This window comes from Arthrobacter sp. 210 2, from assembly GCF_059093025.1.
On sequence record NZ_JBNHIE010000013.1, the window covers coordinates 1 to 56,361 of the forward strand.

Genomic DNA, 56,361 nt, shown 5'->3' on the forward strand with positions numbered 1-56,361 from the left:
TCCTCTCCCCCCCCCCCCCCCCCCCCCCCCCCCCCCCCCCCCCCCCCCCCCCCCCCCCCCCCCCCCCCCCCCCCCCCCCCCCCCCCCCCCCCCCCCCCCCCCCCCCCCCCCCCCCCCCCCCCGCCAGTGTCCGGCAGCCGCACGCCCGGAGGGGATGGGAAGATAAAAGCGTGGCCCAACAGTCTTTCGCCTCCCGCGCGTACCGGGACGACGCCGTCGTGCTCCGCACCCATAAGCTGGGCGAGGCCGACCGCATCATCACGCTGCTGACCAAGCACCACGGCCAGGTCCGGGCGGTCGCCAAAGGCGTCCGCCGCACGAGCAGCCGGTTCGGTGCGCGGCTGGAACCCTTTATGGTCGCTGACCTTCAGCTGGTGTCCGGCCGCACCCTGGACATTGTCACCCAGGCCGTCGCCAAGGGGGCCTACGGGGGAAGCATCGCCGCTGACTACGGACGGTACACCGTGGCCGCGGCCATGACCGAGACCGCCGAGAAGCTCACAGACTCGGACGGCGAATCCGGCACTGCGCAGTACAACCTGCTGGTAGGTGCCCTGGCCGCCCTGAGCAGGAATGAGCACGCCGCAGGCCTCATCCTCGATTCCTACCTGCTGCGGGCGCTGGCCACCGGCGGCTGGGCGCCCAGTTTCACCGACTGTGCCCGCTGCGGGCAGCCGGGCCCGCATACCGCGTTCGCCGCTCCGCTCGGCGGCATGGTCTGCAGCGGATGCCGGCCTCCGGGATCGCCCGCGCCCGCACCTGAAACAGTGGTACTGCTGGCAGCCCTGCTCACGGGCGACTGGCCCACCGCGGACGGATCGCTGCCGGTCCACCGCAAGGAGGCGGCAGGCCTGGTGGCGGCCTACCTGCAATGGCACCTTGAACGAGTTCTCAAATCCCTCAAGCATGTGGAGCGTAGCTGACAGTGGCCCTGGGCAAAAAGACCAACACATCCCGCCGGCGCACCCACCCTGTGGTGGCCCCCTACCCGCATCCGTCCGGCGCCCTGGCGCCAACCATTCCGGCAGAGTTCATCCCGCGGCACGTGGCCATCGTTATGGACGGCAACGGCCGGTGGGCCAACCAGCGCGGACTGCCGCGGATCGAGGGACACAAAGCCGGCGAACCCGCGCTGCTGGACGTCATGGCAGGGGCCATCGAGCTCGGGATTGAGTACGTCAGCGTCTACGCCTTCTCCACCGAGAACTGGCGGCGGTCGCCCGAGGAAGTCCGCTTCCTCATGGGATTTAACAAGGATGTGCTGCGCCGCCAGCGGAACCAGCTCGACGAATGGGGAGTGCGCGTCCGCTGGTCCGGCCGCCGGCCCAGGCTCTGGGGATCAGTTATCCGCGAGCTGGAAGAGGCGGAGGAATTCACCGCCGGCAACAGCACCTGCACGCTGACCATGTGTGTAAACTACGGCGGCCGCGCGGAGATCACCGATGCCGTGTCCGCAATCGCTGCCGAGGTCGCAGCAGGGAGGATCAAGCCCGGGGCCATCACCGAGCGGACCATCCAGAAATATCTTGACGAGCCGGACCTTCCCGACGTGGACCTCTTCCTGCGCAGCTCGGGGGAACAGCGGCTGTCCAACTTCCTGCTGTGGCAGTCCGCGTATGCAGAGTTCGTGTTCATGGATACCCTGTGGCCTGACGTCGACCGGCGGACCCTGTGGGCTGCCGTTGAAGAGTACGCCCGGCGGGACCGCAGGTACGGCGGCGCCGTGGACGCGGCTGCGCCTGGCAACACTTCGGTCCAAAGCCAGGACTGAAATTTCCCTCTGGGAGGGGCGATCCTCACGCCGGGTAGCCTCTAAGCCATGCGGCCACATCCCGGCAGGCCTCCTCGCGCACGTTGCGACGGGAGAGGAACACGTCATGAATGGCGCCGGGGTAGCGGAAGACAGCTACCCGCCGGCCCAGACGCAGGGCCCGGTTGGCTGTTTCCTCCACGTTGATCACGGCGTCCGCTTCCATTAGTTCTGCCGACCAGTCAATCTGGACATGCGTCCGCTCTGAAAGCAGAACAAGCGAAGGAGCCCGGATGTGCAGGTGCCGCTCCACCGCAGCCTGCCCGGCCAGCACGGCCTTGGCCCAGCCTGCCCGTATGGGAAACGAAGCCCGGGGCCGCCACGTCGGGTCCAGGTGCCATTCGCCGTGAGCCTCATCGCTGACGCTTTGCCAGTAGCCGGGCATTTCGGGGAGCCAAAGCGGACGCCGGGGATCACTCCTGGACAGCGGATCCACAAGGTGCATGGCGATCGTACGGATAATGCTGCTGCCTTGCAGCTCCAGCCAAGGTGCGTTAAGGATCAACGTCCCCAGTGCTGTGGGGTTGCGGTCAGCCCACAGCGCGGCAATAAGCCCGCCGAGTGAATGCGCGAGCAGGTGCACCGTAGGCACTGCGTGCGGTCCTTGGACTTCCGCGAAGTCGGCCCTGATCGCCTGGATCGCTGCGGCCAGGTCCTCGTCATAGACGGCAAGGTCGTCCGTATAACCCGGGGTCTGCCACGGACGGAGGCTTCGCCCGAACTTCCGTAGATCCAATGCGTAAAACGGGAATCCGGCCGTGGTGAGGTATTCGGCTACTTCCGCCTGGAGGAAGTAGTCGGCCCAGCCATGAACATAGAGGACCACATTGACTGGTTCACGCCTTCCGGTTGTGGCGGAATCCCGGAGCCGTGGCACGACACAACGAACAAGGGTTGCAAGGACATCTCCCTCATCGTCGGGTGGGAGGGACAGCACGCGCTGCTGGAAGCGGGGACCAAGGAAATCTGCTGTCCAGACTCCTGGCCGGTCATCCTCATCGGGCTGCCTTTTACTCACGAACTGTCCCCGCTTCCAGAAGGAGAATCCTGTTCACCGTACGCCCGCAGCCAGCGTGCCAGGCGGGCATAGGCGTCGGCACGGACAGCGGCGGGGGAGAGGAACACGTCGTGCAGCGCGCCGTCGATCCGCTCCACGGTGACCGTGCGGCCAAGGGTGAGCGCCCGTGCGCCAATGACGTGCACATCAAGCACGGCGTCGGTCCGCCGCATCTCCTCCGACCAGAAAAGTCCGTTCGCACTTCCGCGGGACAGCAGGACCAGTATGGGCACCTCGATATCAAGGCCGCGGGCCACGCGGGCGTGGCCGGCCAGCACCGCGCTCAGCCACCCGGCCCGCACGGGAAAGGCCATGGGCGGGCGGTACCGTTCATCCAGGGCCCATTCCCCGTCAGCGGCGCTGCTGATGGTGCGCCAGTAGAAGCCCCGCTCCGGCAGCCGGAGCACAGCCTCGGGACGGAACCGGGCTACGGGTCCCACCATGCCGGAAGCCGCCAGCCGCACCAGGGTGCTCCCGTGCATCTCCAGCCATGGGCTGTTGAGGATCAGCTGTGACACCGCGTCCGGGTGTTTGCTGGCCCACAGGACCGCCACCAGTCCGCCGGTGGAATGACCCATCAGTGTCAATGGCCCTGGTCCGCCCTCTCCGCTGATAAGCCGGCACGCCACGTCAATTTCCGCGTCGTAGTCCGCGAGGTTTGCAACGTACCCGCCGGGGTCTTCAGGGCGCAGGCTCCGGCCGTGGTTGTGCATGTCCAGTGCATAGAAGTCATAGCCTGCGCCGGACCAGAAGCGCGCCAGGTCCACATTGAAGAAGTAGTCGCTCCAACCGTGCAGGAAAAGGACTGCCCTGCGGGCCTGCCGGGCCGAACCTGAGTGGTTCGCCGGGCGGAACCGGATCAGCGTCGCAGTCCGCTCCACGCCGTCGTCCCCGGCGGCCACAAAGGCGCGGGACTCGAACTCCTCACCCAGGATGTCCGGCTGCCACTCCATGGCTTCATGCTAATCCGGCAAAGCATTTGGTCTGTACCATTTTGGTCTGGGACGCCGGAGACGGAAGACTGGTGGCATGCGCGTTTATCCCACTTTCTTCAGGCTGGCCTTTTCATGGATGGACGCCGAGCGCGCCCACACAATCGGGTTCAAAGGCATCCGGTTTGCGCATGCCTCCGGCGCCGGGAAGGTCCTCCAGAAGCTCACAGCACCTGCGCCGTCCCTGCAGACCACCGCCTTCGGTGTCACCTTCCCGTCGCCGTTTGGCCTGGCTGCCGGCTTTGACAAGGAAGGGCACGGCATCGAGGCCCTCACGGAGCTGGGTTTCGGCCATGTGGAGGTAGGAACGATCACCGGTCAGGCCCAGCCCGGAAACGAAAAGCCGCGGCTCTTCCGCCTGGTTCAGGACCGTGCCGTCATCAACCGGATGGGATTCAACAACGACGGCGCCTACACGGTGGCACCCCGTCTAAAGGCTGCCCGGGCGGCGCTGCAGCGCAGGCACCGCGGGGTTCGCCCCGTGATCGGGGTCAATATCGGCAAGACCAAAGTGGTGGAGCTCGCCGACGCGGTGGACGACTACCTCGTCAGTGCCCGCAGCCTCGCCCCCGCCGCCGACTACCTGGTGGTCAACGTCAGTTCCCCGAACACTCCCGGCCTGCGGTTGCTGCAGGATGTGGAGACCCTGCGGCCCCTGCTCACCGCAGTAGGCGAAGAGGCTGACCGCGCAGCGGGGCGCCATGTGCCGCTGCTGGTGAAGATCGCGCCGGACCTGAGCGACGAGGATATCGACGACGTCGCGCGCCTCGCCCTGGACCTGAAGCTGGACGGCATCATCGCCACCAATACAACAATCGCCAGGGACGGCCTCACATCCCCGGCCGAGCAGGTGGAAAAGTGCGGCGCCGGCGGGCTCTCCGGAGCGCCCCTCAAGCAGCGGTCCCTGGACGTCCTGCGGCGCCTCAAGGAAGCAACCCGCGGCGAACTGACCCTCGTGGCCGTGGGCGGTGTGGAAACAGCACAGGATGTCCAGGAACGGCTCGACGCCGGGGCAACACTCGTCCAGGGCTACACGGCATTCCTCTATGAGGGACCATTCTGGGCAGCCCGGATCAACCGCCAGCTTGCGAAAAACCGCCGGTCCTGACCTGGCAGGAGCAGCGGGGTCCCGCGGCTCCTTAAACGACTAACCCCGGCGGCTCATACCGCCGGGGTTTGCTCATTGTTGTTGGTGTAGATGGACCCGACGGATCAGGCCGGGTACTGTCCGCGCTTGACCTGGGGCTTGGGCAGACGGAGCTTGCGGAACTGCAGCGAGCGCATGGAGCCGTACCACACAGTGCCGCGCTCCACCTCGCCGAACTTTTCGGTCAGCCGCTTGCGGAGTTTGCGGGACAGGATGAAGACGTCGATGAAGACGGCCAGGAACATCACCCAGAATCCGCCCAGGACATAAATCATCAGGTCGCTGGACGCCGGCACCACCAGCGACACCAGGACAAAAACGAGCGCGCCGAACATGAGGTACTCACCCAGGCTGAACCGGGCATCCACGAAGTCACGGGCGAAACGCTTCTGGGGGCCCTTGTCACGCAGGGGGAGGAATTTCTCGTCACCCGTGTCCAGTGCCTGGCGCATCTTTTGCCGCTGGTCCTGGATAGCCTGGCGCTCAGCCGCCTTGGACGCCTTGCGGTCCTCCGGCACCAGCGGACGCCTGCGGGCCGCCTCCTGCGCCCGGCGGGTGGGAGTCGGGGCGCCCTTGCCCGTCACGCCGCCTTGCCGCGCCGCCGCTTCCGCGGCCTGCTGGTCTACTGATTCCTGCGCCGAAGGCGCTTCCTTTTTACGTCCGAACACCACAACAGAATACCTTGCGGGCGGGCAGGGAATGCCTGTTGGGCGGCGCTTCCGCTGGAGGCGGATGTGACGGGAGTAATGTTTCCGCCATGACTTCATCGCCGACGGCCACCCCGCACAACTCCAGCGGCCCCACAATCCCGGGCCTTGACGAAAGCTCCTGGACGGAAGACCTCAGGAACTCCATTGACCGCTCCTTCGACAGCACGCTGAGCCGGCTCAAGGAGCTTGTTGCCATCCCGGGCATCGCCTGGCCCAGCTTCGACAGGGCGCCGCTGGAAAGGAGCGCGGAAGCCGTTGCGGAACTGCTCCGCAGTGCAGGCCTGGACGGGGTGCAGATCCTGGCGTCCAACAAAGCGGACGGCACCCCGGGCGGTCCCGCCGTCGTCGCCCGCCGCGCCGCCGCGGCAGGCAAACCCACCATCCTTTTGTACGCCCACCATGACGTCCAGCCCGCAGGGGACGAAACGCTGTGGGAATCGAAGCCCTTCACTGCAGTGGAAAAGGGCGGCAGGCTGTACGGCCGCGGCGCAGCGGACGACAAAGCCGGCATCATGGCACACGTGGCGGCCTACGCGGCTGTTTCCGAAGTCCTGGGGGATGAGCTTGGCCTGGGCGTCACTTTCTTCTTTGAAGGGGAGGAGGAAGCCGGTTCTCCCACTTTCCGCCCGTTCCTCGAAGCCAACCGCGAGCTGCTCCGCGCCGATGTTATTGTCGTTGCCGATTCCAGCAACTGGAAAGTGGGCATACCCGCGCTCACCACCAGCCTGCGCGGGCTTGTTGACGGGGTCATTGAGGTCCAGGTGCTGAAGCATGCCGTCCACTCCGGTATGTACGGCGGCCCCGTGCTGGACGCCCCCACCCTGCTTTCCCGCCTGATTGCCACCCTGCACGACCACGAGGGCAACGTCGCCATCGAAGGACTCGTGGCAACGGACAATGCCACAGTAGACCTGCCGGAGGCGGACTACCGCGCCGATGCGTCAGTGCTCGACGGCGTACGCCTGGCAGGGTCAGGCAGCATCGCCTCGCGCCTTTGGACCAAGCCGGCGCTGTCCATCATCGGGTTCGACGCCCCGGGCGTCGACGTCGCATCCAATACCCTCCTGCCCCGTGCGCGCGCCAAGTTCAGCCTCCGGCTGGCTCCGGGACAGGTCCCGTCGGAGGCCATGGAGGCAGTGCGCCGGCACGTGGAGGCCAACGCGCCCTTTGGCGCGAAGGTCATATTCACCCCGGGGGAGAGCGGCAACCCGTTCCAGACTGACACGTCCTCGGCGGCTGCCACCGTGGCCATGTGGGCGCTGGGTGAAGCGTGGGGCGTGCCGGCCGTGGAGACGGGGATCGGCGGTTCCATTCCGTTCATCGCCGACCTGCTGGAGCTCTATCCGCACGCACAGATCCTGGTCACGGGCGTGGAGGATCCGGATTCGCGCGCACACAGTGCCAATGAGTCCCTGCACCTTGGCGACTTCCGGAAGGCAATCCTGGCCGAAGCCCTGATGCTGGCCCGCCTCAACAGGGACGGGCTTCAGGGTTCCGGGGCCTGAAAATTACCGTCGGCGGGAACAACCGGTGGCCTTCGTTGGTTACGTGAGGAGTTAGAGCTACACGGCTGTCCGACGTAGCATGTAGCTATAGCCCATACCCAATCCGTAGGGGCTGGCACCGCCAAGGCGGAGCCGCCAGGACCCGTCCTAAGAAGGTAGGCCAATGAGCACCGCAACCAATGAGAACAGCACCGAAACCACCAGCGCTGCCGGCGAACTGCCGGTCCACGAGGTCAAGCTGACCGACGTCGCCGCAGGCAAGGTCCGCAGTCTTCTCGAGCAGGAGGGCCGGACGGATCTGCGCCTTCGGGTTGCCGTGCAGCCCGGCGGCTGCTCCGGACTGATCTACCAGCTCTACTTTGACGAGCGGCTCCTCGACGGGGACGCCGTCCGCGACTACGACGGCGTCGAAGTCGTGGTGGACAAGATGAGCGTCCCGTACCTCAGCGGCGCCAGCATCGACTTCGAAGACACCATCTCGAAGCAGGGTTTCACCATCGACAACCCGAACGCCGGCGGCTCCTGCGCCTGTGGAGATTCCTTCCACTAGGCCGGTTATTTCGCCCGATGCCGGCGCCGTGTCTCCTGCCATCAACATTGGCTTGGGGGCACGGCGCCGACATGTGGGCGAAACGCCCGGCGGAGCGGTAAGCTCTACACCGAGTAGTAAAACTTTTAGTGTGCCCGGGGCGCCGATGGCTGCCCGGACAACAGCAACAAGTAGGAAGGGCCGTCTGTGAGTTCGCAGAACCGAACCGGCAGCCGACGCAAAACGATCACAACGATCACAGGCTTGGCTATTGCCGGCGCGTTGGTTTTGACCGGATGTTCGCCAGAGGTAGAGAAAGGGTGGCTGCCCACTGAGCGTGGCACCACCAGCAACACCGACCGCATCATGGACCTCTGGGTCAACTCATGGATTGCCGCCCTGGTCGTGGGCATCATTACCTGGGGCCTGATCGTCTGGTGCCTGGTGGCCTACCGTCGCCGCAAGGGCACCGTCGGGTTCCCGCGGCAGACCAGCTTCAACCTGCCCCTGGAAGTCTTTTACCTGACCATCCCGCTGTTCATGGTCCTGGTGTTCTTCTACTTCACCGACCGCGACCAGCAGGCCATTGATGACCGCTCCCAGCCCGCCGACGTCGTTGTTGACGTCCGCGGCAAGCAGTGGGCCTGGGACTTCAACTACAAGGCCGGCGACGTCATCGAAGAAGACGTCCACGAGGCCGGCGTCCAGGCGCACCTCACCGGAAACACCATTGACAAGGAACAGCTCCCCACCCTGTACCTGCCGGTGAACAAGTCCGTTGACCTGGAACTGAACGCACGCGACGTCATCCACTCCTTCTGGGTTCCCGCCTTCCTTCAGAAGCGCGACATGATCCCGGGCAAGACCAACTACATCCGGTTTACCCCCACTAAAGAGGGCACCTACGACGGCAAGTGCGCCGAACTCTGCGGCGAGTACCACTCCGAAATGCTGTTCCGCGTCAAGGTGGTGTCGGAATCTGAATTCCAGGCCCACATGGACGGGCTGAAGGCAGCCGGCAACACGGGCCTCCTCGGTGTGGAGTACGACCGCAACCCGAACCTGAACGAAATTAAGTAAGGGGAGCGACGTGGCTACGTACACTCAATCCGCACCCACCGGAGTCCTGACGGCTCCCGTGGTTCCCAAATCCAAGGGACGCATCGTCGTCAACTGGATCACCTCCACCGACCACAAGACCATCGGGTACATGTACCTGATCGCATCCTTCGTGTTCTTCTGCCTCGGCGGCGTCATGGCGCTGCTGATCCGTGCCGAACTCTTTGAGCCCGGCATGCAGATCCTGCAGACCAAGGAGCAGTACAACCAGCTGTTCACCATGCACGGCACCGTTATGCTGCTCATGTTCGCAACCCCGCTGTTCGCCGGGTTCGCGAACGTGATCATGCCGCTGCAGATCGGCGCCCCGGACGTTGCCTTCCCGCGCCTGAACGCCCTGGCGTTCTGGTTCTTCCTGTTCGGCTCCAGCATCGCCGTCTCCGGCTTCATCACCCCGCAGGGTGCTGCCTCGTTCGGCTGGTTTGCCTACGCGCCGCTGTCCAACACCACCTTCAGCCCCGGCATCGGTGGCGACCTGTGGGTCTTCGGCCTGGCACTGTCCGGCTTCGGCACCATCCTTGGCGCGGTCAACTTCATCACCACGATCATCTGCATGCGCGCCCCCGGCATGACCATGTGGCGGATGCCGATCTTCACCTGGAACACCCTGGTCACGGCCATCCTGGTCCTCATGGCGTTCCCGCCGCTGGCCGCAGCCCTGTTCGCCCTTGGCGCGGACCGGCGCTTCGGTGCGCACATCTTCGACCCCGAAAACGGCGGCGCTGTCCTGTGGCAGCACCTGTTCTGGTTCTTCGGCCACCCCGAGGTGTACATCATCGCGTTGCCGTTCTTCGGCATCGTTTCCGAGATCTTCCCGGTCTTCAGCCGCAAGCCGATCTTCGGCTACAAGGGCCTGGTCTACGCGACCATCGCCATCGCAGCCCTGTCCGTGACGGTGTGGGCCCACCACATGTACGTCACCGGCTCCGTGCTGCTCCCGTTCTTCGCGTTCATGACCATGCTCATCGCGGTACCCACCGGCGTGAAGTTCTTCAACTGGATCGGCACCATGTGGCGCGGATCGCTGACCTTCGAGACTCCCATGCTGTGGAGCATCGGCTTCCTCATCACGTTCCTCTTCGGCGGCCTGACCGGCATCATCCTGGCCTCCCCGCCGCTGGACTTCCACGTGTCCGACTCCTACTTCGTGGTGGCCCACTTCCACTACGTGGTGTTCGGCACCGTGGTGTTCGCGATGTTCGCCGGGTTCTACTTCTGGTGGCCCAAGTGGACCGGCAAGATGCTCAACGAGCGTCTCGGCAAGATCCACTTCTGGCTCCTCTTCCTCGGCTTCCACGGCACGTTCCTCATCCAGCACTGGCTGGGTGTCGAAGGCATGCCCCGCCGGTACGCCGACTACCTCGTGGAGGACAACTTCACCTGGATGAACCAGTTCTCCACCGTGGCGTCCTTCGTCCTGGGTGCTTCACTGATCCCGTTCTTCTGGAACGTGTACATCACCTGGCGCAGCGCCGAAAAGGTGCAGGTGGACGATCCCTGGGGCTTCGGTGCCTCACTCGAGTGGGCCACGTCCTGCCCGCCGCCGCGCCACAACTTCACCTCCCTGCCCCGGATCCGTTCCGAGCGTCCCGCCCTGGACCTGCACCATCCTGAACTCCGCCAGGTCCACACCGTTGAATCCCCGGCTCCTGCAGCCCAGGCGCTGGGTAACGCCGACCAGAAGGACACCTCACAGTGAAAATCGAATCTTGGATCTTTGGAGCCGGAGTCTTCTTCTTTGTCCCGGTAGCACTGGTTTACGGTTTCCTGACCAACTGGGGCGAATGGGTAGGCATCCTGGGCATCCTGCTGGTGGGCGGCCTCGCCGGCATGATCGGCGGATACCTCGGCTTCACCGGCAAGCGCGTCGGTTTGCGTCCCGAGGACCGCAGCGACGCTGAAATCCACGAAGGCGCCGGCGAACAGGGTCACTTCAGCCCCTGGAGCTGGTGGCCGCTGGTACTTGGCCTCGCCTGCGCAGGCGGGTTCCTTGGCCTGGCTGTCGGCTTCTGGATCGTCTACATCGCGGCCGGTCTGGCTGTTGTAGCCCTCGTAGGCTGGGTCTACGAGTACAGCCGCGGAGACCACGCCCACTAGGCAGCACGTAGCAAACAACGACGTCGGGCCCCACCTTTGGTGGGGCCCGACGTCGTTGTTGTTTATGCCCGCTCTGTTTTTCTTTGAAGCCCAGTTCCGTCTACAGCGCGCCCTGCGACTCCAGGAGAACGGCAAGGCCCCGGAGGGCATCTTCCGCCTTTTCGCGGCTTACAGCCCCGTTCAGGGCGTTCTCGCTGATGCCCAGTTCCACCTCGCACCCGTGGTGGAAGTCAGCAGTCATCACGTGAAGCAACGACCGGGCATCCACGCCGTTGATACCGGCTTTGGCGATCGTCACAGGAAGCCCGGTGTCGGTGACGGCCCGGACAAAGATGGCTGCCGGCCGTGCGTGCAGGCCGACGGAGGCCGTGACCACGGCCTTGTGTGTTGGCAAAGGGGACTCCTTCGTCGTGACGGCCCCCATCCGTCGATAACAGAATTTCCTGACCAAATATAGCGGGCCTGCATTGTCCACTGCCAAAGACGGTATTAGCTGCACGGAGCTGGTCTAGACCTGCCCTACGATTGAAGGGGAAATTCGACGGCAGGGAGACAGACCATGGCGGTTGGCGCTAAGGGGATCAGGGGCGAGATTGACCGTGCCAGCGGCACGGCGATCTATGTCCAGCTGCGGGAGATCCTGCGGAGCTACATCGCTGAGTCCTGCCCGCCGGGTTCTGCGCTGCCCTCTGAACGGGATCTTGCGGAGCGGTTCGGACTTGCCAGGATGACCGTCCGCCAGGCGATTGACGCGCTGGTGGGTGAAGAGGTCATTGAACGGGTGGTGGGACTGGGCACCTTTGTCCGCCGGCCAAAACTGGACCTTCAGGTAAAGCTGACCTCCTACAGCGAGGAGATGCAGCGCCGTGGCATGGTCCCGGCAGCCAAAGTCCTCAGCTTCGAACAAATCGGCGCCAGCGCCTTCCTCGCGCGTGAATTGCAGCTGGACGAGGGGACGCCGCTGGTGCGCTTCCGCCGGCTGCTGCTTGCTGATGGTGAGCCCATGAGCGTTGATGAAAACTTCATTCCTGCCCACCGGGTGCCCGGACTCCTGGATGGTGAACCGCCGACGTCACTGTATAACGTCCTCAGCGAGCAATTCGGGCTGGTGATGGAGTGGGGCGAGGACATGATCGAGGCCACCGCTGCTTCGCCGTCCACGGCCCGGCTGCTAAATGTGGAGGTCGGGTCTCCGTTGCTGAAAATCCAGCGGCACGCCTTCGTTGCCCGGGCAATGGTGGACTATTCAGTGTCGTACTACCGGGCGGACAGGTACAAGCTGTGGGTTCCCCTGCAGCGTCCCGGAGCACGCCGGGCGAGGAACCACTAGACCTGGCGGGAATGCTGGCTGCCTGCCTGCGTCCGGCTGCCTGAAGCCCGCCGAACAGGCAAACAGAAGAGGCCCGGTCCATCTGGACCGGGCCTCTTGCTGTCTGAACGCGGAGCTTAGTGGGACAGGCTCTTTGCTTCTTCGGGGGCTTCAACCGCTGCGTGGCCGTGGCCGTGGGCGGCTTCCAGCTCTGCAGGAGTGGCAGGAGCAACGCGGTCCTCGAAGAACCACTTGGAGAGGAACGCGCGGCGCTTCTCCTTGCTGGTCACCACACCGTGCTCGTTCGGCACGGCCGGAAGCACCTCAGGCGACTCGAATCCCACCAGCTTGTAGCGCTTGTACTCATCAAGAGGTGCGTGGACCTCGATGAATTCGCCGTGGGGGAGACGGACGATGCGGCCGGTTTCGCGGCCGTGGAGTGCAATCTCGCGGTCCTTGCGCTGGAGGGCCAGGGCAACGCGCTTGGTGACGATGAACGCAATGATCGGGCCGATGAAGAACAGGGCGCGCAGCCAGTACGTGACATCGTTCAGGGAGACACCGAAGTGTGTGGCGATGAGGTCGGAACCTGCAGCTGCCCACATCACGCAGTACCAGACGAACCCTGCCATGCCAATCGCCGTACGGGTCGGGGCGTTGCGGGGACGGTCCAGGACGTGGTGCTCGCGGTCGTCCTTGGTGATCCACCGCTCGATCCAGGGGTACATGAACATCACGGTGAAGAGGATGCCGGCAGGCACGAGGGCCGGAAGCAGGACGTTGAAGCTGAAGACGAAGCCGAACCAGTCCTGTTCCACCTGCCAGTTGCCCAAGGTGCCGGGCATCAGGCGCAGGGCGCCGTCAACGAAACCGATGTACCAGTCGGGCTGGGTACCGGCTGACACGGGAGAGGGATCGTACGGGCCGTAGTTCCAGATCGGGTTGATGGTGAAGAAACCGGCCATCAGGGCCAGGACACCGAACACGATGAAGAAGAAGCCACCGGCCTTGGCGGCGTAGACAGGTCCCAGAGGGTAGCCGACAACGTTGTTGTCGTTGCGGCCCGGGCCGGGGTACTGGGTGTGCTTGTGGACGACCACCATGAAGAGGTGCAGCACGATCATCAGCAGGATCAGTGCCGGTACAAGCAGGATGTGCAGCATGTACAGGCGGCCGATGATGGCCGTTCCCGGGAACTCCCCGCCGAACAGGAAGAATGAGATGTACGTTCCGATCACCGGGATGGACTTGATCACGCCGTCGATGATGCGCAGGCCGTTGCCGGAAAGCAGGTCATCGGGGAGGGAGTAGCCGGTGAAGCCGGCAGCCATCGCGAGGATGAGGAGCACGCCACCCACAACCCAGTTCATTTCACGGGGCTTGCGGAACGCTCCGGTGAAGAAGACCCTCAGCATGTGCACGGCGATGGAAGCCACGAACAGCAGCGCCGCCCAGTGGTGGACCTGGCGCATGAAGAGGCCGCCACGGACGTCAAAGGAGATGTCCAGCGACGAGTTGTACGCCACCGACATTTCGACGCCCTTGAGGGGAACGTAGGAGCCGTCGTAATGCGTCTCCGCCATGGACGGATCGAAGAAGAACGTCAGGAACGTGCCCGAAAGGAGCAGGATGACGAAGGAGTACAGTGCCACTTCGCCGAACATGAAGGACCAGTGGTCCGGGAATACCTTGCGGCCGAATTCCCGGAGGATTCCGGAACCGCCAACACGTGCATCGACGAAGTCGGTGAACCGGCCTGTCTTGGTTTTGGCGACGAAAGCGGGCTCAGCTGTTGATGCTGCGCTCATGCATATCACGCTCCCAGTAACTTGGTCCTACGGGTTCTTTGAAGTCGCTGGTGGCGACCAGGTATCCCTCGTCATCAACTGCGATGGGCAGCTGGGGGAGAGGACGGCTGGCGGGGCCGAAGATCACCTTGCACTCCTGCGTGAGGTCAAAGGTGGACTGGTGGCACGGGCACAGCAGGTGGTGCGTCTGCTGCTCGTAAAGAGCGACAGGGCACCCGACGTGGGTGCAGATCTTGGAGTAAGCAACGATTCCGTTGTATCCCCAGTCCTCGCGTCCCGCGGAAGGGTTCAGCGATGCGGGATCAAGGCGCATAAGCAGCACAACTGCCTTGGCCTTCTCGTTGAGCTTGCCCTCGTGGAGTTCGTTCAGGCCTTCGGGAATGACATGGAATGCCGAGCCGATGGTGACGTCCGATGCCTTGATGGGCGTACCGTCGGGGTCACGGGCGAGACGCTTGAGCTGCCCGTCCTGGGGAGCCCACATGGTGTGGGCAAGCTTGTTGTCCGGACGCGGGCCGAGGTCGCCGAAGATGGCGACCGCCGGAAGCGGTGCGAGTGCAACGGCACCCAGCAGGGTGTTCCGGATCAGCGGACGGCGCTTGATGCCCGTCTCTTCCACGATGTCGTCAACGATGCGGACGGCAGCCTGCCGGTCCTCCTCGTAGCGGATGGCGTGGCGTTCCTCGGAGACTTCGTGGTCCGGCATCAGGGCCTTGGCCCAGTGCACGATGCCGGTGCCGATGCCGAGCATCGCGAAAGCCGTTCCAAGACCCAGGAGCATGTTCTGGATCCGGATGGTGTCAATGGTTGAGTCTCCAGGCCCCAGATCGATGGCGAAGTACGCCACCAGGAAGATCAGGGTTCCAACAACAGAGATGCCAAATAGTAAGGCGACCTGCCGTTCTGCCCGCTTTGCGGCCTTCGGGTCCGTGTCAGCCAGGCGCAAACGGTGCGGGGGAATTCCAGGGTCCTGGAACTTCTCCACCTCATTCTGACCAGCCGTAGCTACGGTGCCCGAGTGGTTCGGACTGCCGTCACTATGGTTGCCCATAATTCGCCTCATCCTTCTCTCGTCCCGGCGGTTGCCGGGTTAGTTTCTAATATCAACCTGCTGACAGGGCAGCAGAAGTTTGTGGTGCGTTGCCGGACGTCAGGACGTACGGGAGGTCAGCCAGATGGTGAAGGCGATGATGACACCCAGGCCGGCAACCCAGACAAACAGGCCTTCTGCGACGGGACCAAGGGAGCCAAGGTCAGCGCCGCCGGGGGAGCCGCTGGTCTCGATCTGCTTCAAGAAGGTGATGATGTCGCGCTTGCCTTCGGGAGTGATGTTGGAATCACTGAAGACGGGCATGTTCTGCGGGCCGGTGACCATGGCCTCGTAGATGTGCTTTCCGGAAGTGTCAGACAGTGCCGGGGCGAACTTGCCGCGGGTCAGTGCACCGCCGGCGGCAGCAGCGTTGTGGCACATGGCGCAGTTGGTGCGGAACAGTTCGCCACCCTCAGCAGCGTTGCCGCCCTCATCCAGCAGGTGTTCCTCAGGGATTGCCGGGCCGGCTCCCAGGGAAGCGACGTAGGCTGCAAGCTGGTGGGTCTGTTCATCGTTGAACTGGACCGGCTTCTCCAAAGCCTGCGGGCCGTTCATCTGCATCGGCATGCGCCCGGTGCCCACCTGGAAGTCAACCGCAGCGGCACCCACGCCCACCAGTGAAGGACCGTCCTGGCTTCCGCTGGCGCCCATACCGTGGCACGTGGCGCAGTTGGCGGCGAAGAGCTTGCCGCCTTCCTCAACGTCGTTTGCGCTGTAGGTGGTGGTGGAAGCCTTGGCCTCGTTGACGGTGGTGGCGACGGCATAGAGCCCACCCGTGAGGAGGAGACCCATCAGGAGCAGCGCTATGGCTGCAAGTGGGTGACGCCGCTTTTGTGAGAGTGCCTTCACGTGGTGGTTCCTTTATTCGTTCCTGCGCCGGCTCCGGGAGCCGCTACCTGAAATTCTGCCTCTTGTAGAAAAAGAATCAAAGCTGGCTACTTGAGTACGTAGATGACCAGGAAGAGGCCGATCCACACAACGTCCACGAAGTGCCAGTAGTACGAGGTGACGATCGCGGACGTTGCCTCGAAGTGACCGAACTTCTTCGCGGCAAATGACCGGCCCATGATGAGCAGGAAGGCGATCAGGCCGCCGATGACGTGGAGGCCGTGGAAGCCCGTTGTCATGTAGAAGGCCGAGCCGTAGGCGTTGGAGGACAGCGATACGTGCTCGGAGACGAGCATTGCGTATTCGGTGGCCTGGCCGGCGACGAAGAACGCGCCCATGAGGAACGTCAGGGTGAACCATTCGTTCATTCCCCAGCGGGAGAACTGCAAGGCACCCCCGGTCCGGCGCGGCTGGAGCCGCTCAGCGGCGAAGACGCCCATCTGGCAAGTGAAGGAACTGGCCACGAGGACGATCGTGTTAACGAGCGCAAAGGGGAAGTTGAGCTTGGCCGTCTCGTCCGCCCACATCTGCGCGCTTGTGGAGCGCAGGGTGAAGTACATGGCGAAGAGACCGGCGAAGAACATCAACTCGCTGGACAGCCACACAACGGTTCCAACGGAAACCATATTGGGGCGGTTCAGCGTGGGGTGCGCCGGGGTACTGGGGGCATGGGTCGCAGATGTCACATAGACATTATGTCTGTAAAAGTCCGTGCTGCCCAACGCAAACCGCCTTTTCGGGGGACTTTTTCTACAAAGACGCGAAATCGTCGGGAAAAGTTCCCGCGGCCGTTCATATTGGTCAGTCCCCGCCATCCCTCGATAGCATCAGGAGGTGACTTCACAGGCATCTGCAGCGTCCGGCAACACCTGGCCCCGGTTGATCTCGGCATTGATCAGCGGCAGGGACCTCACGGCGGACAACACCTCCTGGGCGATGGACACCATCATGTCGGGGGAGGCCACGGCTGCACAGATCGCCGGCTTCCTGGTTGCACTCAGCGCCAAGGGTGAAACGGTGGAGGAACTGTCCGGCCTGGTGGACGCCATGCTTGCCCACGCCAACCCGGTGGCCATTTCCGGTGAGAAGCTCGACATTGTCGGTACGGGCGGCGACCAGCTCAACACGGTGAACATATCCACCATGGCGGCCCTTGTAGCGGCCGGCGCCGGCGCCAAGGTGGTGAAGCACGGCAACCGGGCCGCATCGTCGTCGTCCGGGTCTGCGGACGTGCTGGAGGCGCTGGGCGTCCGCCTCGACCTGTCCATTCCACAGGTTGCACGCAATGCGGAAGAGGCGGGCATCACCTTTTGCTTCGCGCAGGTTTTCCACCCGTCGTTCCGTCACACGGCCGTTCCGAGGCGCGAACTCGCCATTCCCACGGCCTTCAATTTTCTTGGGCCCCTCACCAACCCCGCCAACGTGCAGGCTTCGGCAGTGGGAGTCGCAAATGCGAGGATGGCGCCGCTGGTGGCGGGCGTCCTGGCCCGGCGCGGAAGCCGCGGCCTGGTGTTCCGGGGGAATGACGGCCTCGATGAGCTGACCACCACCGGCCCTTCCACCGTGTGGGAAGTCCGCAACGGTTCAGTGGGCGAACTGACATTCGATCCAAGGGACCTGGGGATCAGCCTGGCCACGGTGGAACAGCTCCGGGGCGGCGACGCCCAGGCCAACGCTGCCGTGGTCCGCGAAGTGCTTGCGGGCAAGGAGGGACCCGCGAGGGATGCGGTGCTGCTCAATGCCGCGGCCGGCCTGGTGGCTTTTGACCCTGAGGCCGAAGGGCCGTTCCTTGACCGGATGAAGGACGCCTACGGCCGCGCCTCGGCGTCGGTCGACTCCGGAGCTGCCGCAGCCGTGCTGGAGAAGTGGGTCTCGCTCACCAGCTCCTAGGGGTGCCTACTGCTCGAACCCCAGTGAGAATGCTGCGTCCAGGTCGTGCTGCGAGTAGGCCCGGAAGGCGATGTGGGTAGTGGTGTGAACCACGGCGGGGACCTTGGACAGCCTGTCGGCGATGACGTCGGCCAGGTCTTCGTGCCGGGGTACGCGGGCAACGGCGATCAGGTCCCATTCGCCAGTCACTGAATACACCTCGCTGATGCCCTCGATCGCGGAGATCTCCTCTGCTGTCTCGGGAATACGGGCAGCGTCAGTTTTGATCAGAACGAATGCGGTGATCACGTTGAACCCTTCCGGATCTGTTGCGCCGCGGCATTGCCCGGCGAGCGTTTCGGTACTGTCAGCCTATTACACCAGCCATGGCCGCCAGGGCCGCGCCATCCCGGTGCCCGGCCGGGTAGTCACACGGTCCGTCGGCGCCCGATGGCGGCCAGCAACAAACGGTAGCCAAGCAGCAGCACACCCAGGCTGAGCAGCGCCACGATGATGAAGGGGAGCACAACCGTTTGGCCGGTGGCGGCCCGCAGGAGCATCCCGCCCACCAGGCTGCCAAGCCAGACTCCCAGACCTGACCTGCGCACCGAGAACGGGTCCCGCCACGCCCTGGTGGCAAGCCACCCGGCCGCCGCCCCGGCAAGGAATGGCCAGGCAGTGAGCAGGACGCCCGCCACAACATCCCCGCGCTGGTGGGCATCGCGTCCGATGGCGGCAAACAGCAGGATCAGCACGATGTCTGAAACGGCCGCAGCGGTCACCAGGCGGGCGGAGGGCGGCTTCACGGGCAACAGGTTCCGGGAACTCATGCATTCGAGCCTAGCCGCCCGTTCCCGGCCGACGCGATCCGCACTAGGCTCAAGCCGAAAGGAGCAACCAATGCCACGGAAAATCGGGACCTGCCTCTGGTTTGAGAACCAGGCGGAAGAGGCCGCAACGTTCTACACCAGCGTCTTTGACGATTCAAGAATCCTCGACATCTCCCGCTTCGGGGAGGAAGCGCCGGGGCCGGCAGGTGAGGCCATCGCGGTCGACTTCGAACTGGAAGGACGCAGTTTCACCGCGCTGAACGGAGCACGGACGTCCGGATTCACCGAAGCGGTATCCTTCGTGGTGGACTGCGAGGACCAGGCCGCCGTGGACCGGTACTGGGCTGCTTTGACCGACGGCGGCACGGAAAGCCAGTGCGGATGGCTTCGGGACCGGTACGGGGTGTCGTGGCAGATTGTTCCCGCCATCCTCCCCTCGCTGATTGCCGGACCGGATCCCCAGGGTTCGCAGCGGGCGATGCAGGCAATGCTGGGCATGCGGAAACTGGACATCGCCGAACTGCAGAAGGCCTACGACGGTTGAGGCTAACGGGATACCAGCCCGTTCCCGTAGCCGGAATCGCACTTGCCGTCGTGGATCACCCCGTTGCCGGGTGCCACGGCGTAGTTGCTGCCCGGGTTGAACACCGCTGTCCGCACACCGGTAACCTGCACGGCGCACGTCTGGGCGAAGGACATACTCTCTCCTTCGCCGCCGATCCACATGTCGATCCACAGTGAAGCGTCACCGTGTTCTTCAGCTCCGGTATGGCAGGGCCCAAGTTCCGGAGCCGGACCGTCGCCGCACGCGTCCTCCACGATGAAGTACCGGCGTACGTCCGGCAGGTAGATGCGGGTGCCCGCGGGGACATCCAGCACGCTGGTGCCTGTCTCCTTGGAATGCCCGACGGCGATGGTCACCGGATCTTCGTACGTTCCGGTTCCGCCGGCCACCTTGTGCAGGACAGGGTGGCTGATGATGGCGGAGCCCGCTGGAGTGTTGTCGTACCAGGAATAGGCCGTGATGAAGACGTCGGAGACCACCGTTTCACCCGAGGCCCGCGGTGCGCCTCCGCAGCCGGCAGCGGCCAGGAGCACAAGGCAGAACCCTGACAACGAATAGACACCTCGTCCCATCCGCCCCCTCCAGAACTGCCGGCCGCTCCGCATCCCTCATTAAAGCGCAACTGCCCGTCATCAAGGGGCTTCCGTGAACCCATTTCCCAGCAGCCTGCCGAACTGGCGGGCTTCCTGCTCCACCCCGCTGCAGCTGTGGGACACGCCCTGGTGCTCCGGGTCGCAGGCGGTATCCCTGCTAAGGGACCACATCGACATCCTGCCGATGCCGCGGTCCCTCGCAAAGGCATTGAGGCGCTCAGCATCATCGAGCGTGAACACGTTTTCCTCCAGATCGTTCACGCCAATCATGGGCGTCAGCCCGATCCTGCTCCAGGCCTGTTCGTCCCCGTTCAGCTTGCCTGCCTTCCCAAGGAGGTCCACGAGTGTGCGATGAGTTGCTTCTGCGGCCGCTGCCGACGCATCGGACATGCTGAGGCCGGCAGGGAGCGGACCGAAGTTCATGGTCATGATGTTGATTCCCGCCACCTCGACGCCCGCATCGAGCATGCTCTCAACTGAAATTGCGGCGGCGGACGTCAGCCCGTCCCGCGAAACGGGCAGCGTGAGCCAGACCCGCAGTGGCTTGCCCGATGGCTGTTCGGCCTGCAGGCGTGCCATGGCGGTGGCCCGTCTGGCGGCGGCGGCGGGGTCCGAGGCTCCTTGTCCTTCAACGTCCAGGTCAACGACGTCGAGGTTATACCTGGCAATGACCGTGGCGTATGCCCTGGCAAGGGATTCCTCGTCGGAACAGGCAACGGCCAGTTCCGTGCCTTTCTGGCCGCCGAAAGATACCGCAACGTTGTTCCCCGCGCTTCGGTAGGCGTCCAGCTGCGCGTCAAGGTCAAGCTTGTCGCCTGCCAGTTCCAGATCGTAGGACCCGCCCCACGAGGGTTCGCAGGGCCGGGCGGGGTCGGAACTAATGAAGGAAAGGACAGTGGTGGACGGTCCCCCCGCGGGGGCATCCTCGAGGCGGAGTGCCGGAAGGAGCGTGACGTCGAGATAACCCCCGAACCACGGGGAGACCTGTTCGCCAGGATTCACTCCGGCCTCCCCGCTGGTGTCGTCCCTTGGCGCAGATCCACAGGCAGCCATCGCGGCAACTGCCGCGATGGCCGCCAGAACGCTGATGCTGCCCCTGGCATGACGCCTCACGTGGTGCTGGGGGAGAGGGGGCCGGGGGAAGCAGGAGTGTTGGTTTGGCCCGGAAGGTCCGCCAGGATGACACTGTTGGTGCGTTCGGGCCTGTACCACCCCACCGCTGAACCGCGCAGGGCGCGGAGCGCCGAACCAAAGACGACGTAGGCGCGCAGCGGTTCGTAGATCAGCCGGTAGATGGGCACCATGAGCAGGTGGAGGGGGTTTTCCCGCACCATGATCACGGCCACGATCGAAATCAGCAGGTGGGTTGCTGCCACGAACGCCGAGAAGATTGCGATGGCCTGCCATTCCCCGCGGCTCAGGCTGATGAAGGCCACCGCGACTGTCAGCGGCATAAACAGCAGCGGGACAAGGACGGAAATGAGGGCATAGGGCATGGTGAGCATTCCCAGCGCCCCGAACTTCGGGTTGAACAGCATGCGTCGGTGCTTGTACAAGGTCTGGAAGTTGCCGTATGTCCAGCGCAGCCGTTGCTTGAACAACCCGCGGAATGTCAGGGGCGCTTCAGTCCACGCCACGGCCTCATTTTCCTGGACGATGCTGTACCCCAGGCGCTGCAGGGAAAGCGTCAGGTCGGCGTCTTCAGCCAGTGTGTCATGGGAGTAGCCGCCGGCTTTCAGCAGTGCCTCACGGCGCCATGCAGCGCACGCTCCGGGAACGATGGAGATCGCGCCCATGAGGCCCTCTGCCATGCGGGTGACACAAATACCGGAGAGATACTCCAGGCTTTGCCAGGCGGTGACGATGTTCCGGCGGTTCCCCACCTTAACATGCCCGGCAACGGCTCCAACCTCCTTGCCGTTCCGGGGGGCCAGGAAGTGGCGGGCGAACATTTTTATCGTCTGGGGCTCGAAAAGTGTGTCGCCGTCCAGAGTCACCACAATCTCTCCGCGCGCCTCTTCGATTCCATAGTTGCTGGCTGCGGATTTGCCGCCGTTGGCCTGGTCGAGGACCCTGAGGCCGGGCCATGATTCGGCATACTCCCTCAGGACAGCAAGGGTACTGTCCGTAGAGCCATCGTTGATGGCGATGACTTCCAGCCGGGGGTAGTCACTGGCCTGAAGGGCATCGAGGGTTTTCGCCACCACGAGTTCTTCATTGAAGACCGGCAGGATCACGCTGACCAATGGCCACTCTGATTCGGCGATCTCCTCCCACCGGCGCTTCTTTTGGCGCCTGTTGTTGATGATGGCCAGGACCACGAAGAGGAACGTGAGGATGGTGAGGGATCCGATGCCGAACCAGAACAGCCAGTTCAGCAGCAGGTTGGGGGTCACCAGGTAGGTTGTCAGCGCCGCGAGGGTTACGTTGTCTTCAACGCTTGCCGGCACACTGTGCTGGGGCACGTAGTCGGCCGGCAGCAAGGGTTGCAGGGTGGCGAAAGTGTAGCCCTGCGCCTTCGCCTGGGGAATGAATTTCTTCAGCATCTCGATGGTTCCCCTGCGGTCCCCGCCTCCGTCGTGGAGGAGGACGATGTGCCCTTCGCCGTTCAGCTCCGGAATGGGGATTTCGGCTTCCGGGAGGTATTCCCAGTCCCTGGTATCCAGGTCCATGCTGACGTGCAGATAACCGAGTTGCTGTGACTGCAGCAGTGCCAGTGTGTTGTTCTCCGGGTCGCCGGTGGGGATGCGGAACAACCGGGACTCGTAGTTGTCGGCGGCACGCATGACCCGGTCGGTTCCGATGATTTGCTGGCGGTTGAAGGCATCATCGTGGGCCCAGAAGTCGATATGGGACATGGTGTGGTTGCCCACCATGTGGCCTTCCCGGACTATGCGCCGGAAGATGTCAGGATATTTGACGATGTTGTCCCCGACAGTGAAGAACGTGGCCGGTACGCCCTCGCGGGACAGCAGGTCCAGGATTTCCGGCGTGAACCTGGGATCCGGGCCGTCATCGAATGTCAGCATGAGCGTGCGCTCTTTGGTCTTGCCGTAGGCCTCCACAACATAGGGACTGGCGCCGATCAGCTTTGACTCTTCCGGTGTGGCTTCCCGCCAGACGGTGTCACTGAAGGGATCCTTCAGCAGAACTTTGCCGTCCTTATTTTCTACCGTTGCGATCCTGTGGAACGTAGCCTCGCCCAGGTCCACTCCGATCCTGGGGATGTTTTCCAGGTCCTGCAGGTCCAGCAATTGCCTGGGGTACGTCGCGACCTGATTCTGCTGCCCGGAGTGGACCGGGGCCGTGGCGGCGGGGAGGACCATCACAACTGACAGGACCATCAACAGCATGAGCGCAAGCAGGCAGCTGAGAATCCGGCGCCAGCGCTTGCCGCTTGCGTCGAAGAAGACAGGTGCCGCAGGGGATGAAGGAGATGGCGATGGAAGTGTCATGGAACCCTCGCATAGGAGCTGGACAATGGAGCGGGGATACACCCCGGTCGTGGGTAGTGAGTCCTGTTCCTCGAGCTTCAGCAAGGATCCGGCCGGCAATCAATCCTCAGGAGAAGAGATCACCGTGATCTGCCCACCTGGAGCGTTGGCAGAAGCCCTGAAAGCTGCTGCCCTGAATTCGAGACTACGGGGGCCGGTTGACGTCAACATGCGTAAGTGGTACTCGAATTCGAGTACCCCCATACTTGGTTACCTAAAGGCGGCGTACCAGCCAACTTGCCTCCCAGCTTGCCTGGTATCCGGCGTCGTCGTCCCGTTCCACCAGGACATGCGTGACGGTGTAGGCGATGGCGTGGCAGGTGATGGCACGGACCTTGACGGGCGCCGGGCGGAGCATCAGCACCGGCCTGCCCGGGGCCTGCCGGAGCGCGTCCTCGCGGGCGGTGTTACGCGTTCCGGATGCCTGGGGGAGTGGGGACAACACCGCGCTTTTTTCTGCGGGTTCAGGGGAAAGCGGCATGATGATTCCTGGCTGTTGTGCACCGAAGCCGTCTGCATAAGCCGGCGAAGGAATGTGGCGATGACTGCCGGCAGAAGCCGAAGATGGCATGTGCGAACGACGATAGAAGACCGGCCGGCGTTTGGCACCCGTGGTGAGGTACCCGAATCTTCCCGGCGGGCTACCTGTGAACGATCCATTGTGGCCAGCTGCTACTGCATGATGAAGTAACTACTGGTTTAGGCGTTCCGAGTACTTTTGCCCACCCTGGAGGTCCTGTGAACAAGCCACTGTGGATCTGCTGCCTTTTGGGCGCCGCTGTTGGAATCACCCTCGGCCTGGCAGTCTTCGACAGTCCGGTGGTGGGTTTCGCGCTTGGCCTGGGTGTCGGCGCCTTAGTGGGCGCTGGGATAGGGTCCCGGCGTTAGCCCGGGGAGGGTCAGATTAGGGTTACTTGACATAATGTAGATTATCGGCGTTTCGGAGAGGAGCCCGGACGGGGTCGGGAAGGCCTGGAACGCCTGCAAGAGTTACCAGGACAAATGCGCAGGTCAAAAGCCTGAACCATTGTCTTAATCCGGGGCCTCGCTAAGAATGTGTCAATGACGGTCTACGTGCGATCACTTGAAACTGCAGTCCCGAAGACGATGCTGATCCAGTCAGAAGCCCGTGACGTATTTGCGGCCCAGCCCGGATTAACGCGGCTTGGCTCCAGGCTGGTGAATACGTGCTTTGACTCCGCGGCCATTGATACACGGTTCACCGCCGTCGACGAACTCACCAATGACTTCCGCTCCGATGACCCCCAGTTCTACGACCCTGCCACCGGCCTCCTGCTGAATCCCAGCACCAAGGTACGCAACGACATTTTCGCGCGCGAGGCCACCAAACTCTTTGTCGAGGCCGCCCGTGCCGCCGTGGACGTCTGCCCGGAACTGAATTTACTTGACATAACTCATCTCGTTACTGTCTCCTGCACAGGTTTCTTCAACCCCGGCCCGGACTACAAGATTGTGCGGGAGCTGGGCCTGGATCCGGCAGTCCAGCGATACCACCTGGGCTTTATGGGTTGCTATGCAGCTTTCCCCGCGCTGCGCGCCGCCAAGCTCTTCTGCGAGGCCGACCCCAACGCCGTCGTCCTGGTGGTGTGCGCCGAACTGTGCTCCCTGCACGTGCGGACATCCAACGACCCCGACACCATCATGGGCTCGGCGCTCTTCGCCGACGGCGCCGCTGCCGCCGTCGTCACCGCCAGGCCGGGCGCGGAAGAAGCCTCGCTGCTGCAGCTGGACCACTTCGAAACGGTACTGACCCCCGTGGGTGAGGACTCCATGGCTTGGAACATTGGTGACCACGGTTTTGAAATGGTGCTGGGCAACTACGTTCCGCACATCATCGACGACCACATTGTGGGCGCGCTGCAGCCCCTCCTGGCCCGGGAACCTGAACTGCAGGCACTCCCCTACACGTCCATCCGGCACTGGGCCATCCACCCGGGCGGACGGAGCATCCTGGACAAGGTCCAGTCCCGGCTCGGCCTCACAGACCAGCAGCTGGTTCCTGCCCGCGAGGTCCTGCGGAACTACGGCAACATGAGCAGTGCCACCGTGCTGTTCGTCCTGAAGCACATCCTCGACCAGGACAACGAAATCAGCGACACCCAAGCCGGCGATCACCAACCCGCCGGCAGCGGACCTGGCGACGACCGGATCTGCTCCATGGCCTTCGGCCCGGGACTCACGGTGGAGACGGCCATGTTCACCAAGCTGCCCCAGGCGCCGCGCGTCAGCAACGCGATGGCCGAACGGGACACCCGTTACGAACCGGCAGAAGCGCCGGTGTCCTGACCGGGTGGGATTCCTGATGCGGGAGCGGGCCGCCGGAGCCGTGGAACTGATGGACCTGCCGGACTGCGATCCGTGGCGCCTGGACAACACCTACCGCCAGTTTGCCGTGGTCAACAGGGTCCTGGGCGGCTGGCGCCGGCTGTACCGGCGTGAACTCCTCCCCATGATGACCGCCGGCTCAGGTACCGCCACGCTGCTGGACATCGGCTCCGGCGGCGGCGACCTTGCCGTCATGCTTGCCCGCTGGGCGGAACGTGACGGACTGACGCTCCGGATCACGGGCATCGACCCCGATCCGCGGGCCGCCGCCTTCGCGTCGAAGCGGCAGCCGGTCCGGGGCGTCGAATTCCGGCAGGCCCACAGCGGAGACCTGGTCCAGGAGGGCAGGACGTACGACGCCGTGATCTCCAACCATGTCCTTCATCACTTGAGTGCAGACGAGCTGCAGCAGCTGCTGGCGCATTCGCAGATCCTGGCGGCACAGAAGGCCCTGCACAATGACCTCCGCCGGAGTCCCATCGCCTATGCACTGTTCGGGGTGGCCGCCCTGCCCTTCCCCCGCTCCTACATCCGGGCGGACGGCCTGACCTCGATACGGCGGAGCTACACGCCCCCGGAGTTGGCGGCAATCGCTCCTCCGGGCTGGACGGTTGAGCGCAGCACTACCTTCCACCAGGTCCTCGCCTGGCGCAGGAACTGACTGTGTCCACCGACGTTGTGATCGTGGGCGCCGGACCGGTTGGCCTGTACCTTGCCGCGGCGCTCCTGCAGGAAGGCATTTCCGTGCGGGTGCTCGAACGGAGACCGGCGCGGGATGCCCACTCCCGCGCCATCGGCATCCACCCGCCCGCCCTTGCAGCCCTGGGCGGGGTCAACGTGGCATACGCGATGGTCCGGGAGGGTGTGCCCATCCGCACCGGAATGGCTGTCAGCGGCGGAAAAACTGTAGGCACCATGCGCTTCGACACGGTGTCGGAGGACTTTCCCTTCGTTCTGGCCCTCCCCCAGTTCCGGACGGAGCAGCTACTGGAGGACCGCGTCCGCGCCCTGGACAGCGGAGCGCTGCTGAGGGGTGTGCAGGCCACGGCTGTAACGGACGACGGCGGCCGGCCCAGCGTTTCGGTCCAGTCTCAGCCGGGTGCCACGCAGGAAAGCAGGAACTTCACGGCGTCCCTGGTGGTCGCCGCCGACGGTGCCCGGTCACACTTCCGCGATGTCCTGGGCGTGCCGGTGCATAGAAGGACCTACCCGGACCATTACCTGATGGGCGACTTCGCTGACCCCGGCATCCATGGGGACATGGCCGTCCTGTTCCTCGAGCCCGGGGGGATTGTCGAGTCATTCCCCCTTCCGGGCGGCGTCCGGCGTTGGGTGGTCCGCCTCACCCGGCCCGCGGAAACCGCAGGGGCAGGCGACCTGGCAGAACTCGTACAGCAGCGCACCGCAATTCGGCCCGATCCCGGCACCAACAGCATGCTCTCGGCGTTCAGCGTCCGCTCCACCCTGGTCCGCCGAATGGTCGTGGGGCGGACCATCCTGATCGGGGATGCAGCCCATGAAATCAGCCCCATTGGCGGCCAGGGCATGAACCTCGGCTGGCTCGACGCCCAGGCGCTGGTGCCGCTCATCCGCGAAGCCGTGGCCGGCCGCCCCATGGACCACGGATTCCGGAAATTCGACGAAACCCGGCGGCGCGCAGCAATCCTGGCCAGGCGACAGTCGGAGATCAATATGATGCTGGGCCGCCCCCTGCCGCCCGCCCTGCTCCGCCTGCGCATTGCAGGCGTTGGCGCCGCCGCCGCCACCCCGGCAATAAACCGGTGGGTGGCCAGGCGCTTCACCATGCAACAACGGCCGCTGGTTTCCCGGATACAGCAGGTTTAGTTACCGGAAGTAGCAGTCGTAGCTGTCCTGGCTGACAATCAGGCCGTTGCTGACTTCAAAGACAGACGAGGTCCTTGCCCGGATCGTGTCTCCCCGGTCCCAGTACCGGAGGTCCATCAGCACCGTTGCCGACCAATCCGCTTCTACAGCCACCCGACCGCCCTCGCACGTGGTGCGCCGGATGGCGAACTTCTGGTCCGCGACCACCTGCGCCGCCTGGTCTGCGCCGGCCAGCACGTCATGCAAGGTCCGCCTGGAGCCCTCCGGAGCCAGCAGGTGCGGGGCTTCCTCCAGTACGAATGAGTCGGCCAGGAAGGGCTTGATCCCGGCCGCTCCCCCGCCGGCTTCGAGTACCCGGATGAACCCGAGAACGCGGTCCAGGGGCGAGTCAGGGTGGGAGGGGAAGTCAGCCATGGGATAGACACTAGCCCAGCCGCGGAAGCGCCCCGGTGTTCAGTAGGCTTTCGTCATGACCCACGCCGCGCCCGGGACCACCCTCACCGCAGAACAGATACGCGAACTTGTGGAACACATCCTCTCCGCCGGGACGTTGCCGCCCATCGTCCAAGCGGGCCATCCCGCACTCCGACAGCGGGCTGCCGCTTTTGACGGTCAACTGCCTGCTGACCAGCTTGCCCGGCTCATCGACCTCATGCGCCAGGTCATGCACGAGGCACCGGGAGTGGGCCTGGCGGCGCCCCAGCTTGGCATACCGCTGCAGCTCGCGGTGGTCGAGGACCAGTTCGACGTCGACCCGGAGGCGGCCGCGCTGCGTCAACGGAACCCGCTGGAGTTCCTCGCTGTCCTCAACCCCAGGTACACCGCCCAGGGGTCCGGGGTCGCTTCCTTCTACGAAGGATGCCTCTCACTGAACGGACTCCAGGCTGTGGTGGCCCGACCGGAGAGCGTGCTGCTTGAGTTTGAAACGCCCGACGGCGCGGCGGTCCAGCGGGAGTTCTCCGGCTGGCAGGCCCGGATCGTGCAGCACGAGACGGACCACCTCAACGGCATCCTCTACCTGGACCGTGCCCAGCTGAGGTCCTTGAGCACCAACACCGAGTACGCCGCGCACTGGGCCGAGGCCGGAATCAGCAGGGCACGCCAGGGCCTCGGGTTCGACGACGGACCTGCAGGTATCAGCGCCGGCTAAGCCTTTCCCCGTGCCCGGCCATCCCCGCCCGGGCCCATTGCCGCCACCCTAAGATGGTTCAATGCCCTCTTCCGACCATCTCCCCCTGCTGTGCCCGGTGTGCTCGGGTCCGCTGGTTTTTGCCGGTGCGGATACCGCCGGTGCCACTACGGGCGGTCCCACTGCGGCCGCAGCCGGCGCGGCGCCCTCCCGCGTGCCGGGGCAACGCCGGCTTGCCTGCGCCTCAGGGCACAGCTTCGACGCAGCCCGGCAGGGCTACTTCAACCTCCTGGTGGGCAAAGGAACGGCGTTCGAGGCTGATACCGCCGCGATGGTGGAAGCCCGCGTCAACTTCCTTGGCCACGGGCACTACCGCCCGCTGGCAGAAGCGGTGGCGGCCGCCGTCGTGCCTTGTTTGTCCGACCACAATGGAGCCATCCTCGACTCGGGAACCGGTACCGGGCATTACCTGCGGCAGGTGCTGGATACTGCCGCGGCGCAGGGGCGTGAGGTCACAGCGGTAGGCCTGGACATTTCCAAGTTCGCGCTGCGCCGCGCCGCCCGGCTGAACCCGGAGGCAGTCAACCTGGTGTGGGATGTGTGGCAGCCACTTCCACTGGCGGACAGGTCTGTCGATGCCGTCACGGTGGTGTTTGCGCCGCGCAATCCCGCTGAATTTGCACGGATCCTGCGGCCGGCGGGCCGCTTGGTTGTTGTCACTCCCCGTACCGGGCACTTGGGGGACCTCGTGGCAGCAGCAGGAATGCTCTCCATTGAGGAGAGCAAGGATGCGCGGCTGGCAACGGCGATGGCCCGCTATTTTGACATTGACGCCACGTCCGACATCGATGTTCCCCTTGCCCTCACGCGCCACGAAGCAGCAGACCTGGCCTTCATGGGTCCCGCGGGGCACCACGCGGACCGGGATGCCATTGGTGAACGGTTTGACGGCCTCCCGGAACCCGTGCGGACCGAAGCGAAGTTCCGGCTCCTGGTTTTCCGCCCCAAGGAGACGGCAACCGCGTAACGACTTGGCCACTATCCCCGGCCGCCCGGCATGAGCCAGCCCACACCCGATGCGCCCGGACTAGGATGGAAGGACAGTTACCGGAGGGTCCGCGCAGGCGGTTCCCCGTAACGAAGGGGGAACCGGTGTTCGAATGGTTGGGGGAAAACTGGTGGGCCCTGTGGCTCACGGCTTTCCTGGCATTTGCAGTGATCGAGATGATCACCCTTGACCTGTTTTTCATCATGCTCGGCGGCGGAGCCCTCGCCGCCCTGGTAGCCGACTTTGCCGGTGCTGACGGATGGCTCCAGATCGTTGTTTTCTGCGTCGTCTCCCTGTTGATGATCGCCTTCGTCCGCCCGGTGGCACTGTCCCACCTGAAGAAGGGCCCGGCCGAGCAGCGGACCAATGTGGACCGGCTCATCGGCGAGCAGGCCGTGGTGATGGAAGCCGTAACCTCTGACGGCGGCCTCGTGAAAATCGGCGGCGACATCTGGAGCGCACGCTCGGCAGCGGGGGTCCTTCCCGCGGGCCAGAAGGTGGTCGTGGCTGCCATCGACGGCGCCACGGCTGTGGTCTCGGCTCCGCCGGCCACCACCGGCCAGTCCTGACACAGCCTTACTAATTGGGGAAGAAGGAAACGTATGGAAAACGCAGGAGGAGCCGCATTGGCCATCGTGCTGGTAGTCCTGATCGTGTTCGTGATTATCGTTCTGGTCCGCTCGGTCCGGATCATTCCGCAGGCACGGGCCGGCGTCGTCGAACGGCTTGGAAAGTACCAGCGCACGCTCAACCCGGGACTGACAATCCTGATTCCCTTTGTGGACCGGCTCCTGCCGCTGCTCGATCTCCGCGAACAGGTGGTTTCGTTCCCGCCGCAGCCGGTGATCACCGAGGACAACCTGGTGGTGTCCATCGACACCGTGGTCTACTTCCAGGTCACTGACCCGCGCGCGGCAACCTACGAGATTGCCAACTACATCCAGGCCGTGGAACAGCTCACCACCACGACGCTGCGTAACGTCGTGGGCGGGTTGAACCTTGAAGAAGCGCTGACGTCACGTGACCAGATCAACGGCCAGCTCCGTGGTGTCCTCGATGAGGCCACCGGACGCTGGGGCATCCGGGTTTCGCGTGTTGAGCTGAAGGCCATTGATCCGCCCCACTCCATCCAGGACTCGATGGAAAAGCAGATGCGCGCCGAGCGGGACCGCCGCGCCGCCATCCTCACGGCCGAGGGAACCAAGCAGTCAGCCATCCTCACCGCAGAAGGACAGCGGCAGGCTTCCATCCTCGCCGCCGAGGGCGACGCCAAGGCTGCCATCCTCCGTGCTGACGGTGAGGCGCAGGCCATCCAAAAGGTCTTTGATGCCATCCACCGCGGCAACCCTGACCAGAAGCTGCTGGCCTACCAGTACCTGCAGACCCTGCCCAAGCTGGCCGAAGGATCATCCAACAAGCTGTGGATCATCCCCAGCGAAGTCGGCGAAGCCCTGAAGGGGATCGGAAACGCCCTGGGCGGTACCAACCCCGATCCGGGCGCAACCGGTGGCCTGTTCGACGAGGTGGGAGCCACGCCCTCCGAGCCGTAGGCAGTGCCGTAAAACTGGAAGGGATCTGCGCCGGTGACCAGTTCACCGGCCCGGATCCCTTCCTTTATTTTGCTCCCTGTGGCATGGCACCCGTATAATTGGGTATTTGTCCGGCAGGAGCAATCCGCTGGAACAACAAAGCTTCGCAATGCGTTGAATCTTATGATGCAGCACAGAGCACACAGTAGCCCGGCGGTGCTTCGTCACCACCGGCTGGCGCGGGGTTCTACTCCGCGAACCGATAAGAGGGAGAAATCATGAGCGATCGCAGCCTGCGGGGTATGCGCCTTGGTGCGCAGAGCATGGAGACCGAGTCCGGAGTCGAGCCGGCACCGCGTCAGCGTGTCGAGTACCGTTGCGAGGACGGCGAGCAGGTCTTTGTTACTTTCTCCTCCGAAGCGGAGATTCCCCCCGTGTGGGTTTCCAAGACCGGCAAGGAAGCGCTTCTGGTCGACGGCGAACGCCCCGATACCAGCAACGACAAAGCTGTCCGCACGCACTGGGACATGCTGCTGGAACGCCGCTCCCTGCCCGAACTGGAGCAGATCCTCGAGGACCGGCTGACCATCCTGCGCGAACGCCGCGGGGAACGCCGCTCGGCCTAGGTCTTTTCAACGAAAGAGGGGCCGTTCCTGCACGTAAGTGCAGGAACGGCCCCTCTTTTCGCGTTCCGCGTCCGGACCGGTGATTGTCCGGTCCGGAAGGGCGGCCAGCCTAGGGCTGGGCGGAGGGCTTCTTGCCCCTCAGGGTGTTCCAGCGGGCCTGCAGGCCCCACTTGGTGACGTTGATCATGGCTTCGACCACGATGTTCCCGCTCATCTTCGAGGCGCCGAGTTCGCGCTCCACGAACGTGATGGGGCGTTCCTCGATGCGCAGGCCCATCCGTGCCACCCGCCACGCCAGGTCAACCTGGAAGCCGTAACCGACAGAGTCCACCTGGTCCAGGTTGAGTTTTTCCAAGGTTGTCCGGCGGAAGGCGCGGTATCCGCCGGTGACGTCCTTGATCTTCAGGCCGAGCATCAGGCGGGCGTAGGTGCTGCCCACCCGGGAAATGGCCTGGCGGTAGAGGGGCCAGTTCACCACACGTCCGCCGGGCACCCAGCGGGAACCCATGGCAAGATCTGCGCCCTGGTCGATGGCCTCCAGGAGCTGTGGCAGCTGCTCGGGCTGGTGGGATCCGTCCGCGTCCATTTCCACGAGAACGTCGTAGCCGGCATCCAGGCCCCACTTGAACCCGGCGATGTAGGCGGCGCCCAAGCCCTCCTTGCCCTTGCGGTGCAGGACGTGGACCTGGGAGTCCCCGGCCGCGATGGTGTCCGCGAGTTTGCCGGTGCCGTCAGGGCTGTTGTCATCCACTACCAGCACGTCCGAGGCCGGGACAGCAGACCGGAGCCGCTGGAGCGTCTTGGGCAGCGATTCCAGTTCGTTGTACGTGGGAATGATCGTAAGGACGCGCACAGAGGGCCTTTCCTGGAGGGAGCGGTCGGTGCACCTGGCGGCCAGTAAGCCGCCGGCAGGCGCAACTATCAATTATAGGGCGGAGAGCGGCAGGGTCAGGAACGCAGTGCCGGGCTGAAGAACAATTCGGCACCGTTCCGCACGGTCTGCAGGCACACAGGGTCCGTGCCGGTGTCCAGCGCAGGCAACAGCGGTGTGCGGGCACGGGGATCCGTACTCCAGGACTGGACACGCCCATCGGCCACCTGGACCATCAGTTCCTCCACCTCCCACACGGCGAAACTTGCAGGGGCGCCAGGCACGAGTTGCCCCGCCATCGGGTTGGGATATTTAGCCGCACGCCAGCCGGCGCGGGTGTGGCCCAGGAAGGCGGCACGGGCGGAAATACGTTCACCTTCGGTGTGATGCTCCAGGCACGCCCGCACGCTGGACCACGGTTTCAGCGGAGTGACCGGGCTGTCGCTGCCGAAGCACACGGGAACACCGGCCGCGTACAGGGAGGCGAAAGGGTTCATGGAGGCGCTCCGTTCCCCCAGCCGCTTCCCGTACAGGCCACCGCGCCCGCCCCACGCGGCGTCGAACGCAGGCTGGGCACTGACGGTGACCGAGTATCGGGCCAGCTTTTCAATGGCCGGCACATCCACCATCTCCACGTGTTCAAACCGGTGGCCGGCTGCGCGCACGCGCTGCTCCCCCACCTGCTCAGCCGCGAGGTCCAGGGCTGACAACGCCGCGTCCAGCCCGGCATCGCCGATCACGTGGAAGCCGGCCTGGATCCCCACGAGTGAACACGCGGCAAGATGCGCGGCCGCCTGTTCTGCCGTCAGATAGAGGTTCCCGCGCTCCCCGGGGGCGTCGCTGTACCCGGACCGGAGCGCAGCAGTGCGCGACCCCACCGAGCCATCAATGTTCAGGTCTCCCGCTAGGCCGCGCAGCGGGAAGCCGAACTGATCCATCAGGCTGCGCGCGTGCTCTTCCGAGGTCGCCAATTCCCCCCAGTACGGCAGGACCTCGGGCAGGGCCTGCCCATCACTGCCGGGAGAATTCCACGCTGCGGCCAGACGCAGGTCGTCGAGGCCCCCGATGTGCGGCGCCCCCATCTCCGCCACGGCGACGTAGCCGTTCGCGGCTGCCTCGGACAGGGCGCGCGCCTGGTGCCGGCGGAGTGCCTCTTCCGGCAGCTGCCGGGTGGACTGCCGTGCGGCCGTGTGGGCCGCGCGCGTAACGCGTGCGCCGCCGTCGAACCCGTCCTGGCTGCGGAGGTCCGCGGCGTGAGCCAGTGACGTTGAGACCAGTGCCGAGTGCACGTCCACCCGGGAAAGGTAGACGGGCCGGCCTGCTGATGCACGTTCCAGTTCTTCGGCACTGGGCAGTGTGGGGTCCGCCCACGTGGTTTCATCCCAGCCGTGGCCAAGGACCGGGCCGTTGCCGGTTGCGGACGACACGGCGTCCAGGAGCTCCCGGGCTGAGGTGACTCCGCCCAGCCGCAGCGAATCCAGGGCGATGCCGGTCTCGGTCAGGTGCGTGTGCGAATCGACGAATCCGGGTGCGACCAGTGCTCCCTGCAGGTCGATGACGTCCATGGAACTGTCCGCAATGGAAGACGCCGCCTGCTCGGACCCCACCCACGCCACCGTGTCACCGTCCACGAGCATGGCGGTGGCGAAGGGGTCGGCAGCTGTGTAGACGGACCCGTTGCGGTAGAGGACGACGTTGCGGGGTGATTCGGGACCAGGCTGGGTCATGCGGGGCAGGGCTCCTGAGGGTTGAAACGGGCCGGCTGGACGCCGGGTGCTGGCTAAAGGACGGAGGAATATGCCACGACGCCGCGGCGGACCAAGGAGATGGCCTCGCCGCACAGCCGGGCCAGCCGGGGATCAAGACCCGGAATCTTGGCGAGCTGGTCCAGCAGGTCCACCACCTGCTTCACCCAACGGACAAAGTCGCCGGCGGCGAGGTCGGTGCCGCTCAGCACATCCTGCAGGTGGCGGCCGCGTGCCCACTTGTAGATGGGCCACACCAGCCCGAGTTCGGGTTCACCGGTCAGCGGAAGCTTGTTCTCCTCTTCAACGTCCTCCAGGGCCGACCATTCCCTCACCACGATATCCACTGCTGTTTCCAGGGAGACACTGGGCATGCGCGGCCGGAGGCCGCGGTCCTCTCGCTTGGCCTGGTAGACCAGCACGCTGGCCAGGGCTGCCACTTCGGCAGCGTCCAGGTCATCGAACGCGCCCAGCCGCAGGGACTGGGAGATCAGCAGGTCCTTCTCACCGTAAATGCGCCGCAGCCGCTGGCCATCGGAACTGATGACCAGGCCGCCATCGCCGCTGGCTTCAAGGTAGCCGTAAGCGGACAGGACGTCGCATACGCGGTCGAAGGTCTTGGCAATGGTGTTGGTGCGGCCTTGGATCTGCCGGACCAGGCCGTCGGTCTCCCGCCTCAGCTTCCACCACCGCTCGGACCAGCGCGCATGGTCTTCGCGTTCGCTGCAGCCGTGGCAGGGGTGGGCACGAAGGGCACGGCGGAGATCGGCAATACGCTTCTCCTGGTTGGGCAGCGCAGCCGCCCGGCCGAAATCATTGTTGCGGTTATGGCCCGGGGCGGGTGGCCGGTTTTCCCGGAGCGCGTTCCGGGCGGAGGACGCCAGGTCCCGCCGTGACTTCGGCACCTTGGCGTTGAATGACTTCGGAATGCGGATGCGTGTCAGGGGTGCAATGGGGCCCTCGAGGTCATCCGTTCCGATCCTGCGCAGCTGGTTGTCCAGGGTCAGGACGGCGGGCCGCGGCTCACGGCTGCTGTGGTCGGAACTGAGCACGATGGCCGGGCCCGGTGCCCTCCCGCCGGGAACATCCACCACGTCGCCGGGCAGCAACCTGGCCAGCGAGTCGTCGCTGAGCGACTTCCGGGCCCGGGACTTCGTCCGCGACGTGGCGTTTTCGGCATCGGAGAGCTCGCGCCGGAGCCTTGCGTACTCGGTGAAGTCGCCGAGGTGGCATGTCATGGACTTGGCGTACCCCGCGAGGGATTCCTCCCTGCTCCGCACCTGCCGTGCCAGGCCCACCACCGAGCGGTCGGCCTGGAACTGCGCGAAGGAGGATTCCAGGATCTCGCGGGCCCTCGCCCGGCCAAACTGTGCCAGGAGGTTGATGCTCATGTTGTAGGTTGGCCGGAAGCTCGAGTTCAGAGGGTAGGTGCGGCGGGAGGCGAGGCCGGCCACCGCGGTCGGGTCCGTCCCGGGCTGCCACAGAACCACTGCGTGGCCTTCGACGTCGATACCGCGGCGGCCGGCACGGCCGGTCAGCTGGGTGTACTCCCCCGCGGTGATGTCCACATGGGCCTCGCCGTTGAACTTGTCCAGTTTCTCCAGCACCACGGAGCGTGCGGGCATGTTGACGCCGAGGGCAAGGGTCTCCGTGGCGAACACGGCCTTGACCAGGCCGTCGGCGAAGAGCTTTTCCACCACTTCCTTGAACGTGGGCAGCATGCCGGCGTGGTGTGCGGCAAAACCGCGGAGCAACCCGTCACGCCAGGTCCAGAAGCCCAGGACGTCCAGGTCGTCCGGCGGGATGTCGTGCCCCGCTTCGTCAACGCGCTGGGCAATGATGCGCTGCTCTTTTTCCGTGGTGAGCCACAACCCGGAGCTGACGCACTGGGCCACGGCCGCGTCGCAGCCGGCACGGGAAAAGATGAAGGTGATGGCGGGCAGCAGGTCCATCCGGTCAAGGCTCGCAATCACCTGGGGGCGGCTGGCCCTGCGAACGCCGGTTTCTTCTGGGCCCCGGGCGGGACGGTCATTGCCGCGGCGGCCGCGCTGGCCGCGTCCGCCAGGGCCGGGCCTGCTGCGGAAACTGTGCTGGCTTTCGCTGCGGGCAACCGTCAGGAGGTCCGGATTGACGTCAAAGCCGCGGCCTGAGGCAGTGGTTTCCTTCGCGGGCGCCTGCTGCGGCCCGTCGGCGTCCACGGGCGGGGCGATTTCGTCGAAGGTGGTTTCCCCGGCGAACAAATCCATGATCTGCCGGCCCACCATGACATGCTGCCAGAGGGGAACCGGGCGGTGCTCGGAGACGATGATGTCCGTATCACCGCGGACCGTGTCCAGCCAGGCGCCGAACTCTTCGGCGTTGGAGACCGTGGCGCTGAGGGAGACCACCTGCACCTCACTGGGGAGATGGATGATCACTTCCTCCCAGACAGCTCCGCGGAACCGGTCGGCGAGGTAGTGCACCTCATCCATGACCACGTAGCCCAGGTCGTCCAGGGTGGCTGAGTCCGCATAGAGCATGTTCCGCAGGACTTCGGTGGTCATGACCACCACGGGGGCGTCGCCGTTGATGCTGGTGTCGCCGGTGAGCAGTCCCACGTTTCCGGCACCGTACTTTTCGCCGAGTTCCGTGAATTTCTGGTTGCTCAGCGCTTTGATGGGGGTGGTGTAGAACGCCTTGAGGCCGCGCTGGAGGGCCAGGTAGATGGCGAACTCGCCCACGATCGTTTTTCCCGCGCCGGTGGGCGCTGCCACCAGCACTCCCCTGCCGTCCTGCAGGGACAGGCAGGCCTTCCGCTGGAAGTCGTCCAGCTCAAAGTCCAGCGTGCGGATGAACGCACCCAAATCGGTAGCCGCCTCGGCCCTGCGTTCGGCGCTGGCCCGGTACCTTTCTGCCGGGGAGAGCTCCTCAGGATCGCTGGGCGCCGTGGAAAAAGGTCCGCTGGAAGTTGGACCTTTAGGAAACGGCCCGGTGTTGGAGGACATGTACTAAGCCTACTGGGAGCTTAGAGGTTCTTCAGCTCACTGCCCGGGGTGGCGATGTCAGCCGTTGCCTCGGTTTCCGCTGCCCTCCTGGCCTGGCGGCGGACGCGCCGCTTGTCATTCATGAGGCAGATGCCGATCGCAGCGAAGAACAGGACAAGCAGCGGACCGGCCAGCATGAACATGGAAATGGCATCGGCGCCGGGGGCCGCGATGGCGGCGAGGACAAAGACCAGGAAGACGGTAATGCGCCAGGCCTTGAGGATGGTCTGGCCGGAAATGACACCGGCCATGTTGACGCCCACCAGCACCACGGGAACCAGGAACGCGATACCCAGGACCAGGACCATCCGGGTCACGAATTCGATATAGGTTCGGGCATCGATGACACTGGACGATCCGTCCGGCGTGAACTGGGTCAGCGCCCGCACCACCTGGGGCACCACCAGCCATCCGGCCCAGATCCCGGCGAGGAACAGGGGTACCGCTGCCGCCATGTATCCCAGGGTGTACCGGCGTTCCTTTGATGTAAGGCCGGGTGTGATAAACGCCCAGAGCTGGTAGATCCAGATGGGGCTGGATATCACCGCCCCGATGAGGAGCGACATCTGCAGCTTGAAGTCAAACGGGGAAGCAATGGTCCCGAAGTTGATTGCGGACAGTCCCCCGGTTTGCTGCGAGATGCGGTTGACCGGATCGGCCAGCGCCTTCAGCAGCGGATCGTAAAGTATCCAGCCCCCGATGCCGCCGATGACGACGCCAATGGCCGACTTGATCAGCCGGTTCTTGAGCTCCTTGAGGTGGTCCCACAGGGACATGCGCCCCTCAGGGTTGGCTTTACGGGCCCGCGACAGTGCCACTGGGGGTCAGGCGCGGTTCGACGGCGGAACGTCAGTGCCGTCTGTCGGCTCGCCGGGCTTTGCCTTGGGGTGGTTCACGACCGTGCCTTCCACCGGGCCGGAGGCGTCGGTGGTGTCGGTTTTGCCGTCGTTCTTCATTTCCTTGACTTCGGACTTGATGATCCGCATGGACTGGCCGAGGCTGCGTGCCATGGCCGGAAGCTTGGGTGCGGCAAAGAGCAGCAGTGCAACAACGATAATAATGACGATGGGCCAGGGGCCATCAAAGAGTCTTCCCATGGGAAATCCTTTCCTCTCAATACATCCTACTTCTATGTGAAGTCGAGATCCCCGAGCGCCTGCGGCTGGCCCCGGTCCGTCTTGCGCTGAACCCTCCGGCGGCGGCGTTCTTCCCGCCGTGCTGACGTGGATGCCTCGTAATCATGTCGCATGACGGTGGGTGAGGCAAAAACAGCAGAACCCGGCGGTGCCTGTCCGGGCTTTTCCGGCTCCGCGTGCTCCTGCAGCGGGGCCAGGTGTCCAAGTTTTTCACCTGCTGCCCCGAGGTCCTTGACGGTCGCCATGAACTGGCGGAAAAGACGGATGCCCAGCAGGACATAGAACAGCAGCGACAGCGCAACAAGCGCTACCCATAAAAGGATCCAGGACCACCAAGGCATGCTGAGAAGTCTAGCCTCCGTACCTGGCCAGCGACGCCTCCAGCCACACCCGTGCGGACGTGGCCAGGTCCTCGGGGGCAATAATGCGGACGGCACCGCCATGCTGGGCGACGAACATGGGCAGCCACGCGGTGTTGCCGAACCGTATCTCGGCGACCAGTCCGCCGTCGGGAAGCTCTGCCGTGCGCTCCGCGTAGTAGTCGTCCGCAAGCCCCCTCCCCTGCCGGGTGAGCTGGACCGTGACGGTGGTGTCGTCGTCGTTCGGTGTAAAAAGCTTGGCGGGGACCGCGCCGGACGCAGTGAGCCCGTCAGCCGCGTGCTGCCCGTTCGGGTAAACGTCCTGCACGCGGTCCAGGCGGAAGTTCCGCAGCCCGTCCACCAGGTGGCAATACGCTTCGAAGTACCACGTGTTGTCGAGGGAGTAGAGCCGCAAGGGGTCCACGTCCCGTTCGGACACTTTGTCCCGTTGCGGCGACAGGTAGGTCAGGTGGAGCCGGGAGCGGGAGCCGATCGCCTGCCGCACCGTGTCATGGATGGCGGCATCGGCCGGCCCCATTTCCGGTCCGGCGAGGGACGCTGCCCGCAGCCCTTCCTCACCGGCGGCCGCAAGCAGCTTGAGCGTCACCGACTCCAGCGCCCCGCCTTCGGCAATGCCCGGCAGCCCGTTCAGGGTTTCGAGGCCCGTCAGGAGCGCGCAGGCTTCGTCCACGGTGAACCGGACGGGTCTGTTGAGGTCCAGGTCCTGGGTGATGAAGACGTGGTCGTTCTCCCACTGGATGTCCAGCAGGTCATCCGGGTAGCCCTCCGGCAGTCCGGAGCAGATGAGGATCCGCAGGTCGTCCTCCAGCTCGTCCCGGCTCACCCCGAAATGGTCCGCTACCTCCTGGATGTGCAGGCCTTGGTTGTGCACCAGGAACGGCACCAGCTGGAGCATCCGCTTGAGCTGGTCCTCCGAGGTCCTGGACCGGGACGGCCGGGAACGGGCCGGTGAAAACGAGTAGTCGGGGGTAGGAGATTCGCTGAAATCGGCAGCGGCCCGGAGCCGCCGCCGGACGGCGACAACAAGCTCCTCCGGGGCTACGGCCCGGGCATCAGGCCCGTAGGATGCCAGTTCTTCCGCGAGGATCTCCGGGTCCCGGAAGTGCAGGGCGATCCGCTCGAAGCCGGCGTCGGGGCGGCCCGGCGCGGCAGCGTCCGCCGGCGTTTCCGCGGCGGCGAGTGCCCGGCGCCGGAGGGCGAGCAGGCGGCCCTCCCGGACATCCACGACGGCGGCGCGGAGCGGCAGTTCGGGGAGCCGGTCGAGTTCCTGCCGGATGTTGAAGTCCGCCGGCGGCGAGTAGTGCTCCTTGTCCAGGATGGCCACTGCACTGGTGAATCGGGACAGCCGGAAGTGCCGGGCGGCCTGGCGTGCCCTGTCGTGGCCCACCAGGTACCACTGCCCGAACCTGCTGCCGAGGCCCCATGGCTCCACTGTGCGCACCTCGTCCTTGCCTGTGCTGCCGGCGAGGTAGCTGAACGTGACGGGGTGCCGGGAATGCATGGCGGCCACAACGTCGTCGAAGGCCTGCCCTGCGGGTTTGATGCGTGGCTGGAGGCCCGCAGGCAGTTCGACGTCGGCCAGCTGGCCTGACGCCTTGAGCTTCCGGAGGGCGCTCTGTGCTGCCGTGCCCAGGGCCGCGCGCTCCCAGAGCTGTGAGGCCAGGAGGAGTACCGTCCACTCCTCGGGCTCAAGCTGGACGTCTGGGAGGCGGTTGGATTCCTTGCCGATGCGGTAGCGCGTAGTGGCGGGGTCGTCTTCGCTCCACCCCAGGTCGGTGAGGGTTTCCACGTCGAAGCCGAACTGGCGCAGATCGTTTTTGTCACGCTCAAACATCCGGCCAAACGCAACGTCGTTGCCCGAAGTGTCATGGTAGACCTTCTCCCGCAATTCACTGCGGCGCAGGCCATACCGGGTGTTGAGGAGCGCGATCAGCAGGTTGAGGAGTCGTTCAGTGCGGGATACGGACACTCTGGTTACGTTACTAAACTCCGGGCGGAACGCAGAAAGCGCGGCAACGCCCGGGACTGTTTCTCCCGGGGGTTGCCGCGCTTTTCCATGGCGGTGCAGTCAGTGGTGCCGGATCAGCGGACGCCCACGAGGTCCACCACGAAGATCAGGGCTTCGTTGGGCTTGATCGCTCCACCGGCGCCACGGGAACCGTAGGCCAGTTCGGAGGGGATTTCCAGGCGGCGGCGGCCGCCAACCTTCATGCCCAGCAGTCCCTGGTCCCAGCCCTGGATGACCTGGCCTACGCCCACGCGGAAGTCCAGGGGCGCTCCGCGGCCCCAGGAGGCATCGAATTCTTCGCCGGTTGACCAGGCCACTCCGACGTAGTGGGTGGAGACGGTGTCCCCTGCCTTGGCTTCGCGGCCGTCGCCCTCGATGAGGTCGGTGATGACCAATTCGGTGGGAACGTCGCCTTCCGGGAAATCAATCTCGGGCTTCTGGCGGTCAAAGTCCCGCTGTCCAAATGACATGGTTGCTCCTTTGTGTCAGTGCTGGTGTTGAATACCGCGTGGTGGGTACCGCGGAAAAGAAAACCGCGGACTGCTTGTAAGTGTTGCTACTTGGCGCCGAGGATGTCCACTACGAACACCAGGTCGCCCTTGGCTTCACCCTGGCCGGCCTCGCCGTATGCCAGGTCCTTGGGGATGACCAGCAGGACGCGGGAGCCCACGGTCTTGCCCGTAAGTCCCTGGGTCCAGCCCTTGATGACCTGGTTCAGCGCGAAGGTTGCCGGTTCACCGCGGTCGAAGCTCGAATCAAACTTGGTGCCGCCCACGAGGTTGACGCCCACGTAGTTGACGGTGAGGGTATCGGTTTCCTTGACGGTGGCACCGTTGCCCTTGATGAGGTCCTGGGAAACGAGCTCGGTGGGAGCTGCCACGCCGTCGACGGAGATTTCGGGGATGCCGTCTTTTTCCGTAACCGAGGGCAGTCCGGCGGGCGGGGTGACGGTCTCGCCTTCAGGCTTTTCAAGGGCCGGGGTTACGTCCGTGGTGGACAGGACCTTGATAACAAGCAATTGGGTGGGCTGGGCTTCGGCTCCGGCGGCAGCTGCCTGTCCGGGGACGGCCAGCGCGAGGCTGGAGCCCACCTTTGCACCGACGAAGGCGTTGTAGATCACGGGGCTGCCGGTCTTCAGCTCCTCGTTGAGTTCGAGGGGCTCCGGATCGTTCGGGAATGTGTCCTCGAGGGTGGCGCCGTCGGTGCCGTTGAGGGCGAGGATGGAAATGTTGGCGATCTGGTTCGCCTTGACGGTATCCCCGCTGCCCTCGGTGATCACCTTGACGGTGGGTTCCGCCACTTCGAGCGGCTTGGCGAATTCCACGCCGGGAGCTTTTTTATCCCCGTTGTCAGTCAGTTTGAGGGAGTCGAACTTTGCAGTCTCGCCAGCGGACTGGCTGGTGGGTTCCGGCTCTGCGGTTGAACCACCGCAGGCGGTAAGCAGCAGCAGACCGGGAAGAAGGATTGCTAGTAGTCGGCGCACGTAAGAGAACTTTCGTCGGGGCAGGGTGGATGCGATGGTCCCGCGTGGCAGCGGACAGAATCGCGGCAGGCCCTGATAAAGGGCCCTATCCAGAATAGCCCCTGAAGCTGGGTGTCAGCCCATAGAGTCCAGAAGCGCATCCACGCGATCGTCCACGCTGCGGAACGGATCCTTGCACAGGATGGTCTGGTGGGCGCGGTCGTTGAGCTTCAGGTGGACCCAGTCCACCGTGTAGTCGCGGCCCAGCTCCTGTGCGCGCCGGACAAAGTCACCGCGCAGTTTGGCCCGCGTGGTCTGCGGCGGCGCGTCAACGGCGTCCTTGATGACGGTGTCGTCCACGATCCGCCGTACCGCACCCCGGGACTGGAGCAGGTAGTAGAGGCCGCGGCCGCGGGAAATGTCATGGTACGTCAGGTCAAGCTGGGCGATCCGCGGGGCGTCCAGGCCCAGCCCGTGGCGTTCGCGGTATTTGTCCATCAGCTTTTTCTTGATGGCCCAGTCGATTTCGGTGTCGATGCTGCGGGAGTCGCCGCTTTCGATGGCCCTGAGCGTCCGCTCCCACAGGTCGAGGATCAGCGGAACATGCGGGTTGTGGGCGCCGTGCTCCTTCACGAAGGCCGTGACCTTCGTCAGGTACTCCTGCTGGATTTCCAGGGCGGTGAGCTGGCGGCCGTTGGCCAGCCGGACAAGGGCCCGGCCGCTGAGGTCGTGCGATATCTCGCGGATGCTGCGGATGGGGTTTTCCATCCGCATGTCCCGCATGATCACACCCGCCTCGATCATGCGCAGTACCAGGTCGACGGTACCCACCTTCATGAGGGCGGTGGCCTCCGACATGTTCGAGTCGCCCACGATGACGTGCAGCCGCCGGTAGAACTCGGCGTCGGCGTGCGGCTCATCCCGGGTGTTGATGATGGGCCGCGACCGCGTGGTGGCGGAGGAAACGCCCTCCCAGATGTGGTCGGCCCGCTGGGAAAAAGCGTACGTTGCCCCATGCGGGGTCTTGAGGATCTTTCCAGCCCCGGCAATGAGCTGGCGGGTCACCAGGAACGGAATCAGGATCTCCGCCAGCCGGGAAAACTCGCCGCGGCGGGGAATGAGGTAGTTCTCGTGGCTGCCGTACGAGTTTCCGGCGGAATCGGTGTTGTTCTTGAACAGGTAGACCGTGCCGTTGAAACCTTCAGCGGCGAGCCGCGCCTGGGCCTCGTCCACGAGGTCGTCCAGGATCAGTTCCCCGGCCCGGTCATGGGCTATCAGCTGCGCGAGATCGTCACATTCGGCGGTGGCGTATTCGGGGTGGGAACCCACGTCCAGGTACAGCCGGGAGCCGTTGGTCAGGAACACGTTGGAAGAGCGTCCCCAGCTGACGACCTTGCGGAAGAGATAGCGGGCAACTTCCTCCGGGGCAAGAGGCCTCGAGTCGGGGCTCGAATAGGAAATCCCGAATTCGGTTTCAATACCGAAGATTCTCTTGTCCATGTGTCCTCCTAGGCCAGCAGTGCAGTGATATCCGCGTCATTGAGCCGGCGGAAGGCGCGGCGGGACCCACGTGAGCGCTCGGACATCCTGTCCAGAACCGCAACCTCCAGCGCCCGTGCCGGCAATGCCTTGGCCTGGTCATCTGCTTCACCTGCGGGGGCCAGGCCGGACATGGCCAGCCGCACGGCTTCCGAGAAGCTGAGCGAGCTGCGCCAGCCGCCCTCGATGGCAGACGACACCTTGTCCGCCTGGCCGCCCATCACCACAAAACTGTGCTCATCGGCGATGGAACCGTCGAAGGTCAGCCGGTAGAGATGGTCCTCTTCCTGGGTGGGGCCGACTTCGGCCACCGCCAGTTCCACTTCGAAGGGTTTCTGTTCGGCGGTGAACACGGCGCCCAGGCTCTGGGCGTAGACGCTGGCCAGGCCCCGGGCGGTGACGTCCTCACGGTCGTACGAGTACCCGCGGACGTCCGCGTACCTGACGCCGGCTTGCCGGAGGCTTTCGAACTCGTTGTATTTCCCGACGGCGGCGAAGGCGATTTTGTCGTAGATCTCACCGATTTTGTGCAGGGACGGGGAGGGGTTTTCAGCCACCAGGGCGATTCCCTCCGCGCAGCTGATGACAACCACAGACCTGCCGCGGGCGATGCCTTTCCGTGCGAAATCGGCACGGTCTTTCATCAGCTGCTCAGGCGAGACATAGAACTGCTGTGTCATCTCAGGCCTCCCGTCCGGCGATGGTGCGGGCTTCGATGACGTTCCTTGCCGCGGCTGCGAGTTCCGGCTCGGGAACCCGGCGGGCGCCCGAGCTGTCCACCGTATAGACCACAGGCCACAGCTGGCGGACGGTGTCCGGGCCGCCCGTTGCCGAATCGTCGTCCGCGGCGTCGTACAGGGATTCCACCGCAACGGCGAGGGCCTCGGCGGCAGTGAGGTTGGGCCGCCACAGTTTTTTCAGGGCGCCGCGGGCGAAGACGGACCCGGACCCTACCGTATGGTGTTCGTGTTCCTCGTACCTGCCACCGGTGACATCGTAGGAGAACAGCCGGCCCACGCCGGCGCTGGTGTCGAAACCGGCGAAGAGCGGCACTACGGCCAGGCCCTGGAGCGCCAGCGGGAGGTTGCCGCGGATCATGGCCCCAAGCCTGTTGGCCTTGCCTTCGAGGCTGAGGAGCGTGCCTTCGATCTTTTCATAGTGCTCGAGTTCCACCTGGAACAGCCGCGTCAGGTCAATTGCTATGCCGGCCGTTCCAGCGATGCCCAGCACCGAAAACCGGTCTGCGGGGAACACCTTCTCGATATGCCGGCTGGCGATGACGTTGCCCATGGTGGCCCGCCGGTCCCCTGCCATCAGCACGCCGCCGCCGTAGCTCAGGGCAACGATGGTGGTGGCGTGCGGAACTTGCAGCGGAGCGGCCGCGGACGCGCCGCCCTGGGGGGACCGGCTGAAGGGCAGAAGCTCCGGCCGGTCCCGCTGCAGGTGTTCGGTAAAGGACGAGGTGGCGTTGGCGGCTACCTGGTTGGCGGTTGATTCCTGCACTCATGCACTCCTTGAACGTGGTACTTCAACGTCTGTACAGATTTCGGCCGTCCGGGGCTTCCGCCACCCTCCGGTCCGGGTTACTGGCCGCCTTTTTGGACGAAGGCCCGGACGAACTCTTCGGCGTTGGATTCCAGGACGCCGTCGATCTCATCAAGGAGATCGTCCACGCCTTCGGTTGATGCCGAAGCCTGGGCTTCCGGTGGTGCGGGCGGCGCCTCAGGAATGTCCTCGTCGACCTGGCTGTCGCGTGATTGCGGCTGCTGCTGCTCCTGACCTGCCATTGTTATCCCTCCCTTTAATCAGTCATCGGATCCGGCGGATCCTCCGATATGCCCATCCTGCCACGGCAGCGGCCGTCCGGCGCGGTTTACGCCGCAGGCGGAGCGTTGTTGTGTCCCAGGAGTTCCGCGAGGAACGGACCCGCTTCCCGGTAGCGCTGGAACAACGCTCCCGTCAGTGCTTTGGTTCCGCGCAGCGGCTCCCGTGTGGGGACGCGCTGCAGGCGCCCGTAGCCGGGTACGTCGAAGATGACCGAGTCCCAGCTCGCGCCCACCACATCCTTGCCGAAGCTGCTGATGCACTTGCCGCGGAAGAACGCGCGGGTGTCCGGCGGCGGTTCCCCGACGGCGGCAGCGACGGCGGCGTCGTCGACGATCCTTTGCATCCGGTTCCGGGCCAGGAAGCGGTAGTACAGGCCTTTTTCCGGCCGGATGTCAGCCCACTGCAGGTCAACGAGGCCCAGCCTGGCGTCGTTCCATTCCAGGCCGTCCCGCTGGCGGTACCCGTCCAGGAGGGAGAGCTTGGCGAGCCATTCCACCGAACTGGACGCCGCGGCCCTGTCGCTGTCCAGCTGGGTAAGGACGGTTGCCCACCGGTCCAGGACATCGTGCGTGTGTCCGTCGCCGTCCACGGCGTCGCCCACTCCGGTGTCCTGTGCGAGCTTGGCTGCGGCCTCGTGGTACATCCATTGCAGGTCAAGGGCCGTTACCCGCCGGCCGTCGAGCAGCCGCAGTGTGGCCGTCAGGGATGTGTCGTGACTGACCGCCTGCAGCGCCTGGACAGGTTCGTACACCTCGACCTTCGGCGCCAGCCCCGCCTCGATGAGGCTGAGGACCATGGCCGTGGTCCCAAACTTCAGGTAGTTGGACACCTGGCTGAGGTTGGCGTCACCGATGATGACGTGCAGGCGCCGGTACTTGTCCGCGGTGGCGTGCGGCTCGTCCCTGGTATTGATGATGGGCCGGCGGATGGTTGTTTCCAGCCCCACTTCGGCTTCGAAAAAGTCTGCCCGCTGGCTGATCTGGTACCCGGGCACCGAGCTGTCCTGTCCGATCCCCAGCCGTCCCGCGCCGCAGATGATCTGGCGGGTCACGAAGAACGGCGTCAGGCCGCGCACAATGTCGCCGAACGGGACCGAGCGCGGCATGAGGTAGTTCTCGTGGGAGCCGTAGGACACCGACTTGTTGTCCGTGTTGTTTTTGTAGAGGTTGACGGGCGGAAGGTCGGGGTCCGACGCCAGCCGCCGTACCGCTGCCAGGCCCACAAGATCTCCGGCGGCGTCCCAGATGACGGCATCACGCGGGTTGGTGACTTCCGGGCTGGAGTACTCGGGATGGGCATGGTCCACATACAGCCGCGCCCCGTTGCCGAGGACCATGTTCATCAGGAGTGTGCCGGACTCGTCCTGCCCGTCGAGCTCGAGTTCCTCCCGGCCGTACGCCAGGGCAACGGCTTCCGCGTCCAGTACCGGCGGCTGGTCTGTCAGCTGGCTGGGATGTGCCGAGCCCCGGTCCACCGTCCATCCCCGGGCGTCGTGCAGCGGCTCTTCATCCGTGTAGTCCCAGCGGGTTTCAGCTCCTCCCGCGGCGCGCTGCCTGGTGACCTGGGCATAGGCCTGGACCACCCGGGCACTCATCATGGTCGCGTTGGCCGAGGGGGCGGAGGGGGCGTGGATGCCGTACTCGGTTTCGGCGCCCATCACCCGCATGGCCCCGCCGGCCGGGAGTGATCCCCCGGCGGCGGGCTCCGGTGCAGCGGTCATAGATACTGTCCCGTGGTGGGCATGGTTTCGATGGACTTGCCGGGTTCCTGGCCGGCCTTGCCCTGGACGATGGTACGGATGTAGGTGATCCGTTCGCCCTTTTTGCCGGAGATACGGGCCCAGTCATCGGGATTGGTGGTGTTGGGCATGTCTTCGTGTTCGCGGAACTCATCCACCACGGCCCGCAGCAGGTGCTCGATCCGGAGCCCCTTCTGCTGCGTGGTCAGGAGGTCCTTGATGGCGTACTTCTTGGCCCGGTCCACCACGTTCTGGACCACGGCGCCGGAGTTGAAATCCTTGAAGTACAGCATCTCGGTGTCACCGTTGGCGTAGGTGACTTCCAGGAACTCGTTCGACTTGTCCGTGGAATACATCGCTTCCACGGTTCGCTGGACCATGGCGTCCACGGTGGCCTGGACATCGCCGTCGTGCTCTGCGAGGTCGGACTCGTGGAACGGAAGGTCCGGAGTGATGTATTTGTTGAAGATGTCCGCTGCCGCTTCGGCATCCGGACGGTGGATCTTGACTTTGACGTCCAGCCGGCCGGGGCGGAGGATCGCGGGGTCGATCATGTCCTCGCGGTTGGAGGCACCGATCACGATTACATTGTCGAGGCGCTCCACGCCGTCAATCTCGCTGAGCAGCTGGGGCACGATGGTTGTCTCGACGTCGGAGGAGATGCCGGTGCCACGGGTGCGGAACAGCGAATCCATTTCGTCGAAGAACACCACCACGGGGCTGCCGTCGGATGCCTTTTCCCTGGCACGGGAGAAGATCAGCCGGATGTGGCGCTCGGTCTCACCCACATACTTGTCGAGGAGTTCGGGGCCCTTGATGTTCAGGAAATAGCTCTTGAGGTCCACGTTGCCGGAGCGTTCGGCGGCGCGGGCGGCGAGCGAGTTGGCCACGGCCTTAGCGATGAGGGTCTTGCCGCAGCCGGGAGGGCCGTACAACAGGATGCCCTTGGGCGCCTTGAGACCGTGTTCCCGGTAAAGGTCAGGATGGAGGAACGGCAATTCGACGGCGTCGCGGATCTGCTCGATCTGCGGCCCCAGGCCTCCGATGTCCTCGTAGGTGATGTCCGGGACTTCTTCCAGGACCAGGTTCTCCACCTCGGAGCGGGGCACCTTTTCCAGCGCATAGCCCGTCCGCGAATCGATGGAGAGGGCGTCCCCTACGCGAAGCTTTTCGGTGAGGAGGGCTCCGGAGAGCCGGACCACGCGCTCTTCGTCGGCCCGTCCAACAACCAGTGCGCGGTCGGCGCCGAGCATCTCCTTCAGCGTGGCCAGCTCGCCGGCCCGCTCGTAGCCGAGCCCGGCCACGATGAGCAGGGCCTCATTGAGCAGGACTTCCTGGCCCACGGCCAGCTGGTTGATGTTGACCAGCGGGCTGATGCCCACGCGCATCTTCCGGCCCGCGTTAAAGATGTCCACGGATTCCTCCGTGGCCGCCTGCCCGCTACTGCCCGGAGAGGGCGGCCGTTTGGGGTTCAGCTGGAGGATGGTGCCGAAGCTGTACGGCGGCTGTCCTTCCTGGTCCAACGCGTTCTTGAGCCTGAGAATCTCGGCTTTCGCGGTCTCCAGCATGCTGACCAGCTTGGTGTTGTTCTGCGTTGCCGCAGCCAACTGGCGGTCGATATGCCTGAGCTTGTCCCGGAGGATGTTGACCTGGCGGTCGGCAACCGAGAGGTCATTGGCGGCAGAGTGCTCTGCCGGTGTACGTCCGGAGTCCTGGTTTGGAGTCTCCATGTGTATCAGCCCCTTCCTGCGCTTCTATTAAGACATTAGCCCCAAGATGGCAGGTAGGGATGGAGACTCCCGAAATCTGGACTAGTTCGTGATCTCCGGCGCGTCCTTGACGTTGGTGCCGGCGATGGCGTCGCGTGCGGCGCGCCGCAGCTTCTTGTCGGACACAAGCCGCTCCCCCACGGCCCCCGGGGTCCAGGCGTTGACGTCCTCTTCGTTGAATTCGGTCTTCGAGGGGCGGCGCTTTACCGAAATTCCGGTGACACCGTCAGCAAGCCTGCGTGTCACAAGGAGGAATCCGGTGTGGGCCACCATCCGGTGGTCCGGACGGACCGCGAGCCCTTCAAGGTGCCAGCCGCGGACCATGGACTCCCAGGCGTCGGGTTCGGTGAACCGGCCGTCGGCCCGGATGGCTTCCGCCGTCCGTGAGAGCTGGGTGACGGTGGCGACGTAGTTGATCCAGACGCCGCCCGGCGCCAGGACGGTGGCTACGGCGTCGAGGCATTCCCACGGTGCCAGCATGTCCAGGACCACGCGGTCCACCGAGCCGGGTGCCTCGCTGCGGACAACCTCTTCCTGGAAATCGCCCAGGGAGATCTGCCAGGCCGGGTGCGGGCCGCCGAAAATCGTTTCCACGTTTCCGCGCGCGATGTCCGCGAACTCTTCGCGCCGTTCAAAGGAGTGCAGGTAGCCCTGGTCACCGACGGCGCGGAGCAGGGAGATGGAGAGGGCGCCGGAACCGACACCGGCTTCCACGACGCGTGCGCCCGGGAAGATGTCAGCCATCGTCACGATCTGGCCGGCGTCCTTGGGGTAGACGACGGCGGCGCCGCGCGGCATGGAGAGGACGAAGTCTGAAAGCAGGGGGCGCAGGGTCTGGTATTGCTGGCCTACGTTATTGACCACCACGGACCCGTCTACCTTGCCGATGATTTCATCGTGGTTCAGGAAGCCGCGGTGGGTATGGAAGGCTCCGCCCCGCTCGAGGGTGATGGTGTTCATGCGCCCGCGCTCGTCGGTCAGCTGGACGCGCTCACCCTCCCGGAAGGGTCCCCGGCGCCGGGCAGCTCCCACCGGCTGCGAGCTGCCGGGGGCAGCACCGGCCTGGGCTGCTGCCGTTGCTTCATTGACGGCAGTTTCGCTGCTCATGATGTTCCTCGCTCCTGTAAACCTGGGGTGCCAACGCATGCATGTCCTGGTACAGACATTGTGGCTTCTGCGGCGGCAATGCACACCGGCACGTAACTCTACCGGTTCTGGCCCTGGGGTCGCTTATCGGTCCGCTGCCGCTTTCCGGTGATGGCAGCAACTACCGCGTCCTGGGAGAGCAGCCCGGTCACCCTGCCGTTGTGGTCCACCACAGCGTAGTGGCGCCCCTCGAGCTGGGACAGGAAGGTGATCAGCTCCTGTCCCTTCGACCATTCGGGGACATAGGCGCCCGGAGCCAGGGCAAAGGAGACTGCCGTGACGGGAGTGGAATCTGCTGCGGCGGGCGGCACGGAGGCCAGCGCTGCGGGATCCACCACGCCCTGGGGCCGCCCATCAGGCCCGTAGACGACGAGGGAGGTGGTTCCGGCTGCACCGTGGCGGAGGGCTTCCTGCACTGAAGCAGTGGACGGAAGTCCGACGGCGGGCGTCGCCAACCCCGCCGCAGTCATCAGGGGCAGCCGGCCGCGCAGCGTTCCCTGCTGGATGGACGCGGAGGCCCCCATCCAGAGGAATCCGCTGACGAGGACGGTGATGATGACCAGGCTGAAATCAGGCTCGTCCCCGGCGAGGAGTGGCCTGACGATGAACCAGGCGCATATTGCGACAACGATGATCCGGCCGCCCCAGCCGGCCGCGACGGTTCCCTTTGCCTGGCTCCCGGTGGCCTTCCACACGGCCGACTCAACCAGCCGCCCGCCGTCGAGCGGCAGGCCGGGAAGCACGTTGAAGACCGCGATCAGGAAGTTGGCCCACATAAAGATGTTCGTGAGGATTTCGGCGACGCTGCCCATGCTGTCAGTGCTGAGGGCAAGCCAGGCGCCTCCGGCCAGGACAAAGTTCGCTGCCGGACCCGCCAGCGCCACCAGGACGGATCGTCCCGGTGAAGCGGTGAAGCTTTCGAACTGGGTGTGGCCGCCCCAGAGGTTGAGCACGATTTTTTGGGTGGGCCACCCGTAGATCTTGGCGGTCAGCGCATGGGCGAGTTCGTGGACCAGGACCGAAATCAGCAGCAGGACCGCGTAGGCGAACGCCACCACGTACGCCGTAGCGCCGAGGGCGGGGTTGCTCCGGTCAAGCACCGGTCCGTAAACAAGCACGGTGAAAGCGGCAATGATGAACCACGAATAGGCGAGCACCACCGGAACCCCGGCGATCCTGCCGAGGGGAATGCCTTCGCGGCGGGCCGGAGCGCGGGTTTCAGTCACGTGAAGTCCCGACGGCGGAAGCGGCTTCTGCCTGCTGTGAACCGGACGCCGGGGTGTCCGCGAGCAAGGATTCAAGGTCGGCCACGGTGCGGCCGGCCAGCGAATCCCACAGGGTGTAGCGGCCATCATGGGGCAGCGGAACAATGTGGGGTATTGCGACGGTGGCCACGCCGGAGGCGACGGCGGCTGCCACGCCTGGCGCGGAGTCTTCCAGTGCCACGCAGTGCTCGATGTCCAGGTCCGGATCGGTTTCCCGCAGCCGCTCCACGGCTGCCAGGTATGCCTCCGGGTGCGGTTTCCCCTGGGAGACAGTGTCGCCGGTGACCAGGATTTCGAAGTACGGGCGGGGAAGGCTGGCAACCACCTGCCGCGCGAGCGGACCCTCGGACATGGTGACCAGGGCGCAGCGCACCCCGGCGAGATGAAGATCTTCCAGCAGTTCACGGGCACCCGGCCGCCACGGCACCTGCTGCTGGACGCTGTTAATGACCGCTGCTGTGAGGGTGTCGATGATCTGGCGTATCTCCAGGCCGACGCCTGCCTGCTGGAGGAGCCCCGCGGAAAAGGTCAGGGACTGGCCCACCAGCTGCATGGCCTGCTCATGGGACCACGTTCCTCCGTGGGCTTCCACCAGCGCACGTTCGGCGGCGATCCAGTAGGGCTCGGTGTCCACGATGGTGCCGTCCATATCCCAGAGGACGGCTTTGAGCGGGGTACTGGAAGCTGGCGGTTGCATGCTCCCAAGTCTACGGGGACATGCTGGACGCCTCCTGCGGGCTACGCCCTTGGCGAATCCGGGCCCAATTCCTGCTGCCGGCCCCGGCTTCCGCGCATTTTGCGGCGCTTCATTCCATGCACTGGGAACGTCCTTGGACGTAGGGTGAAGAAATGAATAGCTTCGAGGGAGACACCACCGAACCGGGTGCCGGACCCGAGCGGGAACGGTTCCTGCAGCCAGTGGCTGACGGACAGCGGGTAACTGTGATGCTTGCCGCCTTTGAAGGCTGGAACGACGCCGGCGAGGCGGCGAGCGATTCGCTGCGGTACCTGAACAAGCTGTGGGGCGGCAAGAAGGTAGCGTCCATAGACGCCGACGAGTACTACGACTTTCAGTTCACCCGGCCCACTGTCCGTAGGAATGCCGCCGGCGAACGGAAAATCAAGTGGCCCTCCACGAGGATTTACAAGGCCAGCGCGCCGGACTCCAACGTGGACGTGATCTTTGTCCAGGGCACCGAGCCATCCTATAAATGGCGCGCCTACACCGCCGAGTTGTTGGTGCACGCGGAAGCCTTGAACGTGGATTACGTGGTACTGGTGGGGGCGCTGCTCGCTGATGTTCCGCACAGCAGGCCGATTCCGGTGAGCACGTCGTCCGATGACGCCCCGCTGCGGGAGCGCATGAACCTGGAAGCTTCGCAGTATGAAGGCCCGGTGGGCATCGTGGGTGTCCTGTCCGAAGTTGCCCTGCTGGCGGGGCTCCCTACGGTCTCGCTGTGGGCCGCCGTTCCGCACTATGTGGCGCAGGCGCCGTCACCCAAGGCCCAGCTGGCCCTGCTGCACCGGATAGAGGAGCTGTTGCAGGTCCCGCTGGACACCCACGAGCTGGCGGAGGAAGCGGACGCCTGGGAGCGCGGCGTGGACGAGCTGGCCACCGAGGACCCGGAGATCGCGGCCTATGTCCGGCAACTGGAGGAAGCCAAGGACACCGCCGACCTGCCGGAAGCCACGGGCGAGTCCATTGCGCGTGAGTTTGAACGCTATCTGAAGCGGCGGGGCCAGGACAGGCCCTGAGCCGGGCTGGGCCGCACCCGTTCCCGGCGCGTAAGGCCGGGAACGGAAAGGTCAGAGGCGGATGCCCAGGAGCGCGTCCACCGCGTCCCTGACCAAGGCCTGGTCCGCGGCGTTGGCGGCAGCGCCGCCGTCGTTCGCCTGCCGGGCCCAGCCGGAGACAGCCGCAACAGCCCCGGGGGCGTCGAGGTCCGCGGCAAGCGCCGCCCGCATCTCTGCGATCAGCGGCCCGGCGGAGCCTGCAGGGGTGTGGTCAAGTGCCCGCCGCCATGCCGTGAGGTCAGCCTTGGCGGCCGCGAAACCTTCATCCGTCCAGGACCAGTCGGAGCGGTAATGGTGGGTAAGGATGGCAAGCCGGATAGCGGCGGGATCCTCCCCTGCCGCCCGCAGCTTGGAGACGAGCACCAGGTTGCCCTTGGACTTGCTCATCTTTTCGCCGTCCAGCCCCACCATGCCCGCGTGGGCGTAGTGCCTGGCAAGCGGCACCCCTGCCAGTGAAAACGCGTGCCCGGCGCCCATCTCGTGGTGCGGGAAGATCAGGTCGGAGCCGCCGCCCTGGACGGTGAACGGCGAGGGCAGGTACTTCTGCGCGATGACGGTACATTCGATGTGCCAGCCGGGCCTGCCGGGCCCCAGGCTTCCGCCGGGCCAGCTCGGCTCGCCTTCGCGCTCCACCCGCCACAGCAGCGGATCCAGCGCCTGGCGCTTTCCGGCCCGCCCGGGGTCGCCGCCGCGTTCTGCGAAAAGCTCCAGCATGTCACTTTCGCCCAGCCCGGAAATGCTGCCCAGGGTCCACGCTTCCGGAGAGACGGACTGCTTGCCTGCGGCCTCGACGTCGTAATAGACATCCCCGTCCGGATCACCGTTGCTGCCCTGCACCTTGTAAGCCAACCCGAGGCTGACCAGGCGTTCCACCTCGGGAACGATCAGCCCGATGGATTCAACGGCACCCACGTAACGGTCCGGGGAAAGGACATTCAGCGCCTCCATGTCCGTGTGGAAGAGCTCAATCTGGCTGGCAGCCAGGTCCTGCCAGTCGACGCCGGTGGCGGAAGCGCGTTCCAGGAGCGGGTCGTCCACGTCTGTCACGTTCTGGACGTAGGAGACGTCCTGGCCGGCGTCCCGCCACGCCCTGTTCAGGAGGTCAAACGCCACATAGCTGGCCGCATGGCCCATGTGTGTTGCGTCGTACGGGGTGATCCCGCAGACGTACATGGAGGGCGCCGTTTCGGCCTCCAGCTCCACCTCGCGGCCTGCCGCGGTGTCGAACAACCGGATGGCAGGCATGTTTCCGGGCAGGGCAGGAACGGGGCGGGAAGTCCAGGATTTCACAGACCAAGCCTAGTGCTAGGCGCTGATGACACCGAAACCGAGAAGCAGGTACAGCGCGAGGCCCAGGAAGATCCGGTACCAGACGAACAGCCGGTAGCTGCGGGTGGACACGAACTTCAGGAACCAGCCGATGATGACGTAGCCCACCACCAGCGCGATGGCGGTGGCCAGTGCGGTTTCCGCCAGGCCGTAGGGGCCGGTGATGCCGTCCTTGGACACCACCTTGTACAGCTGGAACAGCCCGCTGCCGAACACCGCCGGGATGGCGAGCAGGAAGGAGTAGCGTGCCGCAGCCTCGCGGGTGTAGCCCATGAGGAGGCCGGCTGTTATGGTCCCGCCGGAGCGGGAGACGCCGGGAATCAGGGCCATGGCCTGGGCGAAGCCGTACAGGATGCCGTGCTTGTACGTCAGCATGTTGAGGTCGCGTTTCTGCTTGCCGACGGCATCGGCGACGGCGAGGAACAGGCCGAAGACGATCAGCATGGTGGCCACGATCCACATGCTGCGGAGGACGGACTCGATCTGGTCCTGGAACAGCAGTCCCAGGACGATGATCGGCAGGCTTCCCATGATGACCAGCCAGCCCATCCGGGCGTCAGGATCCTGGCGCGGCACTTTTCCGCTGAGTGAACCGGCCCAGGCCTTGACGATCCGGACGATGTCCCGCCAGAAATAGATCAGCACGGCAGTCTCGGTGCCCAGTTGGGTGATGGCGGTAAAAGCGGCGCCCGGGTCGGCGGCGTTGGGCAGGAATTGCCCCACGATCCGCAGATGCGCACTTGATGAAATCGGAAGAAATTCGGTCAGTCCCTGCACTAGGCCCAGCAGGGCCGCCTCAAACCAGTTCACGCTAAGACCCTACGTCATGGGCAGCAGGGGTTCTGCCCGTAAGCTTGCTGCTATGCAGCAGCGTTACGTCGGCAACAGTGGATTGCGAGTTTCATCCCTCTCACTTGGGACCATGGACTGGGCCGGCGAAACCGATGAACAGGACGCATCGGAACTGCTGCGCACCTTCCTCACCGCGGGCGGCCGGCACGTGGACACCGCTGCCTCATACTCGGACGGGCGTGCCGAGGCGATGTTGGGTTCCCTGTTGGGAGACGTGGTGGCGCGGACAGAGGTGACCATCTCCACCAAGGCGGGAATGACGACGCCGGATGGCCGGCGCGCCGTCGACACCTCGCGTAACGCGATGCTCACCGGCCTGGATGCGAGCCTTGCCAGGCTCGGGACGGACTACGTGGACATCTGGTTCGCGCAGGCCTGGGACGGCAATGTTCCGCTGGAGGAAACTTTGTCCGCCCTGGAATTCGCCGTCCGGACGGGACGGGCCCGATACGCCGGCGTGTCCAACTTCAACGGCTGGCAAACGGCCAAGGCAGCGGCGATCGCCGGGTTCCCGCTGGTGGCGGCGCAGGCCGAATACTCAT

At 65.0% G+C, this 56,361-nt stretch carries 56 protein-coding genes (1 of these 56 only partly in view); 21 read left to right on the forward strand and 35 right to left on the reverse strand.

Translation table 11 applies throughout. The features are described 5' to 3' along the window. Nucleotides 1-170 precede the first annotated feature (170 nt). Nucleotides 171-923 carry a DNA repair protein RecO gene (gene recO, locus AC5RWA_RS19375; protein ID WP_494058715.1) on the forward strand — a complete coding sequence of 251 codons (753 nt, stop codon included), beginning with the start codon at nucleotides 171-173 and terminating at the stop codon, nucleotides 921-923. Nucleotides 924-925: 2 nt separating this feature from the next. Continuing rightward, nucleotides 926-1,771: an isoprenyl transferase gene (locus tag AC5RWA_RS19380; protein ID WP_494058716.1), complete on the forward strand. Its 846-nt coding sequence runs from the start codon at nucleotides 926-928 to the stop codon at nucleotides 1,769-1,771. Nucleotides 1,772-1,796: 25 nt separating this feature from the next. On the opposite strand, the gene AC5RWA_RS19385 is transcribed toward AC5RWA_RS19380, so the two are convergent. Both AC5RWA_RS19385 and AC5RWA_RS19390 read right to left on the reverse strand, forming a co-directional pair. Beyond that, nucleotides 1,797-2,828: an alpha/beta hydrolase gene (locus AC5RWA_RS19385; protein WP_494058717.1), complete on the reverse strand. Its 1,032-nt coding sequence runs from the start codon at nucleotides 2,826-2,828 to the stop codon at nucleotides 1,797-1,799. Continuing rightward, nucleotides 2,825-3,820, reverse strand: coding sequence for an alpha/beta hydrolase (locus AC5RWA_RS19390; protein WP_494058718.1), 996 nt, complete (start codon nucleotides 3,818-3,820; stop codon nucleotides 2,825-2,827). The genes AC5RWA_RS19385 and AC5RWA_RS19390 overlap by 4 nt, the downstream gene beginning before the upstream one ends. Before the next feature lie 76 nt (nucleotides 3,821-3,896). Here AC5RWA_RS19390 and AC5RWA_RS19395 point away from each other — a divergent pair, with 76 nt between their 5' ends. Next, nucleotides 3,897-4,967, forward strand: a complete 1,071-nt coding sequence (locus AC5RWA_RS19395) for a quinone-dependent dihydroorotate dehydrogenase (RefSeq protein ID WP_275726159.1) — start codon at nucleotides 3,897-3,899, stop codon at nucleotides 4,965-4,967. Nucleotides 4,968-5,071: 104 nt separating this feature from the next. Here AC5RWA_RS19395 and AC5RWA_RS19400 read toward each other — a convergent pair whose 3' ends face one another. Then, nucleotides 5,072-5,674 (reverse strand): DUF3043 domain-containing protein, encoded by a 603-nt coding sequence (locus AC5RWA_RS19400; RefSeq protein WP_115525848.1) that lies wholly within the window; start codon nucleotides 5,672-5,674, stop codon nucleotides 5,072-5,074. Nucleotides 5,675-5,763: 89 nt separating this feature from the next. On the opposite strand from AC5RWA_RS19400, the gene AC5RWA_RS19405 reads away from it, so the two are divergent. The 5 genes from AC5RWA_RS19405 to AC5RWA_RS19425 all read left to right on the forward strand — a co-directional run bounded on the left by AC5RWA_RS19405 (nucleotide 5,764) and on the right by AC5RWA_RS19425 (nucleotide 10,966). Next, complete coding sequence (locus AC5RWA_RS19405; RefSeq protein ID WP_494058719.1) at nucleotides 5,764-7,221, forward strand: dipeptidase; 1,458 nt, start codon at nucleotides 5,764-5,766, stop codon at nucleotides 7,219-7,221. Between the two features lie 163 nt (nucleotides 7,222-7,384). After that, nucleotides 7,385-7,771 carry a HesB/IscA family protein gene (locus AC5RWA_RS19410; protein ID WP_079596164.1) on the forward strand — a complete coding sequence of 129 codons (387 nt, stop codon included), beginning with the start codon at nucleotides 7,385-7,387 and terminating at the stop codon, nucleotides 7,769-7,771. A 186-nt stretch (nucleotides 7,772-7,957) separates the two neighbouring features. Then, entirely contained in the window at nucleotides 7,958-8,830 is an 873-nt protein-coding gene (gene ctaC, locus AC5RWA_RS19415) for an aa3-type cytochrome oxidase subunit II (RefSeq protein ID WP_079596163.1), read from the forward strand. Between the two features lie 10 nt (nucleotides 8,831-8,840). Then, nucleotides 8,841-10,568, forward strand: a complete 1,728-nt coding sequence (ctaD, locus tag AC5RWA_RS19420) for an aa3-type cytochrome oxidase subunit I (protein WP_079596162.1) — start codon at nucleotides 8,841-8,843, stop codon at nucleotides 10,566-10,568. Further along, nucleotides 10,565-10,966 (forward strand): cytochrome c oxidase subunit 4, encoded by a 402-nt coding sequence (locus tag AC5RWA_RS19425; RefSeq protein WP_079596161.1) that lies wholly within the window; start codon nucleotides 10,565-10,567, stop codon nucleotides 10,964-10,966. The genes ctaD and AC5RWA_RS19425 overlap by 4 nt, the downstream gene beginning before the upstream one ends. A gap of 100 nt (nucleotides 10,967-11,066) precedes the next feature. On the opposite strand, the gene AC5RWA_RS19430 is transcribed toward AC5RWA_RS19425, so the two are convergent. Continuing rightward, a complete protein-coding gene (locus AC5RWA_RS19430) occupies nucleotides 11,067-11,360 on the reverse strand; it encodes an HPr family phosphocarrier protein (RefSeq protein WP_476245083.1) in 294 nt (97 codons plus the stop codon). Nucleotides 11,361-11,525: 165 nt separating this feature from the next. Between AC5RWA_RS19430 and AC5RWA_RS19435 the strand changes: the two genes are divergently transcribed. Continuing rightward, entirely contained in the window at nucleotides 11,526-12,296 is a 771-nt protein-coding gene (locus AC5RWA_RS19435) for a GntR family transcriptional regulator (RefSeq protein ID WP_079596159.1), read from the forward strand. A 116-nt stretch (nucleotides 12,297-12,412) separates the two neighbouring features. On the opposite strand, the gene qcrB is transcribed toward AC5RWA_RS19435, so the two are convergent. From qcrB to ctaE, 4 genes are all read right to left on the reverse strand, one after another. Continuing rightward, nucleotides 12,413-14,083: a cytochrome bc1 complex cytochrome b subunit gene (qcrB, locus tag AC5RWA_RS19440; protein ID WP_079596158.1), complete on the reverse strand. Its 1,671-nt coding sequence runs from the start codon at nucleotides 14,081-14,083 to the stop codon at nucleotides 12,413-12,415. Next, the gene (gene qcrA, locus AC5RWA_RS19445) at nucleotides 14,061-15,134 is read right to left on the reverse strand and encodes a cytochrome bc1 complex Rieske iron-sulfur subunit (protein ID WP_079596157.1); all 1,074 of its coding nucleotides are present in this window, start codon (nucleotides 15,132-15,134) and stop codon (nucleotides 14,061-14,063) included. Before qcrA ends, qcrB begins: the two co-directional genes overlap by 23 nt. 99 nt (nucleotides 15,135-15,233) lie before the next feature. Beyond that, a complete protein-coding gene (gene qcrC / locus AC5RWA_RS19450; RefSeq protein ID WP_079596156.1) occupies nucleotides 15,234-16,022 on the reverse strand; it encodes a cytochrome bc1 complex diheme cytochrome c subunit in 789 nt (262 codons plus the stop codon). 86 nt (nucleotides 16,023-16,108) lie between these two features. Beyond that, nucleotides 16,109-16,747 (reverse strand): aa3-type cytochrome oxidase subunit III, encoded by a 639-nt coding sequence (ctaE, locus tag AC5RWA_RS19455; protein ID WP_176156796.1) that lies wholly within the window; start codon nucleotides 16,745-16,747, stop codon nucleotides 16,109-16,111. Nucleotides 16,748-16,895: 148 nt separating this feature from the next. On the opposite strand from ctaE, the gene trpD reads away from it, so the two are divergent. Then, nucleotides 16,896-17,951 carry an anthranilate phosphoribosyltransferase gene (gene trpD / locus AC5RWA_RS19460; RefSeq protein ID WP_494058720.1) on the forward strand — a complete coding sequence of 352 codons (1,056 nt, stop codon included), beginning with the start codon at nucleotides 16,896-16,898 and terminating at the stop codon, nucleotides 17,949-17,951. Between the two features lie 6 nt (nucleotides 17,952-17,957). Here the strand turns inward: trpD and AC5RWA_RS19465 are convergent, their stop codons facing one another. Both AC5RWA_RS19465 and AC5RWA_RS19470 read right to left on the reverse strand, forming a co-directional pair. Next, the gene (locus AC5RWA_RS19465) at nucleotides 17,958-18,239 is read right to left on the reverse strand and encodes an Lrp/AsnC family transcriptional regulator (RefSeq protein WP_050687163.1); all 282 of its coding nucleotides are present in this window, start codon (nucleotides 18,237-18,239) and stop codon (nucleotides 17,958-17,960) included. A gap of 119 nt (nucleotides 18,240-18,358) precedes the next feature. After that, a complete protein-coding gene (locus AC5RWA_RS19470; RefSeq protein WP_079596153.1) occupies nucleotides 18,359-18,760 on the reverse strand; it encodes a DUF3054 domain-containing protein in 402 nt (133 codons plus the stop codon). Nucleotides 18,761-18,830: 70 nt separating this feature from the next. Between AC5RWA_RS19470 and AC5RWA_RS19475 the strand changes: the two genes are divergently transcribed. Beyond that, nucleotides 18,831-19,304, forward strand: a complete 474-nt coding sequence (locus tag AC5RWA_RS19475) for a VOC family protein (protein ID WP_494058721.1) — start codon at nucleotides 18,831-18,833, stop codon at nucleotides 19,302-19,304. A gap of 2 nt (nucleotides 19,305-19,306) precedes the next feature. Here AC5RWA_RS19475 and AC5RWA_RS19480 read toward each other — a convergent pair whose 3' ends face one another. The 4 genes from AC5RWA_RS19480 to AC5RWA_RS19495 form a co-directional block, all read right to left on the reverse strand. Beyond that, nucleotides 19,307-19,897: a hypothetical protein gene (locus AC5RWA_RS19480; RefSeq protein WP_494058722.1), complete on the reverse strand. Its 591-nt coding sequence runs from the start codon at nucleotides 19,895-19,897 to the stop codon at nucleotides 19,307-19,309. 60 nt (nucleotides 19,898-19,957) lie between these two features. Continuing rightward, nucleotides 19,958-20,920, reverse strand: coding sequence for a chitinase (locus AC5RWA_RS19485; RefSeq protein WP_494058723.1), 963 nt, complete (start codon nucleotides 20,918-20,920; stop codon nucleotides 19,958-19,960). 107 nt (nucleotides 20,921-21,027) lie between these two features. Beyond that, nucleotides 21,028-23,373: a bifunctional polysaccharide deacetylase/glycosyltransferase family 2 protein gene (locus AC5RWA_RS19490; protein WP_494058724.1), complete on the reverse strand. Its 2,346-nt coding sequence runs from the start codon at nucleotides 23,371-23,373 to the stop codon at nucleotides 21,028-21,030. A gap of 253 nt (nucleotides 23,374-23,626) precedes the next feature. Next, nucleotides 23,627-23,857: a hypothetical protein gene (locus tag AC5RWA_RS19495; RefSeq protein ID WP_494058725.1), complete on the reverse strand. Its 231-nt coding sequence runs from the start codon at nucleotides 23,855-23,857 to the stop codon at nucleotides 23,627-23,629. Between the two features lie 617 nt (nucleotides 23,858-24,474). On the opposite strand from AC5RWA_RS19495, the gene AC5RWA_RS19500 reads away from it, so the two are divergent. The 3 genes from AC5RWA_RS19500 to AC5RWA_RS19510 are packed head-to-tail and all read left to right on the forward strand — an operon-like array spanning nucleotide 24,475 to nucleotide 27,603. Further along, nucleotides 24,475-25,719: a type III polyketide synthase gene (locus AC5RWA_RS19500; RefSeq protein ID WP_494058726.1), complete on the forward strand. Its 1,245-nt coding sequence runs from the start codon at nucleotides 24,475-24,477 to the stop codon at nucleotides 25,717-25,719. Nucleotides 25,720-25,735: 16 nt separating this feature from the next. Continuing rightward, nucleotides 25,736-26,419, forward strand: a complete 684-nt coding sequence (locus tag AC5RWA_RS19505; protein ID WP_275731037.1) for a class I SAM-dependent methyltransferase — start codon at nucleotides 25,736-25,738, stop codon at nucleotides 26,417-26,419. Between the two features lie 2 nt (nucleotides 26,420-26,421). Further along, nucleotides 26,422-27,603, forward strand: a complete 1,182-nt coding sequence (locus tag AC5RWA_RS19510) for an FAD-dependent oxidoreductase (RefSeq protein WP_494058727.1) — start codon at nucleotides 26,422-26,424, stop codon at nucleotides 27,601-27,603. On the opposite strand, the gene AC5RWA_RS19515 is transcribed toward AC5RWA_RS19510, so the two are convergent. Next, the gene (locus AC5RWA_RS19515) at nucleotides 27,604-28,017 is read right to left on the reverse strand and encodes a nuclear transport factor 2 family protein (protein WP_494058728.1); all 414 of its coding nucleotides are present in this window, start codon (nucleotides 28,015-28,017) and stop codon (nucleotides 27,604-27,606) included. Nucleotides 28,018-28,072: 55 nt separating this feature from the next. Between AC5RWA_RS19515 and AC5RWA_RS19520 the strand changes: the two genes are divergently transcribed. The 5 genes from AC5RWA_RS19520 (at nucleotide 28,073) to AC5RWA_RS19540 (ending at nucleotide 31,935) form a co-directional block, all read left to right on the forward strand. Beyond that, nucleotides 28,073-28,753, forward strand: a complete 681-nt coding sequence (locus tag AC5RWA_RS19520; protein ID WP_275731030.1) for a peptide deformylase — start codon at nucleotides 28,073-28,075, stop codon at nucleotides 28,751-28,753. A 61-nt stretch (nucleotides 28,754-28,814) separates the two neighbouring features. Then, nucleotides 28,815-29,759: a putative RNA methyltransferase gene (locus AC5RWA_RS19525; protein WP_494058729.1), complete on the forward strand. Its 945-nt coding sequence runs from the start codon at nucleotides 28,815-28,817 to the stop codon at nucleotides 29,757-29,759. Between the two features lie 125 nt (nucleotides 29,760-29,884). Then, a complete protein-coding gene (locus tag AC5RWA_RS19530) occupies nucleotides 29,885-30,349 on the forward strand; it encodes an NfeD family protein (RefSeq protein ID WP_079596145.1) in 465 nt (154 codons plus the stop codon). Between the two features lie 33 nt (nucleotides 30,350-30,382). Continuing rightward, nucleotides 30,383-31,330, forward strand: a complete 948-nt coding sequence (locus tag AC5RWA_RS19535) for an SPFH domain-containing protein (protein ID WP_494058730.1) — start codon at nucleotides 30,383-30,385, stop codon at nucleotides 31,328-31,330. Nucleotides 31,331-31,587: 257 nt separating this feature from the next. Further along, a complete protein-coding gene (locus AC5RWA_RS19540; RefSeq protein WP_013600997.1) occupies nucleotides 31,588-31,935 on the forward strand; it encodes an RNA polymerase-binding protein RbpA in 348 nt (115 codons plus the stop codon). 109 nt (nucleotides 31,936-32,044) lie between these two features. Here the strand turns inward: AC5RWA_RS19540 and AC5RWA_RS19545 are convergent, their stop codons facing one another. The 18 genes from AC5RWA_RS19545 to AC5RWA_RS19630 all read right to left on the reverse strand — a co-directional run bounded on the left by AC5RWA_RS19545 (nucleotide 32,045) and on the right by AC5RWA_RS19630 (nucleotide 52,541). After that, complete coding sequence (locus AC5RWA_RS19545; RefSeq protein WP_494058731.1) at nucleotides 32,045-32,788, reverse strand: polyprenol monophosphomannose synthase; 744 nt, start codon at nucleotides 32,786-32,788, stop codon at nucleotides 32,045-32,047. 95 nt (nucleotides 32,789-32,883) lie between these two features. Further along, nucleotides 32,884-34,533, reverse strand: a complete 1,650-nt coding sequence (locus AC5RWA_RS19550) for an amidohydrolase (protein WP_494058732.1) — start codon at nucleotides 34,531-34,533, stop codon at nucleotides 32,884-32,886. 53 nt (nucleotides 34,534-34,586) lie between these two features. Then, nucleotides 34,587-37,535 (reverse strand): DEAD/DEAH box helicase, encoded by a 2,949-nt coding sequence (locus AC5RWA_RS19555; RefSeq protein ID WP_494058733.1) that lies wholly within the window; start codon nucleotides 37,533-37,535, stop codon nucleotides 34,587-34,589. Between the two features lie 20 nt (nucleotides 37,536-37,555). Continuing rightward, nucleotides 37,556-38,350, reverse strand: coding sequence for a twin-arginine translocase subunit TatC (gene tatC / locus AC5RWA_RS19560; RefSeq protein ID WP_494058734.1), 795 nt, complete (start codon nucleotides 38,348-38,350; stop codon nucleotides 37,556-37,558). 48 nt (nucleotides 38,351-38,398) lie between these two features. Further along, complete coding sequence (gene tatA, locus AC5RWA_RS19565; RefSeq protein ID WP_079596139.1) at nucleotides 38,399-38,671, reverse strand: Sec-independent protein translocase subunit TatA; 273 nt, start codon at nucleotides 38,669-38,671, stop codon at nucleotides 38,399-38,401. Nucleotides 38,672-38,703: 32 nt separating this feature from the next. Next, nucleotides 38,704-39,051, reverse strand: a complete 348-nt coding sequence (locus AC5RWA_RS19570; protein WP_079596138.1) for a hypothetical protein — start codon at nucleotides 39,049-39,051, stop codon at nucleotides 38,704-38,706. 10 nt (nucleotides 39,052-39,061) lie between these two features. Beyond that, entirely contained in the window at nucleotides 39,062-41,059 is a 1,998-nt protein-coding gene (locus AC5RWA_RS19575) for a helix-turn-helix transcriptional regulator (RefSeq protein ID WP_115523485.1), read from the reverse strand. A 113-nt stretch (nucleotides 41,060-41,172) separates the two neighbouring features. After that, the gene (locus AC5RWA_RS19580; protein WP_079596136.1) at nucleotides 41,173-41,568 is read right to left on the reverse strand and encodes an FKBP-type peptidyl-prolyl cis-trans isomerase; all 396 of its coding nucleotides are present in this window, start codon (nucleotides 41,566-41,568) and stop codon (nucleotides 41,173-41,175) included. An 86-nt stretch (nucleotides 41,569-41,654) separates the two neighbouring features. Beyond that, a complete protein-coding gene (locus tag AC5RWA_RS19585) occupies nucleotides 41,655-42,581 on the reverse strand; it encodes an FKBP-type peptidyl-prolyl cis-trans isomerase (RefSeq protein ID WP_115523484.1) in 927 nt (308 codons plus the stop codon). A gap of 114 nt (nucleotides 42,582-42,695) precedes the next feature. After that, nucleotides 42,696-44,060, reverse strand: a complete 1,365-nt coding sequence (gene pafA / locus AC5RWA_RS19590; RefSeq protein ID WP_115523483.1) for a Pup--protein ligase — start codon at nucleotides 44,058-44,060, stop codon at nucleotides 42,696-42,698. Nucleotides 44,061-44,068: 8 nt separating this feature from the next. Then, entirely contained in the window at nucleotides 44,069-44,779 is a 711-nt protein-coding gene (gene prcA, locus AC5RWA_RS19595; RefSeq protein ID WP_115523482.1) for a proteasome subunit alpha, read from the reverse strand. Nucleotide 44,780: 1 nt separating this feature from the next. Further along, complete coding sequence (gene prcB / locus AC5RWA_RS19600) at nucleotides 44,781-45,602, reverse strand: proteasome subunit beta (protein WP_494058735.1); 822 nt, start codon at nucleotides 45,600-45,602, stop codon at nucleotides 44,781-44,783. An 80-nt stretch (nucleotides 45,603-45,682) separates the two neighbouring features. Then, the gene (locus tag AC5RWA_RS19605) at nucleotides 45,683-45,886 is read right to left on the reverse strand and encodes a ubiquitin-like protein Pup (protein ID WP_015937113.1); all 204 of its coding nucleotides are present in this window, start codon (nucleotides 45,884-45,886) and stop codon (nucleotides 45,683-45,685) included. 86 nt (nucleotides 45,887-45,972) lie between these two features. Next, nucleotides 45,973-47,646 carry a depupylase/deamidase Dop gene (gene dop, locus AC5RWA_RS19610; RefSeq protein WP_494058736.1) on the reverse strand — a complete coding sequence of 558 codons (1,674 nt, stop codon included), beginning with the start codon at nucleotides 47,644-47,646 and terminating at the stop codon, nucleotides 45,973-45,975. Beyond that, entirely contained in the window at nucleotides 47,643-49,394 is a 1,752-nt protein-coding gene (arc, locus tag AC5RWA_RS19615; RefSeq protein ID WP_079596130.1) for a proteasome ATPase, read from the reverse strand. The genes dop and arc overlap by 4 nt, the downstream gene beginning before the upstream one ends. A gap of 81 nt (nucleotides 49,395-49,475) precedes the next feature. Further along, on the reverse strand, nucleotides 49,476-50,540 hold the full coding sequence (locus tag AC5RWA_RS19620; RefSeq protein WP_079596129.1) for a tRNA (adenine-N1)-methyltransferase: 1,065 nt from the start codon (nucleotides 50,538-50,540) through the stop codon (nucleotides 49,476-49,478). A 98-nt stretch (nucleotides 50,541-50,638) separates the two neighbouring features. After that, nucleotides 50,639-51,805, reverse strand: a complete 1,167-nt coding sequence (locus AC5RWA_RS19625; protein WP_494058737.1) for a site-2 protease family protein — start codon at nucleotides 51,803-51,805, stop codon at nucleotides 50,639-50,641. Further along, nucleotides 51,798-52,541, reverse strand: coding sequence for an HAD family hydrolase (locus tag AC5RWA_RS19630; protein WP_115523479.1), 744 nt, complete (start codon nucleotides 52,539-52,541; stop codon nucleotides 51,798-51,800). The genes AC5RWA_RS19625 and AC5RWA_RS19630 overlap by 8 nt, the downstream gene beginning before the upstream one ends. A gap of 152 nt (nucleotides 52,542-52,693) precedes the next feature. Between AC5RWA_RS19630 and AC5RWA_RS19635 the strand changes: the two genes are divergently transcribed. Then, nucleotides 52,694-53,599, forward strand: a complete 906-nt coding sequence (locus AC5RWA_RS19635; protein WP_079596126.1) for a PAC2 family protein — start codon at nucleotides 52,694-52,696, stop codon at nucleotides 53,597-53,599. 51 nt (nucleotides 53,600-53,650) lie between these two features. On the opposite strand, the gene mshC is transcribed toward AC5RWA_RS19635, so the two are convergent. Continuing rightward, nucleotides 53,651-54,928 (reverse strand): cysteine--1-D-myo-inosityl 2-amino-2-deoxy-alpha-D-glucopyranoside ligase, encoded by a 1,278-nt coding sequence (gene mshC / locus AC5RWA_RS19640; protein WP_115523478.1) that lies wholly within the window; start codon nucleotides 54,926-54,928, stop codon nucleotides 53,651-53,653. Nucleotides 54,929-54,943: 15 nt separating this feature from the next. After that, the gene (locus AC5RWA_RS19645) at nucleotides 54,944-55,777 is read right to left on the reverse strand and encodes an undecaprenyl-diphosphate phosphatase (protein WP_079596124.1); all 834 of its coding nucleotides are present in this window, start codon (nucleotides 55,775-55,777) and stop codon (nucleotides 54,944-54,946) included. 52 nt (nucleotides 55,778-55,829) lie between these two features. Between AC5RWA_RS19645 and AC5RWA_RS19650 the strand changes: the two genes are divergently transcribed. Continuing rightward, nucleotides 55,830-56,361 carry the 5' portion of an aldo/keto reductase gene (locus AC5RWA_RS19650; RefSeq protein WP_494058738.1) on the forward strand. It continues 404 nt past the right edge of the window, so the window shows 532 of its 936 coding nt (coding positions 1-532); its start codon is at nucleotides 55,830-55,832; its stop codon lies beyond the right edge, outside the window.

Coding starts and splice junctions, on each gene's coding strand:
- AC5RWA_RS19390 (WP_494058718.1), bottom strand. CDS start 3,820: ATGGAGTGGCAGCCGGACATCCTGGGTGAGGAGTTCGAGTCCCGCGCC.
- AC5RWA_RS19395 (WP_275726159.1), top strand. CDS start 3,897: ATGCGCGTTTATCCCACTTTCTTCAGGCTGGCCTTTTCATGGATGGAC.
- AC5RWA_RS19405 (WP_494058719.1), top strand. CDS start 5,764: ATGACTTCATCGCCGACGGCCACCCCGCACAACTCCAGCGGCCCCACA.
- AC5RWA_RS19410 (WP_079596164.1), top strand. CDS start 7,385: ATGAGCACCGCAACCAATGAGAACAGCACCGAAACCACCAGCGCTGCC.
- AC5RWA_RS19435 (WP_079596159.1), top strand. CDS start 11,526: ATGGCGGTTGGCGCTAAGGGGATCAGGGGCGAGATTGACCGTGCCAGC.
- qcrB (WP_079596158.1), bottom strand. CDS start 14,083: ATGAGCGCAGCATCAACAGCTGAGCCCGCTTTCGTCGCCAAAACCAAG.
- qcrA (WP_079596157.1), bottom strand. CDS start 15,134: ATGGGCAACCATAGTGACGGCAGTCCGAACCACTCGGGCACCGTAGCT.
- AC5RWA_RS19470 (WP_079596153.1), bottom strand. CDS start 18,760: ATGAGTTCCCGGAACCTGTTGCCCGTGAAGCCGCCCTCCGCCCGCCTG.
- AC5RWA_RS19475 (WP_494058721.1), top strand. CDS start 18,831: ATGCCACGGAAAATCGGGACCTGCCTCTGGTTTGAGAACCAGGCGGAA.
- AC5RWA_RS19480 (WP_494058722.1), bottom strand. CDS start 19,897: ATGGGACGAGGTGTCTATTCGTTGTCAGGGTTCTGCCTTGTGCTCCTG.
- AC5RWA_RS19490 (WP_494058724.1), bottom strand. CDS start 23,373: ATGACACTTCCATCGCCATCTCCTTCATCCCCTGCGGCACCTGTCTTC.
- AC5RWA_RS19500 (WP_494058726.1), top strand. CDS start 24,475: ATGACGGTCTACGTGCGATCACTTGAAACTGCAGTCCCGAAGACGATG.
- AC5RWA_RS19505 (WP_275731037.1), top strand. CDS start 25,736: ATGCGGGAGCGGGCCGCCGGAGCCGTGGAACTGATGGACCTGCCGGAC.
- AC5RWA_RS19515 (WP_494058728.1), bottom strand. CDS start 28,017: ATGGCTGACTTCCCCTCCCACCCTGACTCGCCCCTGGACCGCGTTCTC.
- AC5RWA_RS19520 (WP_275731030.1), top strand. CDS start 28,073: ATGACCCACGCCGCGCCCGGGACCACCCTCACCGCAGAACAGATACGC.
- AC5RWA_RS19525 (WP_494058729.1), top strand. CDS start 28,815: ATGCCCTCTTCCGACCATCTCCCCCTGCTGTGCCCGGTGTGCTCGGGT.
- AC5RWA_RS19535 (WP_494058730.1), top strand. CDS start 30,383: ATGGAAAACGCAGGAGGAGCCGCATTGGCCATCGTGCTGGTAGTCCTG.
- AC5RWA_RS19540 (WP_013600997.1), top strand. CDS start 31,588: ATGAGCGATCGCAGCCTGCGGGGTATGCGCCTTGGTGCGCAGAGCATG.
- AC5RWA_RS19550 (WP_494058732.1), bottom strand. CDS start 34,533: ATGACCCAGCCTGGTCCCGAATCACCCCGCAACGTCGTCCTCTACCGC.
- AC5RWA_RS19555 (WP_494058733.1), bottom strand. CDS start 37,535: ATGTCCTCCAACACCGGGCCGTTTCCTAAAGGTCCAACTTCCAGCGGA.
- tatC (WP_494058734.1), bottom strand. CDS start 38,350: ATGTCCCTGTGGGACCACCTCAAGGAGCTCAAGAACCGGCTGATCAAG.
- tatA (WP_079596139.1), bottom strand. CDS start 38,671: ATGGGAAGACTCTTTGATGGCCCCTGGCCCATCGTCATTATTATCGTT.
- AC5RWA_RS19570 (WP_079596138.1), bottom strand. CDS start 39,051: ATGCCTTGGTGGTCCTGGATCCTTTTATGGGTAGCGCTTGTTGCGCTG.
- AC5RWA_RS19580 (WP_079596136.1), bottom strand. CDS start 41,568: ATGTCATTTGGACAGCGGGACTTTGACCGCCAGAAGCCCGAGATTGAT.
- pafA (WP_115523483.1), bottom strand. CDS start 44,060: ATGGACAAGAGAATCTTCGGTATTGAAACCGAATTCGGGATTTCCTAT.
- prcA (WP_115523482.1), bottom strand. CDS start 44,779: ATGACACAGCAGTTCTATGTCTCGCCTGAGCAGCTGATGAAAGACCGT.
- AC5RWA_RS19605 (WP_015937113.1), bottom strand. CDS start 45,886: ATGGCAGGTCAGGAGCAGCAGCAGCCGCAATCACGCGACAGCCAGGTC.
- dop (WP_494058736.1), bottom strand. CDS start 47,646: ATGACCGCTGCACCGGAGCCCGCCGCCGGGGGATCACTCCCGGCCGGC.
- arc (WP_079596130.1), bottom strand. CDS start 49,394: ATGGAGACTCCAAACCAGGACTCCGGACGTACACCGGCAGAGCACTCT.
- AC5RWA_RS19620 (WP_079596129.1), bottom strand. CDS start 50,540: ATGAGCAGCGAAACTGCCGTCAATGAAGCAACGGCAGCAGCCCAGGCC.
- AC5RWA_RS19630 (WP_115523479.1), bottom strand. CDS start 52,541: ATGCAACCGCCAGCTTCCAGTACCCCGCTCAAAGCCGTCCTCTGGGAT.
- AC5RWA_RS19635 (WP_079596126.1), top strand. CDS start 52,694: ATGAATAGCTTCGAGGGAGACACCACCGAACCGGGTGCCGGACCCGAG.